The following is a 54,637-nucleotide window of genomic DNA, read 5'->3' as shown; positions in this document are numbered from 1 at the left end:
CACCCCGCTCGGGCTGACCGCTGGCAACGCCCTGGAGGTCCGCGAGTCGGTGGAGGTCCTGGCCGGCGGCGGCCCGGCCGACGTCGTGGAGCTCACCCTGGCGCTGGCCCGCGAGATGCTCGACGCCGCCGGGCTGGCGGACGCCGACCCGGCCCGGGCCCTGGCCGACGGCTCGGCGATGGACCACTGGCGCCGCATGATCGCCGCCCAGGGCGGCGACCCGGACGCCCCGCTGCCCACCGCCCGCGAACGGCACACCGTGACCGCCGCCGCCTCCGGCGTCCTGACGAGGCTGGACGCGTACGCCGTCGGGGTGGCCGCCTGGCGGCTCGGCGCGGGCCGGGCCCGCAAGGAGGACCCGGTGCAGGCCGGTGCCGGGGTGGAACTGCACGCCAAACCCGGCGACCGGGTCACCGCGGGCGCCCCGCTGCTGACCCTGCACACCGACACCCCCGAGCGCTTCGACTACGCGCTCCAGGCCCTGGCCGACGGCGCCGTGGAGATCGCCGGGACCCCCGGCGCCACCGCCTCCCGCGAGCCGTCCCCGCTGATCCTGGACCGCATCGCCTGACACCCCGCGCCCACCTGCGGGTGGCCCCGTCGTCGACGGGGCCACCCGGCTCGCTCACCTGCTCTGAAACCACCAGGCGAGGAATGAGACCCCGCCGGTTCCGACGGCGGTGGAAGCACCGATCAGGACGTTGACTCCCACCAGACGAGCCCAGTGCCTCCAGTCCCTGACGCCCGCCGCGTCGGTCGGGTAGCCCTCGGGGGGTGACCCGCTAGACTCCATGGAGGAGCTCCTTCGTGTGTAACCGCAGACAAGGATGCTTTGCACGGGGAGTCCTCGGCCGGATGCTTGCCGGCAAGGCCGAAGGGCTCCCCTTCGCCGTTCTGGCGGAGACTGTCCGCCACAATTCGTGAACTGATTTCAGTCACTTCCCCCCGTTCCCTATGAAACATTTTGCGCAATTTATCATGATATTTGCGCTGTCCCTCCCCCGTGCGCGGACTTGGCAGTACCCCTGTCGTCGCCCATAATGGGCGCACGAGTTCGAATCCTGGGTGAAATTCCGTATGGTTGACGAAGCTGGGGTCCTATGAAAGTCGACGACTCGCAATTAACTTGGCGCAAGAGCTCGGTGACAGGGCAGACCGGCCAGTGTGTAGAAGTAGCGGTATCGGATATCGTGCATGTTCGGGACTCAAAGGATCCGCAGGGAGACGTACTGGTTTTTCCCAGGGGTGGCTGGGCCCTTTTTCTCGCGTCGGTAAAGGGGGAGGGGCGCACTCTTCCGGGAAGTGGTCGGGCGGTGCGGGCGGCAGTCGACTGACAGCCAGGGCGCTGCGCACCCCGAGCCCCCTCTTGTGTGTACCTCATTCCCTGCCTCCCGGGAAAAGCAGTTCATCGGACACTTCCAACGCAATGCTCTTCTCGACGGTCCAGAACGCGTCGAGGTAGTCCGACGGCTTTTTCGGGCCGGCGTACCCGGGGTTCTTCTCGCTGAAGACGACCTGGCCGTCGGGGTTCTCCAGGTAGGCAACCAGTTCGTCGCTCGAGTCGGTGAACTCGAAGATGACGTATGGCGAGCGGAACTGAGGATAGATTCCCGCTGTGAAGGGCACGACCATGATTTTCACATTGGGAAGTTCGTTGGCGGTCAGCAGCTTCTCGAGCTGATGCCTCATGATCTTCTCGTTGCCGACCACGCGGCGGACCGCGGTCTCATCGAGAATGAAGAAGGCCTCCGGTCCTTCGGAGTTCATCAAGCGGTCCTGGCGTTCCAGCCGGAGGTCCAGGAGTAGCGGGTCCGCGTCGCCGATGACCTCGCGGGCGTACTCCTCAGTCTGCAGAAGACCCGGAACGAGGTTCGTCTCGAAGTTCCGGATGACCGAAGCAGAGGTCTCGTAGGAGATGTACGTGAGGTACTCCGGCTTGGCGACACCCCGGTAGGGGGCCCACCACGGGGGCTGCTTGGCGGCCCGGGCCATGCTGGTGAGTTCCTGAACCTGCTCGGGATCGGCCACGCCGTAGTGGCTCAGCAGTGCCCGAAGATCGGTGATGGACACGCCGACGCTTCCGTTCTCGATCCTGATGATCTTCGAGGGGGACCAGTCCAGGGCCTCCGCCACCTCGCGCTGTGTGATGTTCGCTCCCTCCCGCGCCTTGCGCAGGCGGTCCCGCAGCCGTTCGCGCTGGAAGATCGGGTCTTGCTTCTGCGCTGGCATGTGACACCTTCCCGTGCATCATCACTGACCGCTACTGCGCGTTCGCCGAAGGCGTGTGGTCGATCAGCAGAGCCGCAGACGGACCGAAGGCCGAACGACTGCTTGCTCCGTGCTCACCGCCTAGCGGGAGGAACGCACACTGCTACGTAGCAGTTAGCTTGCCTCCTACCGCGCTCTCGCGCAAGGCAAACACGCTTGCCGGGTTGCGTTGACCACACCTGCCCGCTCTCCGGCAGGGCCTGATGGATCCTCACGGCTCGCACGGTGCACCGGCTGCCGGCCCGCCGCCGGAAGCACGAGTGCTTCCGGCGGCCCGCACGATCACCCTCTCCGGCCAGGTCTCTCACCCTGCCGGGCCGCGCGCGGCCGGAAGTAGCGCCAGCTGTACCCCCGGCAGGGCACCCGGTGTACCCCGGACAGGGTGTTCCGGCGGTTGGTGGGGGACAGGGTGCGGACGGGAGCCTTGAGGCATGACTTCACGACGCAAGCCGATCCTCGCCCTCACCGCCACGATCATCCTGGGCACGCTGGCCACCGCCGTTCCCGTGCACCAGGCGATCGCCACGCCGCACAAGCCGCACACCGTCTCCGTCCAGCAGACCGCCTTCCACAAGGACCGGCTCGTCCTGCACGCCCTGGAGCGCAGCGCGCGCCCGCTGCGCTCCACCGAGCCGTACGGCAGCCTGCGGGACCTGCGGGCGCTGGGCCGCATGATCGGGGACGCCGAGGTGGTGGGGATGGGCGAGGCCACCCACGGTTCGCACGAGTTCTTCACCGTCAAGCACCGGGTCTTCCGCTACCTGGTCCAGGAGAAGGGCTTCCGCACCTTCTCCCTGGAGGGGCCCTGGAGCACCGGGCTGAAGCTCAACGACTACGTGCTGCACGGCAAGGGCGACCTGAAGCAGATCCTGGACGAGGAGTACCAGGGCGTCTACAAGGTCGGGAAGAAGTCCGAGTACCGGGACATCCTCCAGTGGATGCGGGACCACAACCGCCGCCACCCGCACGACCCGGTGCAGTTCATGGGCAACGACATGGGATACGCCGGGCCCGAGCTGTACGACCGGGTGGCCGACTACGTGGCGAAGGCCCACCCGCGGCGGGCGAAGCAGGTGAACGAGCTGTACGACGGGCTGCGGCCCACCGTCCCCTCGGGCGACTACATGGACCAGTACCTCGCCGTCCCGCTGGCCGAGCGCCAGGACAACGCCCGGCGCACCGGGAAGGTGCTCGCACTGCTGGAGAAGGCCGGCCCCGCCTCGGGCCGGAAGGCCGACCGTCAGGCGCACACCTGGGCGGTGCAGCACGCCCGGGCCATCGACCAGTCCATCCGGGGCTACTCCTTCGACGTCACCGACCTGGAGGAGATCAGGAAGATGATGACGTTCCGCGACAAGGTCATGGCCGACAACGTCGCCTGGTGGAACAGGCACACCGGCGACAAGGTCATGGTCTCCGCGCACAACACGCACGTCGCCTACGACAGTTACGACGAGAACTACCCCAAGGTCCAGGGCGCCTTCCTCCGCGACCACTTCGGCAAGCGCTACGTGAGTGTCGGCTTCTCCTTCGACCGCGGCTCCTTCCGGGCCTTCGACGCCGAGCAGGGCTCCGGCAGCCCGGAGCAGACCTTCCGCGTGGGCGCCTCGAAGCCCGGCAGCAACGAGCACCTGCTGGACCAGGTCCGGTACCGCGACTACCTGGTGGACATGCGCACCGCCCCCGCCCCGGCCCGCGCCTGGCTGGCCGAGCCGCGCGCCACCCGCAACATCGGCGCCGCCTGGCCCGTCCCCGAGCAGGACCTCGCCCTCGGCGGGTCGCACGACGTCCTCATCCACCTGCACGAGGTGACGGCCGCCACCCCGCTGGACTGACCCCGCGCCCCCGGGCGGTGCCCGCTCCCACCGCGCCTCCCGGCGCCCGTACCCCTGTCCGGGGACGGGCGCCGGTGGCGTCCGGGACCGCCGGCGGGCGGCCCCCTACCGTCAGAGGCCATGAGCGACGTGATCGACCGGGCCGCCCGCTTCCCGCGGGAGTCCGGGCGGGTGCTGGAACGGCGCCGCTTTGCGTTCCTCTTCGGCGGCGAGACCGACCCGTCGGGTGTCCTGGCCGCCCTGGACGCCCACCGCGCCCCGGACGGGGGATACGCCTACGGGCTGGAACCCGACGTACGGGCCCCGCGAGCCAGCCGGTCCCGCTGGGCGCGGCCCTGCGGGTCCTGGCGGAGACGGGCGCGCTGTCCGGCCCCCGGGCCGGACGGATCTGCGACTGGCCGGCGGAGCACACCGCCCCGGACGGCGGGGTGCCCGCCGTCCTGCCCAGTCTGCGCCCGTATCCGCACCCGCCCTGGCTGTCCGTCCCGGAGCGGCCCGCCGGGCAACTGCCGGCCACCGCCCCGGCGGTCGCCCCGCTGCCCCGCGCCGGGGTGCGGCACCCCTGGCCGGCCGGCGCGGCGGACTTCTGCCGCCGTGCCGTCGAGGGGCTGCGGCTGACCCACCCGTACGAGGCCCGAGCCGTCGTCGAGTTCCTCGACGTGGCCCCGGACCGCAACCGGGGGGTGCGGCAGGCGGTACGTCTGGGCGAACTGGTGCGGGACCGACACCTCGTCCTCCTTGACCCCCGGCACCCGGAGGACGTGTCGCCCACCCCGGGCTACGCACCCGGCGAGTACCACCTGCCGCACGATCTCGTCCCGCACCCGGAGAGCCTCGCCCGTGCCTGGTTCACCGACACGGAACCGGACCGCGGTCCGCGGTGCCTGGCCGCCGGGCGGCGGGAGGAGGGCGGTCGGCCGATCCCCCGGGCGAAGCGGCCCCCGCCGCCGAGGTGGCGGCCCGCCCGGGCGCGACCCTCACCGCCCTGCTCACCCTGCGCGCCTGCCGCCGCCTTCCGGGGTGAGGCCGAGGCTGCCCGGTACCGACAGCAGCGCGTCGTACCAGACGGCCGCCATCTTGCTGTAGCCGGTGGCGTTGGGGTGTACGCCGTCGGCCAGGTCGGCGGCCGTCAGCGCGCCGTACATCTCCACCAGGTGCACACGCCGGCCGGCCTCCGCCTTGCTCCGCACGATGCCGGGGATCGCCGCGTTGTACGCCCGGACGTTCGCGTCGGCGAAGGGCAGGGGGATGATCGTCGCCACGAGGAGCTCCACCCCGGGCAGCCGGCCGGTGATGCGGTCGATCAGCGCGGAGAGCCGGCCCGGCGCCCCGCCGGGATCCTGGCGGTACATGTCGTTGGTGCCGATGTGCAGCAGGACCGTGCCGGGCTCGTACGCCTGGAGCCAGCCGTCGATGCTCGCGTCGATCTGGGCGATGGTCCAGCCCGAGTGGCCCTCGTGGTCACGGTCGCCGAGGCTGCTCGGGCCGTTGGCCATGGAGCCGACGAAGTCGATCTCGTAGCCGTCCGCCACGAGCTTCTGCCACAGGTCGATGCGGTAGCCGCCCGGCACGGTCAGACCGTCGGTGATCGAGTCACCGAGCGGCATGACCCGTACCGGGGCGGCGGAGACGGCACGGGTATGGGCGTGGGCGGTGCCGGCGTCGGCGAGGACACCGGTGCCGCCCACCGCACCCGCGGCGAGGGCCGCCAGCATCGTCCTCCGGCTCACACCGGGCGAGTTGCGCATGAGCTGCTCCTTCTGGGGCGGGATCGACTGCCTGTTCGCGCGGTGCGGAGCCGTGGCCACCGTATGCGCCGGGGGCGGCGGGCGTCGTTGGCGTCCGGGCAGGACACCGCACGGCCGCCGGCCGGGGTGCCGCGGATCATGCGAGCCGGCCGTGCGGTCCGCCGGTGCCGGCCGCTGTCGGCGGGAGCGCCGGTGAGGCGGGGGGACGGCCGCGCGTGAGGGCGGGCGTGGGGATGTGGGGGGAAGAGGACATGCGGACCCCGGGAGAGTCGTGGGGGAGAACCGGGGGCAGGTACCGGCATGTGGAAATGGGAGCGCTCCCACAGTAGAAGTGAACCGAACACTCTGCAATATTCAGTGCGACTGGATCCAAGGTTGTCCGCTTTTCTCCGTCTCCCGTGAGGTGCCGGGCCGGGAAATGTCGGCTGTGCGGCGGTCCACTCGCATTGCGCAGGAGCGGGGCGGCGCGGCCGGTCCGGCGGCCGGCCGATTCTGCCGGTTGCGGGCGGCGCTTTTCGGCCTCCCGGTGCGGGGCGCCGGGACGGGATCCCGTCCGTCGGGCGGGGCTTCACAGCGGGGGTCGGCTTTGTTACCTTGCGGATTGGGAGCGCTCCCATAGGTACTGGACCTTCGGTCGCCGCGCGTCGTTGGTGGCAGGTCCATGTCATCCCCCCACGGAGATTGGCGGTACAGATGCTCTCCATCCGCAAGTCCACTGTCGGACGGGCAGCGGCGGTCCTGGGAACCTCGCTGGGACTGCTCCTGGCCCTCGCCCCGGGCAACGCCTCCGCACACGGCTCGATCAGCGACCCGCCCGCCCGCCAGTTCGGCTGCTACGAACGCTGGTCCGGCAACTGGCAGGCACCGGAGATGGCCACCGAGGACCCGATGTGCCACCAGGCATGGCAGGCCGACCCCAGCGCCATGTGGAACTGGAACGGCCTGCTGCGCGACGGCGTCGGCGGCAACCACCAGGCGGCCGTGCCCGACGGGCAGCTGTGCAGCGGCGGCATGACCGCGGGCGGCCGCTACGCGGCCCTGGACACCCCGGGCGCCTGGAAGACCGTCGACCGGCCCAGCAGCTTCACGATGAACCTGCGCGACCACTCCTCGCACGGGGCCGTCTACATCCGGGTCTATGTGACGAGGCAGGGCTTCGACCCGAAGACCCAGCGGCTGCGCTGGAGCGATCTGGAACTGGTGAACGAGGTCCGGAACATTCCCACCAGTCCCACGACCCCGATCAGTGTGAGCGCTCCCGGCCGCAGCGGGCACCACGTCGTCTACACGGTCTGGCAGGCCGCCCACGCCGACCAGTCGTACTACTTCTGCAGCGACGTCAACTTCACGGGCTGAGGTCCGGCCGTGTGGCGGGGGCCGGGGTGCGCCGGTCCCCGCTGAGGGGGCGGGGTGCGGGCGGGGAGGGGCGGGTGCTCCGGACGGCATTGGTTACGGCCGTGGCCGTGTCACGTTTCCTGAGCCGCTCACTGGCCGCGAATAACGCTTGAGTGTCCGGAGCACCCGCCCCTCCCCGTCCCCTCCCGCCGTCCCCCGGCTGCGGGCTTGAGTCCCCGCGGGCCACGCCCCGGAAGGCGGGCGGCGCACCGGAGCCGGGTAAGTGCCTGCCGTGGTGTGATGGAGCCGTGAGCCGCGCCACGGAAGAGACCAATCGCCGCATGCTCCGGGCCCGGGACGCGATGGACCGCGCCTACGCCCAGCCGCTGGACGTCCCGGCCCTGGCCCGGATCGCCCATGTGTCACCGGCGCACTTCATCCGGACCTTCCGGGCCGTCTTCGGTGAGACGCCGCACCGCTACCTGCAGCGCCGCCGTGTCGAGCGGGCGATGTTCCTGCTGCGGGAGACCGACCGCAGTGTGACGGACATCTGCTTCGAGGTCGGCTTCGGCAGCACGGGGACCTTCAGCCGCACGTTCCGCGACATCGTCGGCCGGTCGCCGAGGGAGTACCGCAGGGAGACGACGGCCGCGGGCGTGCCGACGTGCTTCACGATGGCGTGGACCCGGCCGAGTGCGAGCTGAGCAGTTTCGGATAAGTTTTCGTCCGGCCCGCTCAGTAGCGTGGTGCACATGTTCAACGCCATCACGCACTCGCAGATCTACGTCCTCGACCAGGACGAGGCCCTCGACTTCTACGTCGGCAAGCTCGGTCTGGAGGTCAACACCGACATCCAGCTGGGCTTCATGCGCTGGCTGACCGTCAGCGTCCCCGGCCACCCCGAGCGCCAGGTCCTGCTGGAGAGGCCGGGTCCGCCGGCGATGTCCGAGGAGACGGCGGAGCAGGTCCGCGAACTGGTGACCAAGGGCGCGATGGGCGGCTGGCTCATCCTCGGCACGGACGACTGCCGCAAGACCTACGAGACGCTGCTGAGCCGGGGCGTGGAGTTCACCCAGGAGCCCACCGAGCGCCCGTACGGAATCGACTGCGGCCTCCGCGACCCCTTCGGCAACAACCTCCGCTTCACCCAGCCGAAGCCCTGAGGGCCGTACGGCCGGGGGCTCCGCCGCGCGAGTCGGGCATCACGTCCCGCTCCGGGCGTCGAGAGACAGGCGTGGGCTGCGGTTCACGGGCGTACTTCATTCCGGTCGGCGGGTTCCGCCGGCACGGACGGCAGGGAAGAGGGAGAGGGCATGTCCTTCCAGGCGTATCTGGACAAGATCGAGGACAAGACGGGCCTGACGCCGCGTCAGTTCGTCGCGCTCGCGAGGGAGCGCGGATATGACAGGCCGGACACGAAGGCCGGCACCGTCCTGGGGTGGCTCAAGCAGGACTACGGTCTGGGGCGCGGGCACGGGATGGCGCTCGTGCACGTCATCAGGAACGGCGCGAAGATCTCCGGCAGGCACGTCGGAACAGGCGGAACCCACCGGGACGAGTCGGACACACTCTGGCTCGACGGCAGAGCGAACCGCCCCTGAGACAGGGCCTCCAGCGGGTCCTGCCCGTGTCCGTCCCGAGCTCCGCACCTCGCGGAGCTCGGCCGGGGAGCGCCGGCAGACGGGTCCTAGTCCGGTACGGGCGGCTCCCAGTACGCCTCGACCCGGTGGCCGTCCGGGTCCAGGCACTTGAAGGACACGTGGCCGGGCTCCTCGAAGTGCTCGACGATCTCGACGCCGTCGGCGGTGAGCCGGTCGAGCAGTGCCCTCACCGCTGCCGGGCCGGACAGCCGGAAGCCGAAGTGCAGGAACTCGGGCAGCGGTCCGGTCCCGCCCCGCACCGGGTGCAGGGCGAGGTCGAAACCGGCGGCGTCGCGGACGATCACCGTGCCGTCCCCGTACCGCCGGGCGCCGGACGGGTCGAACCCGAAGTACTCGCCGTAGAAGCGCAGGCTGCGCCGCTCGTCGCGCACCGGCAGGCCGAGGTGGGTCAGCTGCATGGCCTCAGCTTCCGGCCGGTCCCGGCGCACCGCAAGTCCTTTCGGGGCGGGACTCCAGCTCGCGGAGGACGCGGGCCAGGTCGGACGGTGCGGCGGCGAGGCGGACCGTCCCGCCCGCGTCGTCGAGTTCGGCGACGTGCCAGCTTCTGGGGACGGTGTCGCCGTCGCCGCCCCGCACGCGCCGTACGTCCCTCAGGGTGAGCCGTTCCACCGGTATCCGTCTCGCCGCGAACCGGCCCGGGCCTGGGTGGGGCACCACCGCGGGCGGGCCGCCGCCGAGGACGACATGGGTGCCGAAGCCGTACGGGTTGTAGTCGGTGTGCTCCAGGAAGCGGGCGGCCAGGAACACCTCCTCCCCGGCGGGCTCCCCGGCCACTCGGGGCGTACGGACGCGGGTGGCGCGCCAGGCCCAGGCGAAGAGGGCCAGTGAGACGAGCGAGCCCGCGGCCGCCCAGGTGATCGCCGCCGGGGAGGCGGGCGGGGCCGTGGGGTGGAGGTGGCAGAGCGGCAGCAGCCACAGGGCGGTACCGGCGAGTGCGCCCGCGAACGGAAGGGCCGACGGGAGGACCGCGTCGTCGGGCAGCCGGCGTCCGCGCAGGCGCAGCAGCACCAGGGCGCCGGGGTAACCCGCGGCGAGGACGCACGCGGCCGCGATGACGGCCAGGTCCCCGGCGGGGGTGAGGTGCTCGCGCCACACCCGGCGCTCCCCGGCGACCTCCCTGATCCCGCCGCGCCACAGGGTCAGCTCGACGGCGTCACCGGGCCGGAACTCCAGGGCGTCCTCCCGGGAGACCGCGATCCGCTCCTGCGGGCGGCCGTCGGTGAAGTACAGCCGGCTGCTCCGCCTGGTCCGGTTGACCTCGGTCCGCTCGATCACGGCCGGCAGGGTGGTCAGGCAGTCGCCGCGCTCGCCGGCGGCGCACGGGACGGCCGACTGCCATGCCCGTTCCTCCGACTCCGCTTTCGGTACGAACCACGCGGCCAGTCCCGCGCCCATGAGCAGCAGCACGCACAGGGCCAGGGACAGGACCCGGCCGCCCCCGGCGGCGCGGTGCGAGATGACGGGGAGGTGGCCCGGCTCAGGGGCGCCGTGCAGGCGGTGCAGCGCGCGGAGCGCGGCCAGCTTCGCGTCGAAGTCCCGCCTGTCGAGGGACGAACCCTGCGGCACGGACAGGAGCCACCTGCGTCCGTCGCGCAGCAGCAGGTCGACGCGGAGGACCTGCGAGGACCCGTTGCTTCCCCCGCGTCTCAGCCGCAGGCGCAGATCGGCGATGTCGGACCACGGCACGCTCCGGCGGCGCAGCAGCGTCCAGGAGCGCAGGCCGTACGCGTCGGCGCGCACCCGCGCGGTCGCCCAGTGGAGGAACCAGATGCCCAGCAGCGCGGACAGCAGACCGACGACCAGCCACAACACGTCCGGGCCCCGGTACGCCGTGTGCACCGCGCCCGGGACCGTCCCGGCGGCTCCGAGCGCGGCGAGGGACCACAGGACGCCTCTCCGCTGGAAACGGCAGATCACTTCCGGAGGACTGGTCATACGCGGCATCCTGCCGCCGCCCGGGCCGCGGTTTCCTGTGCACGATGCGGCAGTCTCCCGGCCGGTGACGTTGCCGACCACGGGAGCCGGGTCCGGTCCGGGCCGCGACTACTCCTTGCGGCCCGTCGCGGCGACGGTGACGCCGAGACCGATCATCGTGAACCCGCCGACCCCGCCGACCATGGCGAGCCGCTTCGGCGAGCGGGCGAACCAGCCCCGCGCGGTGGCCGCCAGCAGCCCCCACACGCTGTCGCAGACGACCGCGATCACATTGAACACCAGCCCGAGCAGGAGCAGTTGAGCCGTGACGTGTCCCTGCCCCCGGTCGGCGAACTGGGGCAGCACGGCGGCGAAGAACACGATGGTCTTGGGGTTGGCCACCCCGACCGCGAACCCCTCCCACATCGTGTGCAGACCGCCTCGCGCGGGGGCGTCGCCGGCGAACGAGGCCCGCAGCGAGCCCCGTTCCCGTACCGTCCTGATCCCCAGGTACACCAGATACGCGGCACCCGCGAGCCTGAGCACCGTGAAGACGAGCACCGAGCGCTCCACGACGGCCCCGACGCCGAGCGCCACGGCCACGACGAGCACGCAGGCCCCGAGCGTGTTCCCCACCACCGTGGTCAGCGCGGCGCGGCGCCCCTGTGCCAGCGCCCGTCCGATCACGAACAGCACGCTGGGACCGGGGACCACGATCAGCAGGAACGACATGGCCGCGAACGCCGCCAGCCGGTCGACGGACACCATGCGGCCCATCCAACACGGGGCCGCCCGCACCCGCAGCCCCTTTACGGGCCGCGCGGAAAGTTCGGCCGGTGTTGTTGACGGCTGGTCCAACAGCCTGCACATTACCTGTCAGTACTCGCGCGTAACCACTGGTAACCCGCTTGCGACGCCGCTCGATCCCCCGTTCCCAGCACTTCGCCGGGCACCCCCGCGCCCGGTCCCGAAGAGAGGCCAGATGCCGATGCGTGTCCTTCGCCGTGCCCTCACCATGGCCGTCACCGCCGCGAGCGCGGTGGCCCTCAGCCTCACCGGATCCGCCGCACACGCCGACGAGCCCCTCAGATACGTCGCCCTCGGCGACAGCTACAGCGCGGGCTCGGGCGTCCTGCCCCTGGATCCCTCGGCCCCGCTGCTGTGCCTGCGCTCGACGGCGAACTACCCGAACGTCATCGCGGACCGCACCGGCGCCGAGCTCACGGACGTCACCTGCGGCGGAGCCCAGACCAAGGACTTCGCCGCGGCCCAGTACCCGGGCGTCGCCCCGCAGCTCGACGCACTGGACGCCGGCACCGACCTGGTGACGCTGACGATCGGCGGCAACGACAACAACACCTTCATCGGCGCCATCCTGGCCTGCGGCTCGGCCGGAGCCCTCACCCTCGGGTACGGCAGCCCCTGCAAGAACCTGTACGGCGATACCTTCGACGAGAAGATCGACGACAGCACCTACCCTGCGCTGAAGGCGGCCCTCGAGGCCGTCAGGGCCAAGGCGCCGAACGCCCGGGTGGCCGTCCTCGGCTACCCGTGGATCATGCCGGCCACCGCCGACCGGTCCTGCTTCGCCAAGATGCCCATCGCCTCGGGCGACGTCCCCTATCTGCGCGCCCTGCAGGCCCACCTCAACGCGGTGATCAAGCGCGCTGCCCAGGAGGCCGGCGCCACCTACGTGGACTTCGCCAAGGTGTCCGAGGGGCACGACGCCTGCCAGGCGTACGGCACCCGCTGGATCGAGCCGGTGCTCTTCGGGACCAGTGTGGTGCCCGTCCACCCGAACGCCCTGGGCGAGCGGCGGATGGCCGAGCACACCCTCGCCAGGCTGGGGCTGGGCTGACGGACCGTGGGCCGCGCCGCCGAAGCGGCGCGGCCCGGCGGTCCGGTCAGCCGGGGGCGACCACCGTGTTCTGGCAGGCGGTCAGCAGCCAGCGGCCGTCGTCCTGCCGGGCCATCACGTACAGCGGGGCGCCCTCGCTCCCGTCACCCGGGGGCAGATAGCGCTGACGGACCTTGACCGCCGCGACGTCGGGACGGATGAAGAGCACATGGGCCACCTCGTAGGTGACCCTGCCGTCCCAGTGGGCCGCGGGGAGGACCCGGCGGGTGAACTCCGAGACCGCGTCGAGGCCGATGAGGACCTTGCCGTGGGCGGTCGTCCAGACCGCGTCGCGGTGGAAGAGGGAGAGGAACTCGTCGGGATCCTTGTGCTGCTGGGAGTGCTCGACGGTGGCGACCACCTGCTCGATGGCCTTGATGTCGGCTGCCTGCGCCGTGGGGTCCGTGTCCATGCAGAAGAGGGTGCTGCCTCAAGTCCGGTTGAGGTCAAGGCCGTGCTTGCCGCGCCGGGGGCGGCCGTCTTCCGGGGCGGGCCCCGCTGGTGTGCCGGGCCGGGGTGATGTTTCCGGTCCTCCCGGGGTGCGGTGCCCGGGCTGCGCCCGGGTGCGGGTTCTGTTGGGTGCTGGGGGCGGGGCCAGTCCGGGGCGACCATTCCGGACGGTACGGTTTACGGCCGTTGCCGTGTCACGTTTTGTCACCCTTCCATTGGCCGCAAATCGTACTTGAGTGTCCGGAACGGCCGCCCCTCCCCGTCCCCTCCCGCCCGTCGCCCGGCTGCGGGTCGAGTCCTGCGAGCAACCTCGCGGTGAACGGGGCGGGAGCGGCTCGCCTCCCGGCCCCGGCTGGTCGGCCGCCGGAGAAAGCCGTTTCCCCGTAGTCCTGTGAATGGCAGGATCCCGGCATGACGCCCGATCCGCTGACAGCCCGTGCCCATGCGCTGTGGCAGGAACTGGCCGGTGTGCCTGTGGAGTTCGGACGCTCTGCCGCTGTGGTCGTCTCGCCGCGATCGAGGCTGTGTCCCCCCTCGTGGTGCGGGATCGTTGTACTGGGCGGAGCGGGAATCGTCACCGTACCCACGGTCGAGGCCGCCGTCCGACTGCGTGAGGTCGCCGTCGAGGTGCCTCCTGCGGCTCTCGTCCAGGCGGATGTGCTTCGGGTCGCCCTGCCCGTCGCCGAGGTGCTGGGACCGGCCACCCTCGCTTATGCCTCCGGCCCGGATTTCCGTCCCGTGCTCATGGAGCGGACGGTGGCAAGGCTGCCTGCCGATCATCCCGGTCTGTCGGCCCTACTGGTGGGAGCGGGGCGGGAGGACGCCGGTGAGAGCGGTCTGGACGAGATCTCGTCGCCGGCTTTCGTCGTCCTCGACGGTGCCGAGGTCGTGGCCGCGGCGGGGTATCAGGTCTGGCCGCGAGGGACAGCGCACCTGTCCGTCCTGACAGCGCCGGGGTACCGCGGTCGTGGGCTGGCGAAGGCGGTGGCCTCTGCGGCCGTGGCGCACGCTCTCGACGCGGGGCTCATGCCGCAGTGGAGAGCACGGCCGGAACCGTCCCGGCGAGTCGCCCGCGCACTCGGGTTCCGGGAGGTGGGGGCCCAGTTGAGCGTCCGGCTCGACGGTGGCGCAGCCGGAGGATGAACACCGGGGTCGGTGTTGACCTTCAAGCTGGTCGAAGCCCGACGATGGCGGGGTGTCGCATTCCGAGTTGATGCCGATCGGCGCCTTCGCCCGACGCAGTGGTCTGACGCCGAGCGCGTTGCGGTTCTACGCCGGCTGTGGACTGCTTCCTCCTGCCCGGGTCGACCCGGTCTCGGGCTACCGCTACTACAGCGCCGGCCAGGTGGCACGGGCGAACGGGCTCCGTCGGCTCCGTGAGATCGCCATGCCTCTCACGGTGGTCGAGGCGGTCCTGGCCGCCGGGCCGGCCGAGGCGTCCCGTCTGATCGACGAGCATGTCGCGAAGGTCCTTGGAGAGGCGGCAGTCGTACGGGACAGGGCCGCTGTGATCAGGTCGTCGCTCGCCGGGGTGCCGAGTCTGCCGATCGCCGTGCTGAAGGGGCCCGTACTGGCCGACGCGGTCGAACAGGTCCTGGCCGCGACCGCACGCGAACCGGGGCTGCCGGTGCTCGGCGGACTGCACATCGAGGTGACCCGCGAAGCGGTCACGCTGACCGCGACAGACCGCTACCGGCTCTCGACCCGAACCCTGGTTCCCGCCGGGCCGGCGGCCACGGCATGGACTGGCACGGTCGACGGCGACGAACTGCGGGCCGCGGTCACCGAGATCCGCCGCAGCGCGCTGGTGCGAGTCGAGGCGGCACCGCACGGGATCTGGCTGCGCATGGCGGAACGAGGAGACCAGTACTGCCGACTGCTGCCGGAGGAGTTCCCCGACCACCGGTCGATGCTCGCGTCGCTGCCCGAGCCCACCACCCGTGTGACGGCCTCGAAGGAGCCGCTTCTGAGAGCTCTGGAGGAACAGCCAGGCGAGCGGATCTCGCTGCGCGTGACTTCCCACAACCTGAACGTCCTGCCGACAGGTGACGAGCACCCCGGTCTCCCGCTCCCGGCCACCGTGACAGGACAGGACCTCCGGATCTCCTTCGAACTGACCACGCTCTATCCAGCCGTCGGCACCGCCATCGGCCCCGATGTGCTGCTCGACCTGCGCGGCCCCGACCAGCCCGGCACGGTCCGCTCGGCCGACCGCGGCGATCTCACCACCGTGGCCGTGCCCGTCAAACCCGACCATCCCGCAAGAGGAAGAGGACCACTGCCATGACCGCCGCTCCCACCCCGACCATGGAAGCCATCGCCCGAGCCGTCACCGAAGGACGGGCCGGTGACACCGCCTCCGCCCGCCGGAAGCTCCTGGACCTCTGGTCCGCTGTTGGTGTCACCGGCGACCCGCTGCACCGCTGCACCCTCGCGCACCACCTGGCAGACCTCTACGAGGATCCCGCCCGGTCCCTGGTCTGGGACATCCGGGCCCTGGACGCCGCCGGAGCCGTGACCGAGCAGCGCGTACAGGAACACCACGCCGGCCTGCACATCGCGGGTTTCTACCCGTCCCTGCACCTCAACCTCGCCGACGACTACCGCCGCCTCGGGGTGTTCGACGTCGCCGCCGAGCACATCGACGCGGCCAGGGAGCACGCCCCACACCTCGCCCCGGACGCCTACGGCACGCTCCTGCGGACCGCCATCGAGCAGGTGGCCGAGGCCATCACCCGGCGGGACACCGTCAAGCGGGCCTCCGCCCCAGGTCCCGCCGCATGACGCGCCTCACGCCATCGAGGGGTGGCTCCGGCTCGTCGAACACCCTGCCCCGGAGACGTCGTGACTCTTGCCGATCAGCGCCTGGTGGTCGTCGGCTACTGGAACGCGCGGAACCCGGGAAACCAGATCCGCCCCTCCTGCGGCACCCGCCGGGAAACCGAACCGGATCCCGGGGAACGGCAGCAGCGCACGGAGGAGGGCCCACCGTACGCGCCTTGCCGCTGACCCCGCGGTCTCCCGGCGTCAGGAGACCCGTGAGGGCGGTCAGGCGCCGAAACGGCCGCGCGCTTCCTCGATGTGGCCGAGGTACCGATGGGTCCAGTCGCACATGGCGTCGACCGTGGCGCGCAGGGCCCGGCCCGGCTCGGTGAGGGTGTACTCGACCCGGGGCGGCACGGTGGGGTGCACCTTCCGGTCCACCAGGCCGTTGCGCTCCAGCATGCGCAGGTTCTGGGTGAGCATCTTGTGGCTGACGCCCTCGACCTCGTCGCGCAGTTCGCTGAAGCGCAGGGTGCGCTCGCCGAGCGCCTCGATGATCAGCAGCGCCCACTTGTTGGCGACGTCCGAGAAGATCTCCCGTGCCAGTGAGTCCGCGCGCCGCAGGTCGGCGTCCTCGGGCAGGCCCTTGAGCAGTTGCTTGGTCACCATCAGGTTCCCCAGTCACCGAAAAGTGCGTTCTTCCAGGTCAGCTGACACTCTCCTACAGTTCCCGAGTAACCACAAGAGAGCAGACCGGAAGGGCGACCACCATGGCCACCATCGATGTCTTCCACTACGGCGTGCCGGCCGAGAGCGACTTCGGCTACGCGCAGGCGATCAGGTCCGGCGAGCTGATCCACGTCTCCGGACAGCTCTCGCTCGACGAGACCGGCGAGTTCCGCCACGCGGACGACTTCACCGCCCAGCTCGGGCAGACCCATGCCAACCTCGACAGGGTCCTGGCGCACTACGGCGCCACCCGGAACCAGGTCGTCTCCCAGACCCTGTACGTGGTGGACCTGCGGCGGAACGCCGCAGCGACGGCGGAGGGCAACCTGGCGTACTTCGGCGACCACCGCCCGGCCAGCACGGTCCTCGGCGTCACCGAGCTGACCTTCCCCGGCCAGGTCGTCGAGATCAGTGCCGTCGTCGACATGAGGCTGCCCGCCTGAGCCCACCCGTGGCGGCCTGCCCTGCTCCGGGGGACCTGTTCCCGGGGGGGGACTGGAGAGGCGCTGTGCCGATCACGAACCAGCAGGTGGCAGAGCATGTGCTTCTGCGGCAGATGTACTCGGACGCCTACTTCCCCGATCACGTCGTAGACAAGGGCAGGGACATCCTGCTGCGGCTGTGTGGGCGGATCGAGGCCGAGCAGCCGCCGGACCTGGCAGCCCTGTACGGGCTGACCCAGGCCGCGACGGAGGAGTTCAACCTGCTGGAGGCGGAGTTCGAGGCGGCGGGAAGCGAGATCGAGACGGTTGCCCGGGAGAGGATCGCCGATGACTTCTGGTTCGTCGCCTCGGCCTACGGCTTCACGGACGCGGACGTCGAGGAGCTGATCGCCACCCGGCACTGGTGAGGGGCGAGCCCGCCCCCGGTGTCTCCTGCGGCTACTGACACCGCACCCGGCCGCGTGGCGCTCGTGGCAGTCGTCACGGTCGGACTTCGGTGAACGTCCCCGCGTAGGCCGAACTCCCGCCGAACCGCGGTGATCACGACCGGCAGGGGCTTCTGTCCTGCCCCATCGCAGCGCTCCCTGACCGAGGCCGGCCGCGACTTCACCCGGCGCGCTTCTTCGCGGGCGACGGTCGATCGCTGCCCGATGAGGCGGCGCTTTCCCATGCCGGCCCGCAGCCGGACGACGGGCGGGAGGGGACGGGGAGGGGCGACCGTTCCGGACACTCGAGCGTGATCTGCGGCCAATGTGTGGGCAAGGGGACGTGTCACGTCCACGGCCGTAAATCATGCCGTCCGGAACGGTCGCCCCGGACTGGCCCCGACCCCACCCGACACCGCACCCGCACCGCGAGCCCGTGAAGCGCTCAGCCCTCGGTGAAGCGGCCGAACTCGCCTGCCTTGGCAGCGCGTATGAAGGCTGCCAGCTCCTCTGGGGTGGTGGTGAGGACGGTGCTCGGGTCGTCGCTCTCGCGCATCCTGACCGTGCGGCAGTCGCCCGCAGCGACGTAGACGCAGTTGGCGGCCTCGCCGCTGTAGGAGGACTTCTGCCAGACATGGGTGGACACGGCTCGCTCCTTACTCAGAGATCTTGCGCGATGCGGTGCATCAGCTCACGGGACTTCGCCGGAGTGAGAGCGCACCCCTCCATACGGTCCGTGACAGTCCGGTACTTGGCCAGTTGGGCGCGGGACACGGCCGGTCCACCGAAACCCATGCGGAGGGCTGCTTCGTGAACGACCGCCGTCAACGGAGTCGGCTCGTCCCCGTAGGGAGTCGCCTGCCTTTTGATCCGGTATGAAACCCGGTGCTCCACGTCGTGCGGAGCCAGGGACGGAACGACATCACTGATCACCGCCCGCGCGTGGTCTCTGGTCTGGAGCAGCCCGGGCACGTGGATGACCGAGGCGACGGGACTGTGCGTGGTGCTCCGGTTCGGCCAGATCCAGCGCTCCCAACGGGAGGATCCCCCGGTACTCCTCCCACCATCCCCGGGTCCGGCCGCCGGTCATGTCCGTGAGGGCGTCGATGAGCGCCCGGTCCGTGCACGAGTACAGGTGGGCCAGGGCCCGTACGCGTTCCGCGCTCACCGGGTAGCCGCCGGACTCGATGCTGCTGATCCGGGCCTGAGCGGCGCCGTGCCGCACGGCGGACCCGCGCCGCTCCCGGGTGACTTCGACGAGGAGCTGCGCGCCGTGGTCCTCGACCTCGCGCCCCGGCAGTTCGCCGTGGTCCAGACGTGGGAGGTGGGCGACGGGGAGCGGGACGGGCGCGTCGTCGCGTGGGGGGTCGCGTACGGGGACGGAAGCGCCGAGGTGGTCAGCACCGACGGAGTCCGGCGGTTCAGCCTCGCGGCCCCCGAGCGGGCCGTGCGGTGGTTCGGGGTGAAGAAGGAGGGCGTCACGGCACGGCTCGTCTGGCTCGCCGCACCCGACCGGACCACCGCCGCCTGAAAGGACACCGCCCCGGCCAGGATGTCCCCTTTCGGGTGAACGCGCCTCGAACAGGTCGCTTCCGGACGTACCGGCGCGCTGGGATCGGAGGAGGTGCGCCGGTACGGGGGAAGGGAGTGAACGCCGTGGGGGAACCCGCCGTCGCGTGTGAGCCCTGCACGCCGGACGATCCGTACGGCCCGACCGTCTGCGAGTGGGACTACGCGGTCCGGCTCTGGGCGGCGATGGACTGGCCCGAGGGCTGCCGGGCGGAGATCGTCGACGGCGTCGTCGCCGTGGCGCCTCCGGCCTCCGACACCCACGACCTCATCGTGGACGAGGTGCGGCGGTCGCTGTGCGAGGTGACTCCCGAGGGTTGGGCGGTCCGCCGGAGGCAGGCCGTCTCCGTACCGGACCGGAGCGGCATCTACGTCCCCGACCTGCTGGTCCTGCCGGAGCCCGGGCCGGACGGGGCGGGGGACCTCGTACCCGCGGAGCGGGCCCGGCTCGTCGTGGAGGTCACCTCGCCGTCCAACGCCCGCCACGACCGGGGCGCCAAGGCCGTCGGCTGCGCCCGGGCCGGGGTGCCGCTGTACCTGCTGGTCGACCCCTGGGCGCCCGGCGGCCCGACCGTGCTGCTGTACGGGGAGCCGAGGGAGAAGGCCTACCGGCTCCTCCGGGGCGGGAGGTTCGGGGAGGAGATCCACCTCCCCGCTCCCTTCGACTTCGCGGTCGACACGGGCATGTTCCCCGCTGGTTGAGGGCCCGCGCTCACCGGAGCGCGGGCCCTCGACCGGACGAGGTGCGGGGGCGCTCAGCCCCGCGCCACCACCGGCGAGGAACTCCGCCGCGCGGCCAGCGCGCGCCGCGTGGCGTAGAGCGTGATCCCCGCGGCGGCCACCAGCGCGCCCAGGGTCAGGGCGACCGTCGCGCTCCAGCCCGCCGCGTGGTACGCGACCGCGCCCAGCGAGGCGCCCAGCGAGCTGCCCAGGTAGTACGCCATCTGGTACAGCGCCGCCGCCTGTGCCCGGCCGGTGGTGGCGGTGCGGCTCACGGAGCTGGACGCCACCGCGTGCCCGGCGAAGAAGCCCGCCGTGACCAGGACCAGGCCCAGCAGGACGGCCGTCAGGTCCGTGCCCAGGGTCAGCAGCAGGCCGGTGGCCGTCGTGCCGATGGCCAGGTAGAGCGCGCCGCGCCGGCCCAGCCGTCCGATCAGGCGGCCGGCCGCCGCCGAGGAGGCGGTGCCGACCAGGTAGATCACGAAGACCGAGCCGACCAGGCCCTGGGAGAGCCCGAAGGGCTCGGCCACCAGCCGGTAGCCGATCACCGTGTAGACGGCGCCGAAGACCGTCATGAACAGCAGGCCCAGCGAGTACAGCCGCACCAGCAGCCCGTCGGACAGGTGGCCGCGCACCACCCGCAGCATCTCGGCGGGACGCGCCGAGGCCGGGACGAAGTTCCGTGCCCTCGGGATCAGCAGCCGGTAGACGACCGCGCACACCAGGGCCAGTACGCCCACCGCCGCCAGTCCCGTACGCCAGCCCCAGCCCTCGGCCACCCAGCCGGTGAGGACGCGGCCGGTCATCCCGCCGACGCTGTTGCCCGCCACGAACAGCCCGACGGCACCGATCAGCGCCCGCGGGTGCAGCTCGTCGGCCAGATACGCCGTCGCCGCGGCCGGGATCCCGGCGATGGCCGCGCCCTGCACCGCGCGCAGCGCGATCAGGGTCTCCAGGTTCGGCGCGAACGGCAGTGCCAGCGCGATGGCGACCGCGACCGCCAGTGAGCCCGTCATCAGCGTCCGCCGCCCGAAGCGCTCCGAGAGGGTGGCCAGCGGCAGGACGGCGACCGCGAGGCCGATGGTGGCGGCGGAGACCGTCCAGCTGGCCTGGCCCGGCGTCACGCCGAGGTCGGCGGTCAGGGCGGGCAGCAGGGGCTGGGTGGCGAAGAGCATGGCGAAGGTCGCCAGGCCCATGGCGAACAGGGCCAGGTTGATCCGCCGGGGAGCGGAGGGACGCTGCGGAGAGGCACCCGTGCGGGCGGGCGCCCCGGTATCGACGGAAGGCATACCTCGAACGTACGATCAACGATCTGATGCGTCCAATGCACAAAATCGAAGATTCTCATGCACAGACGCATAAGCTGAGGTGAAGGGGCGTCGTGTCACCGGACGGCAACAGGAAAGACATCAGGGTTACGTCGGACACATCCCGGTCCGCCGAGTCCGTACCCGCCATCACGCACGACTCCTGGGCGGCCCGGCTCACCCCGCGGCTGGCGCAGTTCGTGGCGGTCGCCCGTCATGAGCACGTGACGCGCGCGGCGGGCGGGCTGGGGGTGCCGCAGTCCACGCTCAGCCGGGCGATGGCCCGGCTGGAGGAGGACCTGGGCGTCGACCTGTTCTCCCGCCGCGGCCGCACCGTCTCGCTCACGCCCGCCGGCCGGACGTTCCTCACCTCGGTGGAGCGCGCGCTGGGCGCGGTGGAGCAGGCCGCCGAGGCGGTGCGCGCCGACGCCGACCCGGCCACCGGGAAGGTGGCCTTCGGGTTCCTGCACACCTTCGGCTTCGAGACCGTCCCCGGGCTGATCCGCTCCTTCCGCGCCGACCACCCCCGGGTGCGCTTCTCGTTGATCCAGACGTACAGCGAGGCGATGGTCGAGCGGCTGCGCGCCGGGGACCTGGACCTGTGCCTGACCTCCCCGATCCCCGAGGCGCCGGATCTGGTGGTCCGCCGGCTGGGCGAGCAGCGGCTGCGGCTGGCCGTCCCCGAGGACCACCCGCTGGCCCGGCGCCGCCGCGTCCGGCTGGCGGAGGCGGCGGAGGAGCCGTTCATCACCCTGGAGCCGGGCTACGGGCTGCGCCGCATCTTCGACGCGCTCTGCGCCGAGGCGGGCTTCCGGCCGCGGATCGCCTTCGAGGGGGAGGAGGCCGAGACGCTGCGCGGGCTGGTGGCGGCCGGGCTGGGGGTGGCGCTGCTGCCGCCGCCGACGGTGGCCCGGCCGGGGGTGCGGGAGCTGACGGTCACCGAGCCGCGCGCGGTGCGGGAGATCGGGGTGGCCTGGGTGGAGGGCCGCCCGGACACCCCGCCGGTGGCGGCCTTCAAGAAGTTCCTGCTGAGCCGGCGCGGACGGCTGCTGGCGTAGGGGGCGGTGCGGGTGACCGGCGCGGTGCCGTCAGTGGCGCAGGGAGCGGCCGAAGCCCGCGGCCAGCGGCATCCGCAGGCCCAGCGGCGGCGGGGCCGCGAGCGCGTCGGCCAGCGGGCGGGCGAAGTCCCGGTCACACAGCGAGCCGACGACGAAGTTCTCGGCCAGGGCGACGACCTCGGCCCGGTGCTGCCGCAGGGCGTGGCCGTCGGTGTGGACCTCGAAGCGGCAGACGTCCGGGTTGCCCTTCTTGGCGCGGGCCGCCAGGTGGTAGGAGAGTTCGGGCGCGGTGTGCTCGTCGTCCGTGCCGTGCACCAGCAGCACCGTGCGCCCGGTCAGCTGCTCCACCGGCTCCGGTGCGCCGTCCCCGGAGCCGGCCGGCAGCCAGGGGGCCAGTGCCAGGACGGAGACCACGGCCGGGTGGCCCGCGGCCCGCAGTGCCGCCCGGGCGCCCATGTCCCAGCCGGCCAGGCACACCGGCACGTCGCCGTAGCGCCGTACGATCTGCTCCAGTGCCCACTCGGCGTCCTGGACCGGGTGGGCGGCCGGGCCGTTCCAGCCGCGGTAGCGGTAGTGGACGACATGGGCCGCCAGCGCCTCGCCCGTCCCGGCCCGGGACAGCCGGCGGGCCAGCGGCAGCGTCGCCGCCGCGGCCCGGGAGGAGCGCCGGCGGGTGCTCACGGCCTGTCCCCCCGGCAGCAGCAGGACAACCCCCTGTACCGACCGGTCCGCGCCGAACGCCCGCCCCAACCGCGCGTCCCGGCGCGGCAACGCCTGCTGAGCCATGGCAGAACCATGGCAGAAGCCCGGGTGTACCGGTGGTGTCATGCGGTCACCATTGAATATCGAACCTTCCAGGGAACGCCGCTGCGCGGACGGGGTGCCGGGCGACCGGGACCGAGATGATATCTACGCGCGTAGGCGCTAGAGTGCGGCAATGACGAGCGAGACTGTCACCACCGTCCCCACCGCCGACCAGATCCGCCGTGCCCCCAAGGTGCTGCTGCACGACCACCTCGACGGCGGCCTCCGTCCGGCCACCGTCGCCGAACTCGCCCGCGCCACCGGTTACGACGGTCTGCCCGAGACCGACCCGGAGGCGCTGGGCACCTGGTTCCGCGAGGCCGCCGACTCCGGTTCGCTGGAGCGCTATCTGGAGACCTTCGCCCACACCTGCGCGGTCATGCAGACCCGCGAGGCGCTGGTGCGGGTCGCGGCCGAGTGCGCCGAGGACCTGGCGGCCGACGGTGTGGTGTACGCGGAGGTGCGGTACGCGCCCGAGCAGCACCTGGAGCGGGGGCTGACCCTGGAGGAGGTCGTCGAGGCCGTCAACGAGGGCTTCCGGGAGGGCGAGCGCCGGGCCCGCGAGGCCGGGCACCGCATCCGGGTCGGTGTGCTGCTCACCGCCATGCGGCACGCCGCCCGCTCCCTGGAGATCGCCGAGCTCGCCAACCGGTACCGGGACGCGGGCGTGGTCGGCTTCGACATCGCGGGCGCCGAGGCGGGCCACCCGCCCACCCGTCATCTGGACGCCTTCGAGTACCTCAAGCGCGAGAACAACCACTTCACCATCCATGCCGGGGAGGCGTTCGGGCTGCCCTCGATCTGGCAGGCCCTCCAGTGGTGCGGCGCCGACCGGCTCGGCCACGGGGTGCGCATCATCGACGACATCCAGGTCGCGGAGGACGGCTCGGTGAAGCTCGGGCGGCTGGCGGCGTACGTGCGGGACAAGCGCGTCCCGCTGGAGATGTGCCCGACCTCCAACCTCCAGACGGGGGCGGCCCCCTCGTACGCCGAGCACCCCATCGGGCTGCTGCGGCGGCTGCGCTTCCGGGTCACGGTCAACACCGACAACCGGCTGATGAGCGGCACCGGCATGAGCCGCGAGTTCGAGCACCTGGTGGAGACGTTCGGCTACACCCTCGACGACATGCAGTGGTTCACCGTCAATGCGATGAAGTCGGCCTTCATTCCTTTTGATGAACGGCTGGCCATGATCAATGACGTGATCAAGCCCGGATACGCCGAGCTGAAGTCCGAGTGGCTGTTCCGGGAGGCCGCCGCGACAGGGCGTTGACCAGCGGGTACGTCCGGCAGCCGGGGAAGGGGCGCGGGGTCCGGGGCGGCCGGACACCCCGACACTCACTGTTTGGGAGTGTTTGCGGAGGGTGCGGTGGTCTGGCTACTTTCGCGAGGCCGCCCCAACCCATCCACAAGAGGACGTAGCAGCTGATGAAGCAGCGAACCATGAAGACACTCGGCGCCGCCGTGCTCGGTGTCGCCATCGCCGTCGCCGGCACCGGGACCGCCGCCGCGGCGCCCGCCCTGCCGGGCGTTCCGGTCATCGGGCAGCTCACCGGCACTCTGACGAAGGCGCTGCCCGCCCTCGGCCCCGCACCCGAGCAGGCACCTCAGCAGGAGGCGCCGCGGACGCTGCCGGCCCCCGCCCCCGAGCAGGCCCCCCGGCAGGAGGCGCCGCGGACGCTGCCGGCCCCCGCTCCCCAGCAGGAGCCGGTGCGGGCCCTCGTCGGAGGCCAGTCGCTCCAGCAGCTCACGGGATCGCTTCCGCTGGCCAAGGGCCTCGGCTGACGCCGTAGCGCACGCCTTCGGGGTTCTCCCCGGGAGCGAACGGCGGGCCGTACACCGGATCCGGTGTACGGCCCGCCTTGACGTGCGCCCGCCGTGCTGTCACCAGCGGCCGCCTCGGTAAGCCTTCTGCTCGTCCGGGAGCAGGATCCACAGGGCGATGTAGACCAGGAACTGCGGCCCCGGGAGGATGCAGGAGATCAGGAAGATCGCCCGCATCGTGTTCGCGGAGACGCCGAAGCGCCGGGCCAGCCCGGCGCAGACGCCGGCGATCATCCGGTTGTCATCGGGGCGGACAAGTGCGGCCATGGCTGTGACTCCTTCGTTCGTCCGGGACGCTGTTGTTCGCCGGGTACCCATTTCACGGTAGAGGGAGCGTCCCGGACGGACGTCGGTCTACGGAGCGATCCCGACCCCGGTGGTCCTCGGGGTCGCCCCCCGGTCCTCGTCGTCCGGACGGTGGACCCGGGCACCGGCCAGGTCCTTCCGGTGGGCGGCGCGCAGCCGGGCCCGCAGCGCCGGGTAGCACAGCAGATGGGCCAGGGCGACCCCGGTGGTGTTGAGCAGCAGCGCGTCCACGTTCGCGACCTGCCCGGGCACGGCGGGCTGCACCAGTTCGATGCCGAGCGAGATCGCCGCCCCGGCGGAGACCGTACGGGCCCAGGACCCCAGCCGGGACGTCACCCGGCCCACCGCCATCGGCAGCAGCACCCCGAGCGGGGCGAGCAGCGCCAGTCCGCCGCCGATGCCCTCCAGCGCGGCCTGGGGGCCGGTCGTCAGGTCGGCGTGGATCGAGGCGAAGGGCCGCAGGTTCGCGGGGGACACCCAGGGCACGGACAGCGGCCGCAGCGTCAGCCAGCCGACGAACAGCAGGTGGCCGCACAGGAGTACGAGACCCGCTGTCCGGACGCGGTGTGCGGCGGGACCGCCGCGGTGTTGACGCTGCACAGCGACGAGGACGCCCGCGGTCCGGGAGGCGGTTCCCCGGATCCCCGGGCCGCCACCCGGTCGCACGCCTACGACGGCGGTGCGCCCGCCGTCTCCGCCGTCTCCGGACCGCTCCGCAGCGCGTCGGTGCACGAGTGGGCCGACGGCATCCCGCGGTTCTCATCCGGCCCCGGACCCGCCCCCGACTCCGGGCCCGGACCGCCGAGCACCACCGTGGGCTCCTGGCCGGTGGCGGCCGTGCCCGCGAACGTGCACACGATCTGGGCCAGCGCGAAGGGCGGCAGCCGGCCGGGCTCCTGGCTCAGCCGGAGCGTCTCCCGGGAGTCCTCCTCGGCCGGTGCGAGGACCTCCAGCGTGTGCGGCACCGCGGTGCCGAAGCCCGCCTCGTCCTCGGCCCGGGAGGGGGACTCCTGCAACTCGTCGAGGAGCGCGCGGGCCGTCCTCAGCCGTGCGTCCGGGCCCCGCTCACCGGCCTTCACGGGCACGGTGCGCTCCACCGGCTCGACACCGCCGCCGCAGACGAGGAAGACGTCCACCCGGATGACCTCGTCCCCCGGCTGCCGCGCCTCCCCGGCGCCGGGTGCCGCGCACGACGCCCGGGACGGCGCCGCACCCGCGTCCACCGGCACGGGCGTCGACCGGATGCCGCACCCGCCGAGCGCGAGGACCGCCAGAACGGCGGCGGCGGTACGGACGGTGCGGGTGGTGCGGGCGGCACGGTGCGCGGCCGTCATCGGTCGCCCTCCCCGCCGGTCCCGGTGCCCGCGTCGTCGCGGACACCGTCCTGGCCGGAGTCCCGGTCGGGGTCCCGGTCGGGGTCCCGGTCGCGGTCCGGCGCGAGCCGGCTGGCGTCGCGCGGCAGCCGCAGGGTGAAGACCGCGCCACCCCCGGGCGCGTTCTCCGCGGTGATCCGGCCCCCGTGGATGTGCGCGTTCTCCAGGGCGATCGACAGCCCGAGACCGCTGCCCTCCGACCGGGGCCGGGACGCGCTCGCCTTGTAGAAGCGGTCGAAGACGTGCGGCAGCACGTCCTCGGGGATGCCGGGTCCGTTGTCGGAGACCCGGATGATCAGCTCGTCCCCGCCCGCGGCGCCTCTCGCTGCGACTGCCCCGGATTTCCCGGTGCGCACCGAGACCCGCACCGGGGAGCCGCCGTGCTTGAGCGCGTTGCCGATCAGATTGGCCAGGATCACGTCCAGCCGCCGCGGGTCGAGCCGGGCCATCACACCGCGGTCGGCGTCGAGCTCGACCGCGTCCAGCCAGGCGCGGGCGTCGACGCAGGCCGTCACCTGGTCCGCGACGTCGACGTCGTCCAGCACCAGTCTGGCCGTTCCCGCGTCGAAGCGGGTGACCTCCATCAGATTCTCCACCAGGTCGTTCAGCCGCCGGGTCTCGCTGACCACCAGTCCGACCGCGGGCGCGATCATGGGGTCGAGCGAGTCGGCCTCCTCCTCCAGCACCTCCGTCACCGCGGTGATCGCGGTCAGCGGCGTGCGCAGCTCGTGGGACATGTCCGCCACGAAGCGCCGGCTGGACTCCTCGCGGGCGCTCAGCTCCGCCACCCGCTTCTCCAGCGCCGCGGCGGTGCGGTTGAACGTCCGGGACAGCTCGGCCAGCTCGTCGGTCCCCGACACCTGCAGCCGGGTGTTCAGCTTCCCCTCGCCCAGCCGCCGCGCCGCGTCCCCCAGCCGCTGCACGGGCCGCAGCACCGTGGTGGCGGCGGCCTGCGCCAGCAGGGCGGAACCGATCAGCGCCAGCGCGGTGGCGATGCCCAGCGACCAGGCCAGGGAGTTGAGGTCGTCCCGCTCGGCCGCCAGTGACTTGAGCATGTAGCCCGTCGGCGCCGGCCGGCCGCCCTCGTCGATCACGGTCGCGCCGCTCACCAGGTACGGCTCGCCGTCCAGCGTGATCCGCTGCCAGTACAGGTGGTACTCGGCCGGGTTGGCGGCGTCGACCTCGCGCTTGCGGTTCACGGCGGTGCGCAGCGTCCGGGGCACGTCGTCCAGGGTGAAGTTCTCGTGCGACGCGGCCCGGCACGGCGGTCCGCCGGTCCGCCGGGAGATCAGCACGACCTCGTACCGCTCGGCGGAGTTCGCCATGGCGTCGGCCGCTTCCTGCAGTTCGTCACAGGACGTGCGGCGGGAGACGGATCCCGCGGTGTCGCCCAGCGAGTCGCGGAAGTCGTTGAGCGCGGCGTCCTGGGCCCGGGTGAGGACGGCGTCGCGGTTGATCCAGTACGCGATTCCGGAGGCGGCCGCCGCGGCGATCAGCGCGACGAGCGCGAAGACCACCACCAGCCGCAGCCGCAGGCTCGTCAGCCGCAGCGCCCCCATGAACTTTCCGGGGATCCCGCTCACAGTGCCTCCTCGTGAGCCCTGCCGGGCCGGGGCGCGGGCTCCGGCCCGGGGTGCGGGGCGGCGGCCCGGCGCGCCTCGCCCGCCGTGGTGCGGGACGTGCTTCCCCGCCCGCTCGGCGCGGGCGCGGGTATCGAGGGAAGGCGCGGCCCGGCGGCCTCGCGTGCGCCGTTCACGCAGGGGGGTCCAGCCGGTAGCCCACCCCGCGCACCGTACGGATCAGGGTCGGGGAGGAGGGCACGTCCTCGACCTTGGCGCGCAGCCGCTGGACGCACGCGTCGACCAGCCGGGAGTCGCCGAGGTAGTCGTGCTCCCACACCAGCCGCAGCAGCTGCTGCCGCGACAGCGCCTGTCCGGGGCGGCGGCTCAGCTCCAGCAGCAGCCGCAGTTCCGTCGGGGTCAGCTGCAGGTCCCTGCCGTTCTTGGTCACCGTCATCGCGGAGCGGTCGATGACCAGCGCGCCGAAGGTCGCCGAGTCGTTCGCCTCGCGTTCGCCGCGCCGCATCACCGCGCGGATACGGGCGTCCAGCACCCGTCCCTGCACCGGCTTGACGACGTAGTCGTCCGCGCCCGACTCCAGGCCGACCACGACGTCGATGTCGTCGCTGCGCGCGGTCAGCAGGATGATCGGCAGCTGGTCCGTGCGCCGGATGCGGCGGCACACCTCGAAGCCGTCGATGCCGGGCAGCATGACGTCCAGCACGATCAGATCGGGCCGCTGCTCGCGCAGCAGCCTGAGACCGTCCTCGCCCGAGGCGGCGGTCACCACACGGTGGCCCTGCCGGGTCAGACCCATCTCCAGGGCCGTACGGACGGCCTCGTCGTCCTCGATCAGCAACAGGAATGGCACGCGCGCCATTCTGGCGCATCCCCCGCCCGTACTTCGACTGGCGGGTGCACGGAAGCGCAGACACGCAGACACACGGAAAGCCGGTCCGGTTCCGGGGCACGCCCGCTCCGCGCCCTGTGACACCCCTGTGACAGAGGGAGGACCCGGCCATGAAACTGCCGCGGCAGTGTATTCGGCACAGCAAGGCGAGCGAACGGGCTGGCTCTACGAGGGGGGCGCGAGATGACCACACTGCACAGCACCATCACCAGCGCAGTTATCCACACGCATCCGCGCACCCCGGCGGTTCCCGCCCAGGGCAGGGAGACGTCCGGCGGCCCGGGCGCACCGGGGGTCCCCCCGGCGAAACGAGGGGGAGGGTGCGTCCGTAACGCCGGGCGGCAGCGGCCCGCGCACATCGCCGCCGTGGGGGAGGCGGCCGGCGGGGGCGGCCGCCGGGGGGACGAAGCGTACGGGGAGGCACCGGGGGAGCGGCGCCGGGGCGTGTCGGAGGCGGAGTTCACCGCCTACGTCCGCGAGCGCCGCGCCTCCCTGTACGCCACCGCCTACCACCTGACGGGGGACCGGCACGAGGCCGAGGACCTGCTGCAGAGCGCGCTGTTCTCCACCTACCGCGCCTGGGAGCGGATCAGCGACAAGGCCGCGGTCGGCGGCTACCTCCGCCGCACCATGACGAACCTGCACATCAGCGCCTGGCGACGCCGCAAGCTCAACGAGTACCCGACCGAGGAACTGCCCGAGTCGGCGGGCGAGAACGACGCGATGCGCGGCACCGAACTGCGCGCGGTCCTGTGGCAGGCGCTGGCGCGGCTGCCCGAGACACAGCGCACCATGCTGGTCCTGCGCTACTACGAGGGCCGCACGGACCCGGAGATCGCCGACATCCTGAACATCAGCGTCGGCACGGTCAAGAGCAGCATCTGGCGCTCCCTGCGCCGGCTGCGCGACGACCAGTCGCTCAGCTTCGGCCGGGACCTGGAGGAGAGCTTCGGCGAACTGGTCGCCTGACGGCCGGCGCCGGAGAACGGGGGGACGGGGGAGCGGGGGGAAGCGGGAGCGGGTCCGGCCGGCCGGGGGGTGTGGCCGGACCCGCTCCCGCCGCGCGCCGTCGTACGCCCGGTCCGTCCGGGGCCGTGGCCGCCCGGCGCGCGGGGCTCACCGGCGCGCGGCCGAGGGCGCGCCGAGCTCCGCGATCCGGCCCAGGGCCTCGTCCCGGCCGCAGGCGTGGGCGCCGAGGGCGACCTGGTGCGCGACGATCGTGTGCTCGTCGCGCATCAGCGTCCAGCCGCGGCGGATCAGGACGGGCAGCGACTTGCGGCCCTCGCACACGTCGCGGACCAGCCGCCGCCGGAAGGTGGTGCCGGGCCGGCCGCGCAGACACAGGGCGTCGGCCAGCAGCCCCAGCTCCCGGCACCGTCCGGCGATCTCGGCGGCGAATATCCCCTCGGCGACGAACAGCCGGGCGCCGCGCAGGTCGAGCGCCTCCGTGCCGGTCCGGGCGCTCGCGGCGATGTCGTACACCGGCACGGCGGTGCGGCCGCGCTCGCACAGGGCGCCGATCGCGGCCACCGCGGCGTCCGCGTCCCAGGAGGCGGGATCGTCCCAGTCGACCAGCCCGCTGCCGGGGAACCGGGGCAGGGACGGATCGCCGGTCTCCTTGTAGAAGTCGTCCAGCCGCAGCACGGGCAGTCCGGTGCGGGCGGCGAGCGAGGACTTCCCGGAGCCGGACGGTCCGGTCAGCAGGATCACGCGGGCGGTGTCGGAGGAGGCCACGGAACACCATTGTCGGGCATGGCGGAAGGACTTCGCACCGGTGGGCCGGGCGGCTGCCGGTGCGTCGGGGTTCCGGTGCGTCGGGGGACTCGGGGCCTCCGGGGAGCGGCCGGTGCCGCGGCGTCCGTACGCGGGACGCCGCGGCACCGGCCCCTCCGGGGCGCGGGCGGGTGCCGTCAGAGGCCGACGGGGTGCCAGACGGTCTTGGTCTCCAGGAACGCCAGCATCCGCCCCGTCCCGGGGTCGGCGGACCAGTCGGCGCCGCCGTCCGCCGGGCGCAGCACCCGCTTGAGGTTCTCCGCCGCGGCGGCCTCCAGTTCCCTCGCCAGACCGGCGTCGTCCGCGCCCGCCAGGTCGATCGCGTTGACGTCCTGGTGGGCGGCGAGCGGGGCGGCGAGCTCGGCGGTACGGCCGGACAGGACGTTGACCACGCCGCCCGGCAGGTCGGAGGTGGCCAGCACCTCGGCCAGCGAGAGCGCGGGCAGCGGAGCCCGCTCGCTCGTCACCACGACGGCGGTGTTGCCGGTGACGATCACCGGGGCGAGCACCGAGACCAGGCCGAGGAAGGCGGACTCCTGGGGCGCGAGCACGGCGACCACCCCGGTGGGCTCGGGGGTGGAGAGGTTGAAGTACGGGCCCGCCACCGGGTTGGCGCCGCCCGCCACCTGGGCGATCTTGTCGGACCAGCCCGCGTACCACACCCAGCGGTCCACGGCGGCGTCCACCCGCGCGGCGGCCTTCGCCCTCGACAGGCCCTCGGCCGCGGCGACCTCGGCGGTGAACTGGTCGCGGCGGCCCTCCAGCATCTCGGCGATCCGGTAGAGGATCTGGCCGCGGTTGTACGCGGTCGCCCCGGACCAGCCGCCGAACGCCTTCCGGGCGGCGACCACCGCGTCCCGGGCGTCCTTGCGGGACGCCAGCGGGGCGTTGGCCAGCCACCTGCCGCGTGTGTCGGTCACCTCGTACACCCGTCCGCTCTCGGACCGGGGGAACTTCCCCCCGAGGAACAGCTTGTAGGTCTTCAGGACGCTCAGCCGCGTGCGCGCGGTGCCGGACGTCCCGGGCATCGGGTCGGACATCTCAGACATCGAGGTACGCCTCCAGACCGTGACGGCCGCCCTCGCGGCCGAAGCCCGACTCCCGGTAGCCGCCGAAGGGCGAGGCCGGGTCGAACTTGTTGAACGTGTTGGCCCACACCACGCCGGCCCGCAGCCGGTCCGCCATCGCCAGGATGCGCGAGCCCTTCTCCGTCCACACGCCCGCCGACAGGCCGTACGGCGTGTTGTTGGCCTTGGCCACGGCCTCGTCTGGGGTGCGGAAGGTCAGCACGGACAGCACCGGGCCGAAGATCTCCTCGCGGGCGATCCGGTGGGCCTGGGTGACGTTCGTGAAGACCGTCGGCGCGAACCAGTAGCCCCGTTCGGGCAGTTCGCAGGCCGGGGACCAGCGCTCGGCGCCCTCGGCCTCGCCGCTGTCGGCGAGCTCGGTGATGCGGGCGAGCTGCTCGGCGGAGTTGATGGCGCCGACGTCGGTGTTCTTGTCCAGCGGGTCGCCGACCCGCAGGGTGGCCAGCCGGCGCCTGAGGGCGTCCAGCAGTTCGTCCTGGACCGACTCCTGCACCAGCAGGCGCGAACCCGCGCAGCACACCTGGCCCTGGTTGAAGTAGATGCCGTTCACGATGCCCTCGACGGCCTGGTCCACGGGCGCGTCGTCGAAGACGATGTTGGCGCCCTTGCCGCCCAGCTCCAGGGTGAGCCTCTTGCGCGTGCCCGCGAGGGTGCGCGCGATCTGCTTGCCGACGGCGGTGGAGCCGGTGAAGGCGACCTTGTCGACACCGTCGTGCGCGACCAGCGCGGCGCCGGTGGCGCCGTCGCCGGTGAGGATGTTGACCACGCCCCGCGGCAGCCCGGCCTGGCGGCAGACGTCCGCGAAGAACAGCGCGGACAGCGGGGTCGTCTCGGCGGGTTTGAGGACGACGGTGTTGCCGCAGGCCAGGGCCGGGGCGACCTTCCAGGCGAGCATCAGCAGCGGGAAGTTCCACGGGATGACCTGGGCGGCCACGCCCAGCGGACGCGGGTCCGGGCCGCTCGTGCCGTTGTGCGGGCTCCGCCCGAGGGCGGCGTGGGCGAGCTTGTCGGCCCAGCCCGCGTAGTAGAAGAAGTGCGCGGCGACCAGCGGCAGGTCCGCGTCCCGGGTCTCGCGGATCGGCTTGCCGTTGTCCAGGGTCTCCAGGACGGCCAGCTCGCGGGAGCGCTCCTGGATGATCCGGGCGATCCGGAACAGGTACTTGGCGCGCTCGGCGCCGGGCAGTGCCGACCAGGGGCCGAAGGCCCGGCGGGCGGCGGCCACGGCCGCGTCCACGTCCTCGTCGCCGGCGTGGGCGACCTCGCTCAGCACCTCCTCGGTGGCCGGCGAGACGGTCTTGAGGACCCGGCCGCCGGCGGCCTCGCGGAACTCGCCGTCCACGAACAGGCCGTAGGAGGGCGCGATGTCGACGACCGCGCGGGACTCGGGCGCGGGCGCGTACTCGAACAGAGGGCTCATCGTGATCAGTCCACCGTCACGTAGTCGGGGCCGGAGTAGCGCCCGGTGGTCAGCTTCTGGCGCTGCATCAGCAGGTCGTTGAGGAGGCTGGAGGCGCCGAAACGGAACCGGTCGGGGCGCAGCCAGTCGTCGCCGAGGGTCTCGTTCACCAGCACCAGGTACTTGAGGGCGTCCTTGGTGGTGCGGATGCCGCCCGCGGGCTTGACACCGATCACGGCGCCGGTGGCGGTGCGGAAGTCGCGCACCGCCTCCAGCATCACCAGGGTGTTCGCCGGGGTGGCGTTGACGCCCACCTTGCCGGTGGAGGTCTTGATGAAGTCCGCCCCGGCGAGCATCGCCAGCCAGGAGGCTCGGCGGATGTTGTCGTAGGTGGCCAGCTCGCCGTTCTCGAAGATCACCTTCAGGTGCGCGTCCTCGCCGTCCGGGCGGGCGCAGGCCTCCTTCACGGCCCTGATCTCCTCGAGGACCTGGAGGTAGCGGCCGGAGAGGAAGGCGCCGCGGTCGATGACCATGTCGATCTCGTCGGCGCCGGCCAGCACCGCGGCGCGGGTGTCCGCCAGCTTGACGTCCAGCGCGGCGCGGCCGGCGGGGAAGGCGGTGGCGACGGAGGCGACCTGGACCGCCCGGCCCCCGGCGGCGTCCAGGGCCCGCCGGGCGGTGGCCACCATGTCCGGGTAGACGCAGATCGCGGCGACCTCCGGGACGGTGCGGTCGGTGGGGTCGGGGTGGACGCCCTTGGCGCACAGCGCCCCGACCTTGCCGGGGGTGTCGGCGCCCTCCAAGGTGGTCAGATCGATCATCGAGATGGCCAGGTCGATGGCGAAGGCCTTGGCCGAGGTCTTGATCGAACGGGTGCCGAGCGCGGCGGCGCGGGCTTCGAGGCCGACCGCGTCGACCCCGGGCAGGCCGTGCAGGAAGCGGCGCAGCGCGGCATCGGACGCGGTGGCGTCCGCGAACGCCGGGGGCGGCGCTTCGGACGCGGTGGTGGGAGACGAGGCAGGCATGGTCACCAGACGAGCATATCTACGCGCGTAGCGGCTGTCATCCCCCACCCCGCCCACCATGGCCCGGCAGTCGACAGTCGGCGTCCGGCGGGGACGGGCCGCGGGGGTCCGGGCCAACGGGACGGGGATCGCATCCGGCCGCCCGGCCGCGAGGGGGGCCGTGACCTCACCCGGGGAGGTGCGCGGACGGGGGCGTCGGCTGTGTCATGTCCGGGCGGCACCGCGGCTTCCCTTCCGGTTGCCCGGAATTCCGGGCAACCCGTTCCGGACGGAGGGTGGTCTGGAGGGTGAAGGGAGCGCGGATGCACGCAGACGACGAAAGTCAGTTCCAGGGCTTCGTCCGTGCCAGATGGCCCCATCTGGTGCGGACGGCCTACCTGCTGACGGGAGACCGCCACCATGCCGAGGATCTCGCACAGGCCGCCCTGACCAAGGCGTACCGCTCCTGGCGGCGGGTGGTCCGCAGCGAGAACCCGGACGCCTACATACGGCGCATCCTGGTCAGCTGCAACAAGGACCGCTTCAGAAAGCGGCGTGTCGCCGAGCATCTCACGGAGCTGCCGCTGGACGCCGCCGCGCCGGCCCACCCGGATCCCGCGCCGCGGGCCGTCGACCGGCAGGTGCTGATGAGAGCCCTCGCCCGGCTGCCCAAGAGGCAGCGGACGGTGGTGGTGCTGCGCTACTGGGAGGACCTCTCGGAGGCGGAGGTGGCGCAGACGCTGGGGTGCTCCGTCGGCACCGTCAAGAGCCAGGCGTCCAAGGGGCTCGCCAAGCTGCGTGCCCAGCCGGGCCTGCACGCGGTCCGGCCGGGCGCCGACACCCGTACCGATCCCGGGACCGACGCCCGCACCGGTACGGCCGCGGAGCCGGCGGTACCGGTGATCGCCAACCATGGGGAGACGAGATGAGCGAGGAGACTCCGTTCGAGGCGCAACTGCGCCGGATGCTGGCCGAGGGGGTGGACGACGTCCGCCCGGAGAGCGCGCCGTACGACGCCATCGTGCGGGGTGCGCGGAGCGCCCGGCGGCGCGGCATGGCGGTGGCCGGGGCGGGGGTCGCGGTCCTGGCCGTGGTGCCGGGGGTGGCCCTGGGCGCGTACGGCGGCTGGGGGGACGGCTCCGCGCCCGCGGCCGGTGCCGCGCCCGCGTCGTCCGGCGCGCCGGACTCTCCCGGAGCCTCGGCCGGCGCCGACGAGCCGGAGGGCATGGGTCCGCCCGCCACGTCCGGGCAGCTCGCCGACGGGATCGGCCTGTCGCAGGCCGAGGCGTCCTTCGCGCGCTGCCTGAAGTCCCACGCCGCGCTCCAGAAGGAGCTTCCGGGCGACGCGTCCCCGGCCGGCGGGCTCGGTGATCCGGCGGACTACCGGCTCCTGCAGGCGTGGAGGCTGGTCGCCAACCACAACGAGGGCACTTCCGGTACGGGGGTGCTGGCGGTCCACCGGGAAGACGACGGAGCCGTGTACTTCTGCCGGGACCGGAAGGAGACGCAGAACCTGCGCGTGTTCAACGGGGACGGCGCCCCGGAGCGGGCCGTCACGGTCGACATCAACGCCAATGTGCTCTACCGGCAGATTCCCCTGGGCGGCACGGACTGGGAACTGCCCTACCGCTGGGTGGACTACGGGAGTGTGACCTCCGAGGTCAGCAGGGTCACCGTGGAGTACGGCGGACGGACGGTGGAGGCGACGATCGACGACGGTTACTTCGTGGCGAGCGGTGTGCTCACCGAGAAGCCGGACGCAGCTCCGGCGATCAAGGGGTACGACGCCGACGGCACCCTGGTCTACGACTCCGCCGAGGACCGCTACTACGAGGCGATCATCGACTGACAGTCCTCCCTTCTCCTCCGGGCCTTCCCTCCGGCCCGTCCCCGGTGGACCGCCCTGCGGTCGGGTGGGCCGCCCGCGCCGCTCGTCGGGCAGAATCGGGGGCATGACGCGCGAGCAGAACGGATACGCCGACCATGTCTACCGCTCCGTACCGGGGCTGGTGGGAGGCGGTCTGCTGCTGTTCCTCGTCGTGCTGCTGACCGGTGACGGAGCCCTCAGCGGCGAGGGGCGTGTCCGGTGGATCTCGCTGGCCGCCCTGCTGTTCCTCGCGCCGCTGATCGTGGCCTTCTCCCTGCGGCCCGCCGTGTACGCGGGCAGTGAGCGGCTGCGGGTGCGCAACCCGTTCCGCACGATCACCCTGCCATGGGCGTCGGTGGAGGACGTACGGGCCTCGTACTCCACCGAGGTCTTCGCCGCGGACGGTGCGAAGTACCAGATGTGGGCGATCCCGGTGTCGCTGCGGCAGCGGAAGAGGGCCGCCCGGCAGCGGGGAGGCGGCGGCCGGACGACGGCACCGGCGGTGTTCGGCGGGGGGAAGGGCCCGGGGGGCGGCGGGGACCAGAACGGTTACCGGCCCCAGGCCGACCAGGCGGTCGAGGAGATCCGCGCACTGGCCGAGCGCCACGCCTCCGCCGAGGCCGCGCAGGGCGTCCCGGCCGTCCGGTGGGCCTACGAGATCCTGGTTCCCGCCGCCGTCGGCGGGCTTGCCCTGCTGCTCCTGCTGCTTCTGGGCTGAGGGCGGTTCGGGCGGGCCGCCCGGGCCGGGCCCCGGTTCGGGCCGTACGCCCGGTGGCCGCGTACCGGAACGGGATGCGGCCGGGCGGGCGTGGCGTGCGCCGGGTCGGTACGCGGCCACCGGGCCCGGCCGGGTCGGCCCGGTCTGACTGCCGGTCGTCCGGTGGCCGGCCCGCCGTGGTCCGCTCCCCTCCGGGCCGGATGTCCGGCCGTTCCCGCCCGTGTGCCCGCCGGACGGTCCCGACGGCGCGCGGGTGCCGCGCGGCTGTCCACCGCCCGGTACGTCCGGCACGTCTGGCGCCCGGCGCGCCCGGCTCCGGCCCGGACGCCGGGCGCGCCGGACGGGTCAGATGCCCGCGGCGGCGGCCAGGTCCGCCCGGAGGGTGCCCAGGGCCCAGTCCGCCGCGGCCCGGGCGGTGGACAGCTCCGAGGCGTCCGCCACGGGGACGACCACCTCCAGGTAGCACTTCAGCTTCGGCTCCGTGCCGCTGGGCCGGACGACGACGCGGGCGCCCGAGACACCCTGCCGGGAGTCGCCGGCCAGGTGGTAGCGGAGTACGTCGGCCGGCGGGAGGCCGCCGTCGCCCCGGCCGAGGTCCTCGGCCGAGGTGACGGTCAGACCGCCCAGGACGACCGGCGGTGTCGCGCGCAGCCGGCGCATCGCCGCCTCGATCAGCGACAGGTCCGCCACCCGCACCGAGAGCTGGTCGGTGGCGTGCAGCCCGTAGCGCGCCGCGAGGTCGTCCAGCAGCTCCGCCAGGGTGCGCCCGGACTCCTTCAGCTCCGCGGCCAGCTCGGCGATCAGCAGCGCGGCCGTGATGCCGTCCTTGTCGCGCACGCCCTCGGGGTCGACGCAGTAGCCCAGCGCCTCCTCGTAGGCGTAGCGCAGCCCGTCCGCCCGGGCCAGCCACTTGAAGCCGGTCAGCGTCTCGGTGTACGGCACGCCCGCCTCGGCGGCGATCCGCGACAGCAGGGAGGAGGAGACAATCGTGGTGGCGAAGGTGCCCCGGGCCCGCTTGTGCACCAGATGGGTGGCCAGCAGCGCGCCCACCTCGTCGCCGCGCAGCATCCGCCAGCCGGTGTCCGTGTCGGGGTCGGGCACCGCCACCGCGCAGCGGTCGGCATCGGGGTCGTTGGCGATGACCAGGTCGACGCCCCCCGCCCTGTCCGCCTGGTGGTCGCGGGCGGTGGCGAAGGCCAGGTCCATCGCCCCGGGCTCCTCGGGGTTGGGGAAGGCGACGGTGGGGAAGTCGGGGTCGGGCCCGGCCTGCTCGGCGACGGCGATCGGCGCGGGGAAGCCCGCCCGCTCGAAGGCCGCGGCCACGACCGCGCCGCCCACCCCGTGCAGGGCGGTGTGGACGACGCGTACGTTCCGCGGGGAGCGCGGGGTGAGGACGGAGACCGCCCGCTCCAGATAGGCCTGGACGATCTCCTCGCCGAGGACGTCCCAGCCGGACTCGGCGCGCGGGACGTCCGCCAGGGAGCCGATCGCGGCGATCTCGTCGGCGATCCGGGCGTCGTCCGGCGGCACGATCTGCGCGCCCCCGGCGAGATAGACCTTGTAACCGTTGTCCCGGGGCGGATTGTGGCTCGCGGTGACCATGACGCCGGCCGCGGCGTCCAGATGCCGTACGGCGAAGGCCAGGACGGGGGTGGGCAGGGGACGGGGCAGCAGGGCCGCCCGCAGCCCGGCGCCGACCAGCACGGCGGCGGTGTCGCGCGCGAAGTCGGCGCTCTTGTGGCGGGCGTCGTACCCGACGACGACCAGGCCGCCGTCGTGCCCGGTCCGCCGCAGACTGGCCGCGAGTCCGGCCGCGGCCCGGACGACGACCGCGCGGTTCATCCGCATCGGTCCCGCGCCCAGTTCGCCGCGGAGCCCGGCGGTGCCGAACCGGAGGGTGCCCGAGAAACGGTCGGCCAGTTCGTCGAAGTCCTGTGCCTCGACGAGTCCGGCCAACTCCTCGCGGGTCTCCGGGTCCGGGTCCTCGGCCAGCCAGGACCGCGCCCGGGCGGTCAGCTCATCGTGCACGGTTGTCACGTCGTCTCCGCTCTCGCGTGTCGTCTCGCGTGGCCCCCGTACGGGCGGCGCCGGGCGCCGCTCCCGTCCGCTGCCACTCCCGCGCCGGGGCGGTCGCGGGATCTCCCACTGGCCGGTCTTCGTCCTCCGGCCGGTGTCCGCCGGCGTCCGCGGGGCCTCGCCGGTCTCCGCCCACTCCTACCCGGGACACTCCCGGACCCCACCGGTCACCTCGCCGTCCGGGTGCCGTCCGGGTGCCGTCCGGGGGCCGTCCGGGGGAGGACGGGCGCCCACCGCGCCGGCCGGTCAGACGCGGGGCAGGACGCGGGCCAGCAGTTCGCCCATCCGGGCGGCCGAGTCGCGGCCGGCCCGGAGGACCTCCTCGTGGTTGAGGGGCTCGCCCGTCATGCCCGCGGCCAGGTTGGTGACCAGGGAGATGCCCAGCACCTCCGCGCCCGCCTCCCGGGCGGCGATCGCCTCCAGCACGGTGGACATGCCGACGAGGTCGCCGCCGATCGCCCGGACCATGCCGATCTCGGCGGGCGTCTCGTAGTGCGGGCCGGGGAACTGGACGTAGACGCCCTCCTCCAGCGTGCCGTCCACCTCCTGGCACAGCGCGCGCAACCGCGGCGAGTAGAGGTCCGTCAGGTCGACGAAGCGCGCACCGGCGATCGGGGAGCGGCCGGTCAGGTTGATGTGGTCCCGGATGAGGACCGGCTGGCCGGGGCGCATGCCCGGGCGGAGGCCGCCGCAGCCGTTGGTCAGCACGACGGTCTTGCAGCCCGCGGCCACCGCCGAGCGGACACCGTGGGCGACGGACGCGACGCCGTGGCCCTCGTACAGGTGCGTACGGCCGAGGAAGACCAGCGCGCGCCGTTCGCCGGCACGGTACGAGCGGACCCGCCCGGCGTGTCCCGCGACCATCGGCGGCGGGAAGCCGGGGAGGTCGGTGACCGGGAACTCGTGGTCCGGGGCCCCGAGCGCGTCGGCGGCCGGGACCCAGCCCGAGCCCATGACCAGGGCCACGTCATGGCTCTCCGCGCCGGTCAGTTCGCGGAGGCGGGCCGCGGCCGCTTCGGCGGCGGCGTGGGGGTCGCCGGAGTAGTCCGTGCTGGCAGATGCGTTCACGCCGATGAGGGTAACCGGTAATTGCCTACGCGCGTAGACGACCCCGGCCGGGATGTCCGCCCGAAGCCGGGGCGGCAGTGGTCCCGGGCTCGGCCCCGCGGTGCTCCGGTGGCGGGAGGCGGCCGGCGGACGTGCCCGGCGCAGGCGCCCGGAAGCCTCAGCAGGGACGCTTGCGCAGCTCCGTCACATAGTCGTACGGGGCGCCCGCGGACTCCGCCGCCTCGGCGATCTCCCCCAGATAGCGGGCCGAGGGCAGCCCGCCCTCGTAGCCGTTGAGCACGTAGCACCACGCCGTCTCGTCGCCGTCCAGGGTGTGCACCCGCACCCGGGTGCGGCGGTAGATGCCCATGCCGACGCCCTCCCAGCGGTCGATGGAGTCCTCGTCCAGGGGCGCGATGTCGTACAGCGCGACGAAGACCTCCGACAGCGGATCCTCGACGATGGTCGCGAGCGAGCCCTCCCAGCCCATGTGCTCGCCGCCGAAGGTCAGCCGCCATCCGCTGAGCCATCCGGTGCCGCGCAGCGGGGAGTGCGGGGCCCGGCGGGACATCAGCCGGGCGTCGAGGTTTCCGGCATAGGCGGCGTAGAGCGACATGCGACGAGGTTAGCGGGCGGCGGGCGCCGCCCCCCGGCCGGAGTGCCCGCGCGGGCGGCGGGTGGTGCCCGGCGCGCGGGCGGCGCGTGTCAGACTGGGGTACGTGACTCGGATCGTGATCATCGGTGGTGGGCCCGGCGGCTACGAGGCGGCGCTGGTGGCCGCGCAGCTCGGCGCGGAGGTGACCGTCGTCGACCGGGACGGTCTGGGCGGGGCGTCGGTGCTGACCGACTGCGTGCCCTCCAAGACGCTCATCGCCACCGCCGAGGTGATGACGAACTTCGACTCCTCCTACGAGGAACTCGGCATCATCGTCGAGGACGGCACCCCCGACCCCGACAGTCCCGCCCGGGTCGTCGGAGTGGACCTGGGCCGGGTCAACCGGCGGGTCAAGCGCCTGGCGCTCGCCCAGTCGCACGACATCACCGCCGCCGTCACCCGGGCCGGCGCCCGGGTGCTGCGCGGCCGCGGCCGGCTGGAGCCGCACCAGGCGTCCGACGGTTCGCGCCAGGTGGTCGTGGAGACGGGCGAGGGCGAGGAGCAGCGGCTGACGGCGGACGCCGTCCTCGTCGCCACCGGCGGCAAGCCGCGCGAGTTGCCCGACGCCCGTCCGGACGGCGAGCGCATCCTGAACTGGACCCAGGTGTACGACCTGGAGGAGCAGCCCGAGGAACTGATCGTGGTCGGCTCCGGCGTCACCGGCGCCGAGTTCGCCGGCGCCTACCAGGCACTCGGCTCCCGGGTGACGCTGGTCTCCTCGCGCGACCGGGTGCTGCCCGGCGAGGACCCGGACGCGGCGGTGGTGCTGGAGGAGGTCTTCCGGCGCCGCGGCATGAACGTGCTGTCGCGCTCCCGGGCGGCCTCGGTCAAGCGGGTGGGCGACCGGGTCGAGGTCACCCTCTCGGACGGCCGGGTCATCACCGGCAGCCACTGCCTGATGGCGGTCGGGGCGGTCCCCAACACCACGGGCATCGGCCTGGAGGAGGCCGGGGTAAGGCTGCGGGAGTCGGGCCACATCCGGACGGACCGGGTCTCGCGCACCTCCGTCCCCGGCGTCTACGCGGCCGGCGACTGCACGGGTGTCTTCGCGCTCGCCTCGGTCGCGGCCATGCAGGGCCGTATCGCGATGTACCACTTCCTGGGCGAGACGGTGGCGCCGCTGGACCTCAAGACGGTCTCGGCGAACGTCTTCACCGACCCGGAGATCGCCACCGTCGGCTACACGCAGGCCGACGTGGACAGCGGCCGGATCGACGCCCGCGCGGTCAAGCTGCCGCTGCTGCGCAACGCGCGCGCCAAGATGCAGGGCATCCGGGACGGCTTCGTGAAGCTGTTCTGCCGGCCGGGCACGGGCATCGTGGTCGGGGGCGTGGTGGTGGCGCCGCGCGCCAGCGAGCTCATCCACCCGATCTCGATAGCGGTCGACAACAACCTGACGGTCGAACAGATCGCGAACACCTTCACCGTCTATCCCTCCCTCTCGGGCTCGATCGCCGAGGTGGCCCGGCAGCTCCACACCCGGAAGACGGCCGAAGAGGGCTGATCAGCGTCCGTTTCCGCCGGAAACGATCGCCTATACCACGACCGGGGTACGGCTACGGACAACTTCCGTTATTCAGCGGAAACAGCTGAAAGCAGACGGTCGGACGGGTTACTGTCAGTTCCGTGTTCGCTGCAGAACGTCGCCAACTGATCCTCGAAATGGTGCGTGCCAACGGAGCCGTCTCGCTCCGGGAGCTCGCGCGAGTCGTCCAGACCTCCGAAGTGACCGTACGGCGCGACGTCCGGGCGCTGGAGGCCGAGGGGCTGCTCGACCGCCGCCACGGCGGCGCGGTGCTGCCCGGCGGCTTCACCCGGGAGTCGGGCTTCCCCCAGAAGGCGCATGTGGCGACCGCGGAGAAGACGGCCATCGCCGATCTGGCCGCGGGCCTCGTCCAGGAGGGCGAGGCCGTCGTCGTCGGTGCCGGTACGACCACCCAGGAGCTGGCCCGCCGCCTGGCGCGGGTGCCGGGCCTGACCGTGGTCACCAACTCGCTGCTGGTCGCGCAGGCGCTGGCGCACGCCAACCGCGTCGAGGTGGTGATGACCGGCGGCACGCTGCGCGGCGCCGACTACGCGCTGGTCGGCAGCGGCGCCGAGCACTCCCTGCAGGGACTGCGGGTGTCCCGTGCCTTCCTGTCCGGCAACGGGCTGACGGCCGAACGCGGCCTGTCCACCGCCAACATGCTGTCGGCGAGCGTGGACCGCGCGCTGGTGCGGGCCGCGGCGGAGGTCGTCGTCCTCGCCGACCACACCAAGCTCGGTGTCGACACGATGTTCCAGACGATCCCCCCGGATCTGATCACCCGCCTGGTGACCAACGAGCCCCCGGCGCAGGACGAGCGGGCGGCGGCGGAGCTGCAGGCCCTGGCCGACCAGGGCGTCCAGATCGCGGTGGCCGGCGAGGCGGGCGCCCACCTGGGCGGTCCGGCCGGGCAGCCCGGGCCGGGCGGCGAGGGCGGTGCGGGCGGCACGGGGCGGCAGTCCCGCCGCGAGGTGCCGCTGCCGGGGCAGCGCCGCCAGCATCCGCAGGGCGGCGGGGGAGGCGGTTCACAGCTGCGTGCGGCTCCCCCGCCCGCTCCGGGCGAGGGCCAGCCGGGCCGGGTCACGGACCTGGCCCCGCGCCGCCATCACTGACCGACTGACGCACGGGTGACGCACGGGCGGGGCGGGACGGCCGCCGTGCCGCCCCGCCCGTGCCGGGCCTGCCGTCCGGTCAGTCCTTGATCTCGCAGATGACGGCGCCGGAGCTGACGCTCGCGCCGACGGCGGCGCTGAGCCCCTTGACGGTGCCGGCGCGGTGGGCGGTGATGGGCTGCTCCATCTTCATCGCCTCCAGGACGATGACGAGTTCGCCCTCGGCGACCTGCTGGCCCTCCTCCACGGCGACCTTGACGATGGTCCCCTGCATCGGGGAGGCCAGGGCGTCGCCGGAGGCGGCCGGGCCGGACTTCTTGGCCGCGCGCCGCTTGGGGCGGGCGCCGCCGGCCGCCGCGGTGCGGGCCAGCGTCATTCCCAGCGAGGCGGGCAGGGAGACCTCCAGGCGCTTGCCGCCGACCTCGACCACGACGGTCTCCCGGCCGGGCTCGTCCTCCTCCGCCTCCGCGTCGGCGGGCGCGGCGAACGGCTTGATCTCGTTGACGAACTCGGTCTCGATCCACCGGGTGTGGACGCCGAACGGGTCCTCGGGACGGCCGTTGACCTCGGGGGCGAAGGCCGGGTCGGCGACCACCGCGCGGTGGAACGGCAGGGCGGTCGCCATGCCCTCGACCTGGAACTCCGCCAGGGCGCGGGCGGCGCGCTGCAGGGCCTGCTGCCGGGTGGCGCCGGTGACGATCAGCTTGGCCAGCAGCGAGTCCCAGGCCGGGCCGATGACCGAGCCGGACTCCACCCCGGCGTCCAGCCGCACGCCCGGACCGGCGGGCGGGTCGAACCGGGTGACCGTGCCCGGGGCCGGGAGGAAGTTGCGGCCCGGGTCCTCGCCGTTGATGCGGAACTCGAAGGAGTGACCGCGCATCGGGGGATCGTCGTAGCCCAGCTCCTCGCCGTCGGCGATCCGGAACATCTCGCGCACCAGGTCGATGCCGGTGACCTCCTCGGTCACCGGGTGTTCCACCTGGAGGCGGGTGTTGACCTCCAGGAAGGAAATCGTGCCGTCCTGGCCGACCAGGAACTCACAGGTGCCGGCGCCCTCGTAGCCCGCCTCCTTGAGGATGGCCTTGGACGCGCGGTACAGCTCGGCGTTCTGCTCGGCGGTCAGGAACGGCGCCGGGGCCTCCTCCACCAGCTTCTGGTGGCGGCGCTGCAGGGAGCAGTCCCGGGTGGAGACGACCACCACGTTGCCGTGCTTGTCGGCCAGGCACTGGGTCTCCACATGGCGCGGCCGGTCCAGGTAGCGCTCCACGAAGCACTCGCCGCGGCCGAAGGCGGCCACCGCCTCGCGGACGGCCGAGTCGTACAGCTCGGGAACCTCCTCGAGGGTGCGGGCGACCTTCAGACCGCGTCCGCCGCCGCCGAAGGCGGCCTTGATGGCGATCGGCAGACCGTGCTCGGTGGCGAAGGCGACGACCTCGTCCGCGCCGGAGACCGGGTCGGGGGTGCCCGCGACCAGCGGCGCGCCGGCCCGCTGGGCGATGTGGCGGGCCGCCACCTTGTCGCCCAGATCGCGGATGGCCTGCGGGGGCGGGCCGATCCAGATCAGCCCGGCGTCCAGGACGGCCTGGGCGAAGTCGGCGTTCTCCGACAGGAAGCCGTAGCCGGGGTGGATCGCGTCCGCGCCGGAGTCGGCGGCGGCCTTCAGCACCTTGGCCATGTCCAGATAGCTGTTGGCCGGGGTGTCACCGCCCAGCGCGAAGGCTTCGTCCGCCACCTTCACGTGCAGCGCGTCCCGGTCCGGGTCGGCGTAGACGGCCACACTCGCGATCCCGGCGTCCCGGCAGGCCCGGGCGACGCGGACAGCGATTTCACCGCGATTGGCGATGAGCACCTTGCGCACGATGGCTTCCTCCTTGGCGCTGGGCCGCAGCAACACATGAGCGATGTGAGTTTAGGTAGTGGCGACACCGCACGCCGAGTCGCCTCGCGAGGTGAGCTTGCCCACACGGAATGTGATCCCGGAAGCTCCGGGAAGCCCAAACCCCTTACGAGCACACGGTACGCCGGGCTTCTCGGCTCGGGCTGGAGATTCGCCGTGTGGTCAAGGTTACTGTCCGGGTGCCGGGGTGGAACCCCTGGTTCTTTGTGGGGTTCCTATGAACGACGGGGCGATTCTTTGCCGGTGCGCCGCGGGTTCCCGGAAGCATTACCCGCTAGTAGCATGCGCACGGACGCATGGACGCATGGACGCACGGACGCACGGACGAGTGGGGCGGGGACGGAAACGGGGCGGGGACATGGCGCACGGACGGCCGGTGGCGCTGGCGGCGACCGCGGTACTGGTGTGCGAGGCCGTGGGGGTCGCGGCGCTGCACTGGATCCTCGGTGTCATGGCCGACCGGCAGGACATGTCCCTGGCCGGGCTCGACCCGCGCGCCGCGGCGGTCTCCGCCTGGACCGGCGGTGCCGCCCTGGGCGCCCTGCTGCTGCTGTGCGGCGCGCTGCTGCTCCGCACCGCCCTGACCGGCCGGGCACCGGGCCGGCCCGCCCGTGCGCTGCTGGTCGGCGTGGCCGTCGGGCACGGGGTGCTCGGCGCGGCGGCCGCCGCGCTGGTGGGGTGGGCCGCGTTCGCCGTCCTGATGGCCGCGCTGGGCGTCCTCGTACTGGCTCTGCTGACCCCGGTCGCCCCGGCCGGCGAGCAGGGCGCCGGGGCGCCGCTCAGGCCCACAACTCCGTGATCCCCACGCCCAGCTCGGCCAGCAGCCGGCGCAGCAGCGGCAGCGAGAGCCCGATGACGTTGCCGTGGTCGCCCTCGATGCCCTCGACGAAGGGCGCCGACCGGCCGTCGAGGGTGAAGGCTCCCGCGACGTGCAGCGGCTCGCCGCTGGCGACATAGGCGGCGACCTCCGCGTCGGTCGGCTCGCCGAAGCGGACCGAGGTGGCGGCGGTCGCCGAGACGCGGCGGCCGGCGGCCACATCGACGACGCAGTGCCCGGTCACCAGGACACCGGTGCGCCCGCGCATGGCCTTCCAGCGGGCGGTGGCCTCCTCGGCGTCCGCGGGCTTGCCCAGCGGACGTCCGTCCAGTTCCAGCACCGAGTCGCAGCCGACGACGAGCGCGCCCGCCGCCGCGGCCCGCTCCGCCACGGCCGCCGCCTTCGCCTCGGCCAGCCGCAGGGCCAGTTCGGCGGGTGTGGGGGCGCTGATCGCGTCCTCGTCCACCCCGCTGACGATCACCTCGGGCGCCAGCCCGGCCTGCCGCAGCAGCCCGAGCCGGGCGGGGGACCGGGAGGCGAGGACGAGACGGCGCGCGGGGGTGGGGGCGGGGGCGGGGGAGGAAGCGGTGTCGTGGACCATGCGGCTCATCCTAGGAACATCCGGGGCGGCCGTGGACGGGCCCGCGCGGCGGCCCGCTCAGAGCAGCAGCAGGAAGACCACGAGCATGGCGGTGGCGAGCAGCAGGCCGGCGCGGCGGAGCATGGCCTGGGCGGCGCGCAGCTCCTCGGGGGGTTCGTCGGCCGGATCGGACCAGAGCATGTCCCGATCCTCCGCCGTCCGTGTCCGGGGCGCCTGAGTACCCGTACTCAGGCGCCCCGGACACGGCAGGAGGCGCGGCAGGGGCGCACGGCGGGAGAAGGGGCGGGGGCGGCCTCAGCCGGGCCAGTACGTCGTCCGCCACGCCTGCGGTCCCGGGTGCGGCAGCCGCCGGCCGGGGACGGTGCGGGCCGGGTCGGACCACTGGGCGGCGGGGCGCGCGGCGGGGCGCTCGGCCGCCTGTGCCGCCGCCCGGGTGCGTACCACCGCCAGGGCGGCGGCCAGTTCCTCGGGGGTCGGGTTGCCGCGTACGACCTTGATCACTGCCACGGTCTCCTCGCTGTCGGAAGCGGTCGGATCGGAAGCGGTCAGAGCGGGATGTTGCCGTGCTTCTTCGGCGGCAGGGACTCCCGCTTGGTGCGCAGCGCCCGCAGGCCCCGCACGAGGTGGCGCCGGGTCTCCGAGGGCCGGATCACCGCGTCCACATAGCCGCGCTCGGCCGCGACGTAGGGGTTGAGGAGGGTGTCCTCGTACTCGGCGGTGAGCCTGGCCCGCAGCTCCTCGCGCTCCTCGTCGGTCCGCGCCGCCGCCAGTGTCCTGCGGTGCAGGATGTTGACCGCGCCCTGGGCGCCCATCACCGCGATCTGGGCCGTCGGCCAGGCCAGGTTGAGGTCCGCGCCCAGGTGCTTGGAGCCCATCACGTCGTACGCGCCGCCGAACGCCTTGCGGGTGATGACGGTGATCAGCGGCACCGTGGCCTCGGCGTAGGCGTAGATCAGCTTGGCGCCGCGCCGGATGATGCCGCCGTACTCCTGGTCGACGCCGGGCAGGAAGCCGGGGACGTCGACGAAGGTGAGCACCGGGATGTTGAACGCGTCGCAGGTGCGCACGAAGCGCGCGGCCTTCTCGGAGGCGTCGATGTCCAGACAGCCGGCGAACTGCATCGGCTGGTTGGCGACGATGCCGACCGGGGAGCCCTCCACCCGCCCGAAACCGGTGAGGATGTTCGGCGCGAACAGCGGCTGGGTCTCCAGGAACTCGCCGTCGTCCAGCACGTGCTCGATCGCGGTGCGCATGTCGTACGGCTGGTTCGCCGAGTCCGGGATCAGCGCGTCCAGTTCCCGGTCGGTCTCCGAGGTCTCCAGGTCCGCCTCCTCGGGGAAGGCGGGCGGCTCGGAGAGGTTGTTGGACGGCAGGTACGACAGCAGCGCCTTGACGTACTCGACGGCGTCCTTCTCGTCGCCGGCCATGTAGTGCGCCACCCCGGAGGTGGCGTTGTGGGTGCGGGCGCCGCCCAGCTCCTCGAAGCCGACGTCCTCGCCGGTGACGGTCCTGATGACGTCCGGGCCGGTGATGAACATGTGCGAGGTCTGGTCGACCATCACCGTGAAGTCGGTGATCGCCGGGGAGTAGACCGCGCCGCCCGCGCACGGGCCGACCACCAGGGAGATCTGCGGGATCACCCCGGAGGCGAGGGTGTTGCGGCGGAAGATCTCGCCGTAGGCGCCGAGCGAGGCCACGCCCTCCTGGATGCGGGCGCCGCCGGAGTCGTTGATGCCGATGACCGGGCAGCCGGTCCTCAGGGCGAAGTCCATCACCTTGGTGATCTTCTGCCCGTAGACCTCGCCCAGCGCGCCGCCGAAGACGGTGAAGTCCTGGGAGAAGACGGCCACCGGGCGCCCGTCCACCGTGCCGTAGCCGGTGACCACGCCGTCGCCGTAGGGGCGGTTGTCCGCCAGTCCGAAGTTGGCCGAGCGGTGCCGGGCGAACTCGTCCAGCTCCGTGAAGGAGCCCTCGTCCAGCAGCAGCCCGATCCGCTCGCGTGCCGTCAGCTTGCCCTTGGCGTGCTGCTTCTCCACCGCCCGCGCCGAACCCGCATGGGTGGCCTCCTCGATGCGCCGCTCCAGATCCGCGATCCGGCCCGCGGTCGTGTGGAGATCCTGGTCCTCGGGGGCTGTCTCGACGGCTGGGCTCTGCTGTTCGGACACGGGCGCGGCTCCTCGTGGTGAACGGGTTGCTACCGGCTTGCTACCGACTCGTAGCGTATCGGCGGGCGGGTACCCCGGCGGTGCGGCGTTTGCCACACCTACCCTGTCTTGCATGACACCGCGGGAGCCCTCGGAAAACCCGGACAGCTCGGACGACTCCTCGGACAACCCCTGGTCCGACTTGGACAGACCACCGCTGAACGCCGCCGCGCTGCGCCGCGCGCTCCTGCGGCCCGGCGCGCTGTGGACCTCTGTGGAGGTGGTCACCCGCACCGGCTCCACCAACACCGACCTGGCCGCCCGGGCGGCCAGGGGCGCGGCGGGCCGGGGCGCGGTGCTGGTCGCCGAGGCGCAGACCGCCGGCCGCGGCCGGCTGGAGCGGGCCTGGACGGCGCCGCCCCGCTCGGGTCTGTTCTTCTCGGTGCTGCTCACCCCGGACGTACCGGCCGGGCGCTGGGGCTGGCTGCCGCTGCTCGCCGGGATCGCCACGACCGAGGCCCTGGCCCGTACCGCCGGGGTGGACACCGCGCTGAAGTGGCCCAACGACCTCCTGGTGCGGGACGGGGACACCGAGCGCAAGATCGGCGGCATCCTCGCCGAGCGGGTCGCCACCCCGGACGGGACCGCCGCGGTGGTGCTCGGCCTCGGGATCAACGTCTCGCTGCGCGCGGACGAGCTGCCGGTGCCCACCGCCGGTTCGCTGGCGCTGGCGGGGGCGCGCGGTGCCGCCGGCACGGACCGCGATCCGCTGCTGCGCGCGGTGCTGCGCTCGCTGGAGGACTGGTACGGCCGCTGGTGCGAGGTGGACGGCGACCCGGAGGCGAGCCGGCTCCGCCAGGCGTACACCGCCGGGTGCGCCACACTCGGCCGGCGGGTGCGCGCCCTGCTGCCGGGCGGGGCGGAGGCGGTGGGCGAGGCGGTCGCGGTGGACGGTGCGGGACGGCTGGTCCTGGCCGGCCCCGAGGGGGTGCAGCGGCCGGTGGACGCGGGCGACATCGTGCACCTCAGGCCCGCGTCCGGCGGGGCGCCCGGGGGACCGCCGGAAGGATCACCGGGAGAGTGAGCCAGGGCACACCTGCCGTATCGTTGACTCGACCCGGCGCGGTGGGCGCGGGGGCGGTGAGTGGATCGGAAGGGCAGTGGACGACTCGGGCACCCCGGCCGGAGAGCCGGAGCCGGCGGCCAGGGAGGCGGCGGACAGGAACGCGACCCCTGCCGCGGCCCCCGCTGAAGAGGATCCGCTCGCGCTCCGCATCGAGCAGCTGATCCTGGGCGCCGAGCGGCGCTACACACCCTTCCAGGCGGCCCGGGCCGCCGACGTCCCGATGGAGCTGGCGGCCCGCTTCTGGCGCGCGATGGGTTTCCCCGACATCGGCCAGGCCCGGGCGCTGACCGAGGCCGACGTGATCGCGCTGCGGCGGCTGGCCGGCCTGGTGGAGGCCGGGCTGCTCAGCGAGCCGATGGCGGTGCAGGTGGCGCGTTCCACCGGGCAGACCACCGCCCGGCTGGCGGAGTGGCAGATCGACTCCTTCCTGGAGGGGCTGACCGAGCCGCCCGAGCCGGGGATGACCCGTACCGAGGTGGCGTACCCGCTGGTGGAGCTGCTGCTGCCGGAGCTGCAGGAGTTCCTGGTGTACGTCTGGCGGCGGCAGCTGGCCGCCGCCACCGGCCGGGTGGTGCAGGCCGCGGACGACGAGGAGATGGTGGACCGGCGCCTGGCGGTCGCCTTCGCCGACCTGGTCGGTTTCACCCGGCTGACCCGGCGGCTGGAGGAGGAGGAGCTGGGCGAGCTGGTCGAGGCGTTCGAGACCACGGCCGCCGACCTGGTCGCCGCGCACGGCGGCCGGCTGATCAAGACCCTGGGCGACGAGGTGCTCTACGTGGCCGACGGCGCGGGCACCGCGGCCGAGATCGGGCTGCGGCTGATCGAGACCCTCGCCAACGACCCGACGATGCCCGAGCTGCGGGTGGGCATGGCGCTGGGCACGGTCACCACCCGGATGGGGGACGTCTTCGGGAACACGGTCAACCTGGCCAGCCGGCTGACCTCCATAGCCCCCAAGGACACGGTCCTGGTGGACGAGGCGCTGCGTGCGGAGCTGGTCGCCGCCGGGGACGCGCCCGAGTCGGAGAAGGAGGCCGACGACGCCTCGGGGTACCGCTTCGCCCTCCAGCCCCTCTACCAGCGTCCGGTGCGCGGGCTCGGCGTCGTCGAGCCGTGGCTGCTGTCCCGCCGTGTCTCCCCCTGAACCCCTCCGCCGTCCTTCCCCGGCTCCGTCCCGTCCCGGTCCGGCGCGGATGGCATGATGCGCTGCGTACGGCAGTGAGCGATCGTTAACCGGAGGGACGGCGTGGGCGGCGTGAACGGCGGCAGGGACGGCAGGGCGGACGGCGGCACGGACGGCGGCACCGGGGAGGAGCGGTACGGCGAGTGGGTCGCGGTGCGGCGCGAGACGGACACCCATGTCGCCGAGCTGGTGCTGGACCGGCCGGCGGCGATGAACGCCGTCTCCACCGAGCTGGCCCGCCGGCTCGGCGAGGCGTGCGCGGCCCTAGCCGCCGACCGCGGGGTGCGGGCCGTGGTGCTGAGCTCCACCCACGAACGGGCGTTCTGCGTGGGCGCCGACCTCAAGGAGCGCAACTCCTTCACCGACGCCGACCTGGCGCGGCAGCGCCCGTACGCCCGTGCCGCCTACACCGGGGTGCTCCAGCTGCCGGTGCCGGTGGTCGCGGCCGTGCACGGGTACGCGCTCGGCGGCGGCTTCGAGCTGGCCCTGGCCTGTGACCTGATCGTCGCCGACCCCACCGCCGTGGTCGGGCTGCCGGAGGTGTCGGTCGGGGTGATCCCCGGCGGCGGCGGCACCCAGCTGCTGCCCCGCCGGGTGGGCGCGGCCCGCGCCGCGGAGCTGATCTTCACCGCGCGGCGGGTGGCGGCGGACGAGGCCCGTGAGCTGGGCCTGGTCGACCATCTGGTGGCCGAGGGGCGGGACCGCGCCGAGGCGCTGGAGCTGGCCCGGCGCATCGCGGCGAACTCCCCGGTGGGCCTGCGGGCGGCCAAGCGGGCGCTGCGCACCGGCTGGGGTCTGGACCTGCACGCGGGCCTGGAGGTGGAGGACGCGGCCTGGCGCTCGGTGGCGTTCTCCGGGGACCGCGCCGAGGGCGTGGCCGCCTTCAACGAGCGGCGGGCGCCGCGCTGGCCCGGTGAGTGAGCCGGTCGGCGCGCCGGAGCGAAGGCTCATAACCTGGGTCGTATGAGATGGGTACGGCATGGGTGACGACGCGCGGCTGCGGGCCGTCGTAGGACTGGCGCAGGCGATGGCCGCCGCCCATACGCTCCGCGACGTCGCCCACGCCGCGGCCGAGGGCGCGCGGACCGCGATGGACGGCTCCTTCGCGGCCGTCTCCGTCTGGGAGCGCGCGCGGGGGCGGCTGCGGGTGCTGGTGAACACGGGCAAGCGGCAGGGGGACGAGGAGGAGTTCCCCGAGGACGAGTCGTACCCGGTCCACGACTTCCCGGAGATCACCGGCTTCCTGCACCGGCGCTGGACGGGCGGCGGCGAGCCGCGCGCCTGGGTGGAGACGGCGGACGGCGCCCGCCACGGGACCGGCGGGGGGCCGGTCACCGCCCGGCGGGCCGCCGCGCTGCGCCACCGCGGGCGGGGCTGCTGCGTGGTGGCCCCGATCGTGCTGCACGGCCGGCCGTGGGGCGAGCTGTATGTGGCGCGGGAGGCGGGGCAGCCGGTCTTCGACCGGTCCGACACGGACTTCGCCACCGTCCTGGCGGCGGTGATCGCGGCCGGGATCGCCCAGACCGAGCGGCTGGAGGAGGTGCGCCGGCTGGCGTTCACCGATCCGCTCACCGGGCTGGCGAACCGGCGGGCGGTGGACATACGCCTGGACGAGGCGCTGGAGCGGCACCGGGCGGACGGTACGGTGGTGAGCCTGCTGGTCTGCGACGTCAACGGACTCAAGGCGGTCAACGACGAACTGGGGCACGAGGCGGGCGACCAGCTGCTGGAACGATTCGCCTCGGTGCTGTCCCTGTGCGGCGCGATGCTCCCCGACACCCTGGCCGCCCGGCTGGGCGGTGACGAGTTCTGCCTGCTGACGGTGGGGCCGCCGGCGGACGAGGTGGTCCGGGTCGCGGACGAGGTCTGCCGCCGGGCCGCCGAGCTGGAGCGGGGCGAGGGGGTCGCCTGCGGGGTCGCCTCGACGGGCGATCCGATAGGCCCGGTCCGCTCGGCCCGCCGGCTGTTCCGGCTGGCGGACGCGGCCCAGTACCGCGCGAAGGCCGCCCGTACGGACAAGCCGGTGGTGGCCGGGCGCGAGGAGGTGGTCGTCCGCCTCGCGGACGAGGCCGAGGAGGGGGAGAAGGGCGAGGGGGCGAAGGGGGCACCGGGGGAGCGGAGGCGTCCGGGCCGCGGGCGGGACCGCCGGCGCTTCCGCGGCCTGGACGTCTGACCCCTCGGACGGTGCGGACGGTGCGCGGCTTCGCGCTCGGGATGTGATCCCGGCCACCCGGACCCGGTGCGGCGGGCTCGTGACAGCGCGCGATTCACTCCCTAGTGTTCCTGAATATGAATATGCAGCATCGTGTCGTTGTCGGCACCGCCGGCACCACCGCCGAGGACGTCGTCGCCGTCGCCCGGGACCTGGCGCGGGTCGAGCTCTCCGGCGAGGCGGTCGACGCCCTCGCCGCCGCCCGGCGGATCGTCGAGGACCTGGCCGCCGGACCGGAACCCGTCTACGGCGTCTCCACCGGCTTCGGCGCCCTCGCCGTCCGGCACATCCCCACCGGGCTCCGGACACGGCTGCAGCGCAACATCGTCCGCTCGCACGCCGCCGGGATGGGACCGCGGGTGGAGCGCGAGGTGGTGCGGGCGCTGATGTTCCTGCGGCTGAAGACCCTGGCCTCGGGGCACACCGGGGTGCGGCCCGAGGTCGCCCGCGCCCTCGCCGGCCTGCTCAACGCGCGGATCACCCCCGTCGTCCACGAGTACGGCTCGCTGGGCTGCTCCGGCGACCTCGCGCCGCTGGCGCACTGCGCGCTGGCGCTGATGGGCGAGGGTGAGGCCGCCGGGCCCGACGGGGCCGTGCGCCCCACGGCCGAACTGCTGGCCGAGCACGGCCTGGCCCCCGTCGAACTGCGCGAGAAGGAGGGTCTGGCGCTGCTCAACGGCACCGACGGCATGCTCGGCATGCTCGTGCTGGCCTGCGCCGACCTCGCCCACCTGCTCACCTGCGCCGACATCACCGCCGCCCTCACCCTGGAGGCGCTGCTGGGCACGGAGAAGGTGCTCGCGCCCGAGCTGCACGCCGTCCGCCCGCACCCCGGGCAGGCCGCGTCCGCCGCCAACATGCGCAGGATGCTGCACGGCTCCGGGCTCACCGGCCACCACCAGGACGACGCCCCGCGGGTGCAGGACGCCTACTCGGTGCGCTGCGCCCCCCAGGTCGCCGGCGCGGGCCGCGACACCCTGGCGCACGCCCGTACCGTCGCCGAACGGGAACTGGCGGCGGCCGTGGACAACCCGGTGGTGCTCCCCGGGGAGGGGCGGGTGGAGTCCAACGGGAACTTCCACGGCGCCCCGGTCGCCTACGTGCTGGACTTCCTGGCCATCGCCGCCGCCGACCTGGCCTCCATCGCCGAGCGCCGCACCGACCGGCTGCTGGACCGCAACCGCTCCCACGGCCTGCCGCCCTTCCTGGCGGGCGACGCGGGGGTGGACTCCGGCCTGATGATCGCGCAGTACACCCAGGCCGCCCTGGTGAGCGAGCTGAAGCGGCTGGCGGTCCCGGCCTCGGTGGACTCCATCCCGTCCTCGGCGATGCAGGAGGACCACGTCTCGATGGGCTGGTCGGCCGCCCGCAAACTGCGCACCGCCGTCGACTGCCTGGGCCGGGTGATCGCCGTCGAGCTGTGCGCCGCGGCCCGCGCGCTCCGGCTGCGCGCCGCGGACGGGCTGACCCCGGCGCCCGCCGCCGCGGCCGTGCTGGC

General features: G+C 73.3%; 59 protein-coding genes (2 of these 59 cut by a window edge). 31 read left to right on the top strand and 28 right to left on the bottom strand.

What is annotated here, in order from left to right; all coding sequences use genetic code 11:
- Positions 1–571: the 3' portion of a thymidine phosphorylase gene (locus V1L54_RS08140; RefSeq protein WP_330117208.1), read on the top strand. It extends 719 nt beyond the left edge of the window; the window shows 571 of its 1,290 coding nt (coding positions 720–1,290); its start codon lies off the left edge, out of view; its stop codon occupies positions 569–571.
- 529 nt (positions 572–1,100) lie between these two features.
- Positions 1,101–1,334, top strand: a complete 234-nt coding sequence (locus V1L54_RS08135) for a DUF397 domain-containing protein (protein ID WP_330117207.1) — start codon at positions 1,101–1,103, stop codon at positions 1,332–1,334.
- Between the two features lie 43 nt (positions 1,335–1,377).
- On the opposite strand, the gene V1L54_RS08130 is transcribed toward V1L54_RS08135, so the two are convergent.
- Complete coding sequence (locus V1L54_RS08130; RefSeq protein ID WP_330117206.1) at positions 1,378–2,229, bottom strand: helix-turn-helix domain-containing protein; 852 nt, start codon at positions 2,227–2,229, stop codon at positions 1,378–1,380.
- A 470-nt stretch (positions 2,230–2,699) separates the two neighbouring features.
- Between V1L54_RS08130 and V1L54_RS08125 the strand changes: the two genes are divergently transcribed.
- Complete coding sequence (locus V1L54_RS08125) at positions 2,700–4,103, top strand: erythromycin esterase family protein (RefSeq protein ID WP_330117205.1); 1,404 nt, start codon at positions 2,700–2,702, stop codon at positions 4,101–4,103.
- A 989-nt stretch (positions 4,104–5,092) separates the two neighbouring features.
- Here V1L54_RS08125 and V1L54_RS08120 read toward each other — a convergent pair.
- Positions 5,093–5,851 (bottom strand): SGNH/GDSL hydrolase family protein, encoded by a 759-nt coding sequence (locus V1L54_RS08120; RefSeq protein WP_330117204.1) that lies wholly within the window; start codon positions 5,849–5,851, stop codon positions 5,093–5,095.
- Positions 5,852–6,544: 693 nt separating this feature from the next.
- On the opposite strand from V1L54_RS08120, the gene V1L54_RS08115 reads away from it, so the two are divergent.
- The 4 genes from V1L54_RS08115 (at position 6,545) to V1L54_RS08100 (ending at position 8,787) form a co-directional block, all read left to right on the top strand.
- Positions 6,545–7,207, top strand: coding sequence for a lytic polysaccharide monooxygenase auxiliary activity family 9 protein (locus V1L54_RS08115; protein WP_330117203.1), 663 nt, complete (start codon positions 6,545–6,547; stop codon positions 7,205–7,207).
- 287 nt (positions 7,208–7,494) lie between these two features.
- Positions 7,495–7,890, top strand: coding sequence for a helix-turn-helix domain-containing protein (locus V1L54_RS08110; RefSeq protein WP_330117202.1), 396 nt, complete (start codon positions 7,495–7,497; stop codon positions 7,888–7,890).
- Between the two features lie 48 nt (positions 7,891–7,938).
- Positions 7,939–8,349 (top strand): VOC family protein, encoded by a 411-nt coding sequence (locus V1L54_RS08105; protein ID WP_330117201.1) that lies wholly within the window; start codon positions 7,939–7,941, stop codon positions 8,347–8,349.
- 150 nt (positions 8,350–8,499) lie between these two features.
- Complete coding sequence (locus tag V1L54_RS08100; RefSeq protein ID WP_330117200.1) at positions 8,500–8,787, top strand: DUF4287 domain-containing protein; 288 nt, start codon at positions 8,500–8,502, stop codon at positions 8,785–8,787.
- A gap of 86 nt (positions 8,788–8,873) precedes the next feature.
- Here V1L54_RS08100 and V1L54_RS08095 read toward each other — a convergent pair whose 3' ends face one another.
- The 3 genes from V1L54_RS08095 to V1L54_RS08085 form a co-directional block, all read right to left on the bottom strand.
- Positions 8,874–9,245 (bottom strand): VOC family protein, encoded by a 372-nt coding sequence (locus V1L54_RS08095; RefSeq protein WP_330117199.1) that lies wholly within the window; start codon positions 9,243–9,245, stop codon positions 8,874–8,876.
- A gap of 4 nt (positions 9,246–9,249) precedes the next feature.
- Positions 9,250–10,782, bottom strand: coding sequence for a PH domain-containing protein (locus V1L54_RS08090; RefSeq protein WP_330117198.1), 1,533 nt, complete (start codon positions 10,780–10,782; stop codon positions 9,250–9,252).
- 108 nt (positions 10,783–10,890) lie between these two features.
- The gene (locus V1L54_RS08085) at positions 10,891–11,529 is read right to left on the bottom strand and encodes a LysE family translocator (RefSeq protein WP_330117197.1); all 639 of its coding nucleotides are present in this window, start codon (positions 11,527–11,529) and stop codon (positions 10,891–10,893) included.
- A 214-nt stretch (positions 11,530–11,743) separates the two neighbouring features.
- Here V1L54_RS08085 and V1L54_RS08080 point away from each other — a divergent pair, with 214 nt between their 5' ends.
- Complete coding sequence (locus V1L54_RS08080; protein ID WP_330117196.1) at positions 11,744–12,619, top strand: SGNH/GDSL hydrolase family protein; 876 nt, start codon at positions 11,744–11,746, stop codon at positions 12,617–12,619.
- Positions 12,620–12,665: 46 nt separating this feature from the next.
- Here the strand turns inward: V1L54_RS08080 and V1L54_RS08075 are convergent, their stop codons facing one another.
- The gene (locus tag V1L54_RS08075; RefSeq protein WP_330117195.1) at positions 12,666–13,070 is read right to left on the bottom strand and encodes an SgcJ/EcaC family oxidoreductase; all 405 of its coding nucleotides are present in this window, start codon (positions 13,068–13,070) and stop codon (positions 12,666–12,668) included.
- A 449-nt stretch (positions 13,071–13,519) separates the two neighbouring features.
- Here V1L54_RS08075 and V1L54_RS08070 point away from each other — a divergent pair, with 449 nt between their 5' ends.
- The 4 genes from V1L54_RS08070 to V1L54_RS08055 are packed head-to-tail and all read left to right on the top strand — an operon-like array spanning position 13,520 to position 16,117.
- On the top strand, positions 13,520–14,251 hold the full coding sequence (locus V1L54_RS08070) for a GNAT family N-acetyltransferase (RefSeq protein ID WP_330117194.1): 732 nt from the start codon (positions 13,520–13,522) through the stop codon (positions 14,249–14,251).
- Between the two features lie 52 nt (positions 14,252–14,303).
- Positions 14,304–15,395 (top strand): DNA polymerase III subunit beta family protein, encoded by a 1,092-nt coding sequence (locus V1L54_RS08065; protein WP_330117193.1) that lies wholly within the window; start codon positions 14,304–14,306, stop codon positions 15,393–15,395.
- Positions 15,392–15,892, top strand: a complete 501-nt coding sequence (locus V1L54_RS08060) for a hypothetical protein (protein WP_330117192.1) — start codon at positions 15,392–15,394, stop codon at positions 15,890–15,892. Before V1L54_RS08065 ends, V1L54_RS08060 begins: the two co-directional genes overlap by 4 nt.
- A 60-nt stretch (positions 15,893–15,952) precedes the next feature.
- The gene (locus V1L54_RS08055) at positions 15,953–16,117 is read left to right on the top strand and encodes a hypothetical protein (RefSeq protein WP_330117191.1); all 165 of its coding nucleotides are present in this window, start codon (positions 15,953–15,955) and stop codon (positions 16,115–16,117) included.
- Between the two features lie 39 nt (positions 16,118–16,156).
- On the opposite strand, the gene V1L54_RS08050 is transcribed toward V1L54_RS08055, so the two are convergent.
- A complete protein-coding gene (locus tag V1L54_RS08050; RefSeq protein WP_330117190.1) occupies positions 16,157–16,540 on the bottom strand; it encodes a winged helix-turn-helix transcriptional regulator in 384 nt (127 codons plus the stop codon).
- 101 nt (positions 16,541–16,641) lie between these two features.
- On the opposite strand from V1L54_RS08050, the gene V1L54_RS08045 reads away from it, so the two are divergent.
- Together V1L54_RS08045 and V1L54_RS08040 are read left to right on the top strand one after the other, a co-directional pair.
- Complete coding sequence (locus V1L54_RS08045) at positions 16,642–17,043, top strand: RidA family protein (protein WP_330117189.1); 402 nt, start codon at positions 16,642–16,644, stop codon at positions 17,041–17,043.
- A gap of 65 nt (positions 17,044–17,108) precedes the next feature.
- Positions 17,109–17,450, top strand: a complete 342-nt coding sequence (locus tag V1L54_RS08040) for a DUF5713 family protein (protein ID WP_330117188.1) — start codon at positions 17,109–17,111, stop codon at positions 17,448–17,450.
- Positions 17,451–17,913: 463 nt separating this feature from the next.
- Here the strand turns inward: V1L54_RS08040 and V1L54_RS08035 are convergent, their stop codons facing one another.
- Together V1L54_RS08035 and V1L54_RS29440 are read right to left on the bottom strand one after the other, a co-directional pair.
- A complete protein-coding gene (locus V1L54_RS08035) occupies positions 17,914–18,114 on the bottom strand; it encodes a DUF397 domain-containing protein (RefSeq protein ID WP_330117187.1) in 201 nt (66 codons plus the stop codon).
- Positions 18,115–18,128: 14 nt separating this feature from the next.
- Positions 18,129–18,401 carry a Scr1 family TA system antitoxin-like transcriptional regulator gene (locus V1L54_RS29440; RefSeq protein WP_443076532.1) on the bottom strand — a complete coding sequence of 91 codons (273 nt, stop codon included), beginning with the start codon at positions 18,399–18,401 and terminating at the stop codon, positions 18,129–18,131.
- Positions 18,402–18,603: 202 nt separating this feature from the next.
- On the opposite strand from V1L54_RS29440, the gene V1L54_RS08025 reads away from it, so the two are divergent.
- Both V1L54_RS08025 and V1L54_RS08020 read left to right on the top strand, forming a co-directional pair.
- Complete coding sequence (locus tag V1L54_RS08025) at positions 18,604–18,999, top strand: hypothetical protein (RefSeq protein ID WP_330117186.1); 396 nt, start codon at positions 18,604–18,606, stop codon at positions 18,997–18,999.
- Between the two features lie 125 nt (positions 19,000–19,124).
- Positions 19,125–19,739, top strand: a complete 615-nt coding sequence (locus V1L54_RS08020) for a Uma2 family endonuclease (RefSeq protein WP_330117185.1) — start codon at positions 19,125–19,127, stop codon at positions 19,737–19,739.
- 53 nt (positions 19,740–19,792) lie between these two features.
- Here the strand turns inward: V1L54_RS08020 and V1L54_RS08015 are convergent, their stop codons facing one another.
- Positions 19,793–21,046 carry an MFS transporter gene (locus tag V1L54_RS08015; protein WP_330117184.1) on the bottom strand — a complete coding sequence of 418 codons (1,254 nt, stop codon included), beginning with the start codon at positions 21,044–21,046 and terminating at the stop codon, positions 19,793–19,795.
- A gap of 167 nt (positions 21,047–21,213) precedes the next feature.
- On the opposite strand from V1L54_RS08015, the gene V1L54_RS08010 reads away from it, so the two are divergent.
- Positions 21,214–22,122, top strand: coding sequence for a LysR family transcriptional regulator (locus V1L54_RS08010; RefSeq protein ID WP_330117276.1), 909 nt, complete (start codon positions 21,214–21,216; stop codon positions 22,120–22,122).
- Between the two features lie 30 nt (positions 22,123–22,152).
- Here the strand turns inward: V1L54_RS08010 and V1L54_RS08005 are convergent, their stop codons facing one another.
- Positions 22,153–22,908: an alpha/beta hydrolase gene (locus V1L54_RS08005; RefSeq protein ID WP_330117183.1), complete on the bottom strand. Its 756-nt coding sequence runs from the start codon at positions 22,906–22,908 to the stop codon at positions 22,153–22,155.
- Positions 22,909–23,059: 151 nt separating this feature from the next.
- Here V1L54_RS08005 and V1L54_RS08000 point away from each other — a divergent pair, with 151 nt between their 5' ends.
- Positions 23,060–24,199 (top strand): adenosine deaminase, encoded by a 1,140-nt coding sequence (locus tag V1L54_RS08000; RefSeq protein ID WP_330117182.1) that lies wholly within the window; start codon positions 23,060–23,062, stop codon positions 24,197–24,199.
- 155 nt (positions 24,200–24,354) lie between these two features.
- Entirely contained in the window at positions 24,355–24,711 is a 357-nt protein-coding gene (locus tag V1L54_RS07995) for an ATP-binding protein (RefSeq protein ID WP_330117181.1), read from the top strand.
- A 99-nt stretch (positions 24,712–24,810) separates the two neighbouring features.
- Here the strand turns inward: V1L54_RS07995 and V1L54_RS07990 are convergent, their stop codons facing one another.
- The 5 genes from V1L54_RS07990 to V1L54_RS07970 all read right to left on the bottom strand — a co-directional run bounded on the left by V1L54_RS07990 (position 24,811) and on the right by V1L54_RS07970 (position 28,859).
- Positions 24,811–25,017, bottom strand: coding sequence for a PspC domain-containing protein (locus V1L54_RS07990; RefSeq protein WP_330117180.1), 207 nt, complete (start codon positions 25,015–25,017; stop codon positions 24,811–24,813).
- An 87-nt stretch (positions 25,018–25,104) separates the two neighbouring features.
- Positions 25,105–25,656, bottom strand: coding sequence for a VanZ family protein (locus tag V1L54_RS07985; protein WP_330117179.1), 552 nt, complete (start codon positions 25,654–25,656; stop codon positions 25,105–25,107).
- A 68-nt stretch (positions 25,657–25,724) separates the two neighbouring features.
- A complete protein-coding gene (locus V1L54_RS07980; protein ID WP_330117178.1) occupies positions 25,725–26,390 on the bottom strand; it encodes a hypothetical protein in 666 nt (221 codons plus the stop codon).
- Positions 26,387–27,988: a sensor histidine kinase gene (locus V1L54_RS07975; RefSeq protein WP_330117275.1), complete on the bottom strand. Its 1,602-nt coding sequence runs from the start codon at positions 27,986–27,988 to the stop codon at positions 26,387–26,389. The genes V1L54_RS07980 and V1L54_RS07975 overlap by 4 nt, the downstream gene beginning before the upstream one ends.
- Positions 27,989–28,181: 193 nt before the next feature.
- Positions 28,182–28,859 (bottom strand): response regulator, encoded by a 678-nt coding sequence (locus V1L54_RS07970; protein ID WP_330117177.1) that lies wholly within the window; start codon positions 28,857–28,859, stop codon positions 28,182–28,184.
- A gap of 222 nt (positions 28,860–29,081) precedes the next feature.
- Here V1L54_RS07970 and V1L54_RS07965 point away from each other — a divergent pair, with 222 nt between their 5' ends.
- Positions 29,082–29,867, top strand: coding sequence for a SigE family RNA polymerase sigma factor (locus tag V1L54_RS07965; protein ID WP_330117176.1), 786 nt, complete (start codon positions 29,082–29,084; stop codon positions 29,865–29,867).
- A 147-nt stretch (positions 29,868–30,014) separates the two neighbouring features.
- On the opposite strand, the gene V1L54_RS07960 is transcribed toward V1L54_RS07965, so the two are convergent.
- The 4 genes from V1L54_RS07960 to deoC form a co-directional block, all read right to left on the bottom strand.
- Entirely contained in the window at positions 30,015–30,632 is a 618-nt protein-coding gene (locus tag V1L54_RS07960) for an ATP-binding protein (protein ID WP_330117175.1), read from the bottom strand.
- A 176-nt stretch (positions 30,633–30,808) separates the two neighbouring features.
- Entirely contained in the window at positions 30,809–31,720 is a 912-nt protein-coding gene (locus tag V1L54_RS07955; protein ID WP_330117174.1) for an aldehyde dehydrogenase family protein, read from the bottom strand.
- On the bottom strand, positions 31,713–33,176 hold the full coding sequence (locus tag V1L54_RS07950) for an aldehyde dehydrogenase family protein (protein ID WP_330117173.1): 1,464 nt from the start codon (positions 33,174–33,176) through the stop codon (positions 31,713–31,715). Before V1L54_RS07950 ends, V1L54_RS07955 begins: the two co-directional genes overlap by 8 nt.
- Before the next feature lie 5 nt (positions 33,177–33,181).
- A complete protein-coding gene (gene deoC / locus V1L54_RS07945; RefSeq protein WP_330117274.1) occupies positions 33,182–34,180 on the bottom strand; it encodes a deoxyribose-phosphate aldolase in 999 nt (332 codons plus the stop codon).
- 302 nt (positions 34,181–34,482) lie between these two features.
- Here deoC and V1L54_RS07940 point away from each other — a divergent pair, with 302 nt between their 5' ends.
- The 3 genes from V1L54_RS07940 (at position 34,483) to V1L54_RS07930 (ending at position 36,744) form a co-directional block, all read left to right on the top strand.
- Positions 34,483–35,088, top strand: a complete 606-nt coding sequence (locus V1L54_RS07940) for a SigE family RNA polymerase sigma factor (RefSeq protein ID WP_330117172.1) — start codon at positions 34,483–34,485, stop codon at positions 35,086–35,088.
- Complete coding sequence (locus V1L54_RS07935) at positions 35,085–36,008, top strand: hypothetical protein (protein ID WP_330117171.1); 924 nt, start codon at positions 35,085–35,087, stop codon at positions 36,006–36,008. The genes V1L54_RS07940 and V1L54_RS07935 overlap by 4 nt, the downstream gene beginning before the upstream one ends.
- A gap of 103 nt (positions 36,009–36,111) precedes the next feature.
- The gene (locus V1L54_RS07930) at positions 36,112–36,744 is read left to right on the top strand and encodes a PH domain-containing protein (RefSeq protein WP_330117170.1); all 633 of its coding nucleotides are present in this window, start codon (positions 36,112–36,114) and stop codon (positions 36,742–36,744) included.
- 345 nt (positions 36,745–37,089) lie between these two features.
- Here the strand turns inward: V1L54_RS07930 and V1L54_RS07925 are convergent, their stop codons facing one another.
- The 3 genes from V1L54_RS07925 to V1L54_RS07915 all read right to left on the bottom strand — a co-directional run bounded on the left by V1L54_RS07925 (position 37,090) and on the right by V1L54_RS07915 (position 40,483).
- A complete protein-coding gene (locus V1L54_RS07925) occupies positions 37,090–38,781 on the bottom strand; it encodes a phospho-sugar mutase (RefSeq protein ID WP_330117169.1) in 1,692 nt (563 codons plus the stop codon).
- A 285-nt stretch (positions 38,782–39,066) separates the two neighbouring features.
- Complete coding sequence (locus tag V1L54_RS07920) at positions 39,067–39,888, bottom strand: purine-nucleoside phosphorylase (protein ID WP_330117168.1); 822 nt, start codon at positions 39,886–39,888, stop codon at positions 39,067–39,069.
- 157 nt (positions 39,889–40,045) lie between these two features.
- Positions 40,046–40,483: a gamma-glutamylcyclotransferase family protein gene (locus V1L54_RS07915; RefSeq protein ID WP_330117167.1), complete on the bottom strand. Its 438-nt coding sequence runs from the start codon at positions 40,481–40,483 to the stop codon at positions 40,046–40,048.
- A 94-nt stretch (positions 40,484–40,577) separates the two neighbouring features.
- Between V1L54_RS07915 and V1L54_RS07910 the strand changes: the two genes are divergently transcribed.
- Positions 40,578–42,026: an NAD(P)H-quinone dehydrogenase gene (locus V1L54_RS07910; protein ID WP_330117273.1), complete on the top strand. Its 1,449-nt coding sequence runs from the start codon at positions 40,578–40,580 to the stop codon at positions 42,024–42,026.
- A 158-nt stretch (positions 42,027–42,184) separates the two neighbouring features.
- On the top strand, positions 42,185–43,159 hold the full coding sequence (locus V1L54_RS07905; protein WP_443076542.1) for a DeoR/GlpR family DNA-binding transcription regulator: 975 nt from the start codon (positions 42,185–42,187) through the stop codon (positions 43,157–43,159).
- Between the two features lie 79 nt (positions 43,160–43,238).
- Here V1L54_RS07905 and V1L54_RS07900 read toward each other — a convergent pair whose 3' ends face one another.
- Positions 43,239–45,017: an acetyl/propionyl/methylcrotonyl-CoA carboxylase subunit alpha gene (locus tag V1L54_RS07900; RefSeq protein WP_330117272.1), complete on the bottom strand. Its 1,779-nt coding sequence runs from the start codon at positions 45,015–45,017 to the stop codon at positions 43,239–43,241.
- 397 nt (positions 45,018–45,414) lie between these two features.
- Here V1L54_RS07900 and V1L54_RS07895 point away from each other — a divergent pair, with 397 nt between their 5' ends.
- Positions 45,415–45,855 carry a hypothetical protein gene (locus V1L54_RS07895; protein WP_330117165.1) on the top strand — a complete coding sequence of 147 codons (441 nt, stop codon included), beginning with the start codon at positions 45,415–45,417 and terminating at the stop codon, positions 45,853–45,855.
- Here V1L54_RS07895 and V1L54_RS07890 read toward each other — a convergent pair.
- From V1L54_RS07890 to V1L54_RS07875, 4 genes are all read right to left on the bottom strand, one after another.
- Positions 45,836–46,474, bottom strand: coding sequence for a nucleoside triphosphate pyrophosphatase (locus V1L54_RS07890; RefSeq protein ID WP_330117164.1), 639 nt, complete (start codon positions 46,472–46,474; stop codon positions 45,836–45,838). The genes V1L54_RS07895 and V1L54_RS07890 overlap by 20 nt on opposite strands.
- 57 nt (positions 46,475–46,531) lie before the next feature.
- Entirely contained in the window at positions 46,532–46,654 is a 123-nt protein-coding gene (mmpB, locus tag V1L54_RS07885) for a morphogenic membrane protein MmpB (RefSeq protein WP_330117163.1), read from the bottom strand.
- A 114-nt stretch (positions 46,655–46,768) separates the two neighbouring features.
- Positions 46,769–46,975: an acyl-CoA carboxylase subunit epsilon gene (locus V1L54_RS07880; RefSeq protein WP_330117271.1), complete on the bottom strand. Its 207-nt coding sequence runs from the start codon at positions 46,973–46,975 to the stop codon at positions 46,769–46,771.
- Between the two features lie 44 nt (positions 46,976–47,019).
- Positions 47,020–48,639, bottom strand: a complete 1,620-nt coding sequence (locus V1L54_RS07875) for an acyl-CoA carboxylase subunit beta (RefSeq protein WP_330117162.1) — start codon at positions 48,637–48,639, stop codon at positions 47,020–47,022.
- Positions 48,640–48,751: 112 nt separating this feature from the next.
- On the opposite strand from V1L54_RS07875, the gene V1L54_RS07870 reads away from it, so the two are divergent.
- From V1L54_RS07870 to hutH, 5 genes are all read left to right on the top strand, one after another.
- On the top strand, positions 48,752–49,702 hold the full coding sequence (locus V1L54_RS07870; RefSeq protein ID WP_330117161.1) for a biotin--[acetyl-CoA-carboxylase] ligase: 951 nt from the start codon (positions 48,752–48,754) through the stop codon (positions 49,700–49,702).
- A gap of 76 nt (positions 49,703–49,778) precedes the next feature.
- Positions 49,779–50,888, top strand: a complete 1,110-nt coding sequence (locus V1L54_RS07865) for an adenylate/guanylate cyclase domain-containing protein (RefSeq protein ID WP_330117160.1) — start codon at positions 49,779–49,781, stop codon at positions 50,886–50,888.
- A gap of 111 nt (positions 50,889–50,999) precedes the next feature.
- Positions 51,000–51,848: an enoyl-CoA hydratase/isomerase family protein gene (locus tag V1L54_RS07860; protein WP_330117270.1), complete on the top strand. Its 849-nt coding sequence runs from the start codon at positions 51,000–51,002 to the stop codon at positions 51,846–51,848.
- A 58-nt stretch (positions 51,849–51,906) separates the two neighbouring features.
- On the top strand, positions 51,907–53,100 hold the full coding sequence (locus V1L54_RS07855) for a GGDEF domain-containing protein (RefSeq protein WP_330117159.1): 1,194 nt from the start codon (positions 51,907–51,909) through the stop codon (positions 53,098–53,100).
- A 116-nt stretch (positions 53,101–53,216) separates the two neighbouring features.
- On the top strand, positions 53,217–54,637 hold the 5' portion of the coding sequence (gene hutH / locus V1L54_RS07850; protein WP_330117158.1) for a histidine ammonia-lyase. 136 nt of this gene lie beyond the right edge of the window; 1,421 of the gene's 1,557 nt are visible here — the first part of the coding sequence; its start codon is at positions 53,217–53,219; its stop codon lies beyond the right edge, outside the window.

Origin of the sequence: Streptomyces rubellus (assembly GCF_036323805.1) — a bacterium.
Taxonomy (GTDB): domain Bacteria; phylum Actinomycetota; class Actinomycetes; order Streptomycetales; family Streptomycetaceae; genus Streptomyces.
This window is presented reverse-complemented; position numbering and strand designations above follow the sequence as displayed.

Bases quoted from the DNA above. Each gene is read 5' to 3' on its own strand.
- V1L54_RS07995 (WP_330117181.1), top strand. From the start codon at position 24,355: ATGAAGCAGCGAACCATGAAGACACTCGGCGCCGCCGTGCTCGGTGTC.
- V1L54_RS07930 (WP_330117170.1), top strand. From the start codon at position 36,112: ATGACGCGCGAGCAGAACGGATACGCCGACCATGTCTACCGCTCCGTA.
- V1L54_RS07855 (WP_330117159.1), top strand. From the start codon at position 51,907: ATGGGTGACGACGCGCGGCTGCGGGCCGTCGTAGGACTGGCGCAGGCG.
- V1L54_RS08000 (WP_330117182.1), top strand. From the start codon at position 23,060: ATGACGAGCGAGACTGTCACCACCGTCCCCACCGCCGACCAGATCCGC.
- deoC (WP_330117274.1), bottom strand. From the start codon at position 34,180: ATGCCTGCCTCGTCTCCCACCACCGCGTCCGAAGCGCCGCCCCCGGCG.
- V1L54_RS07990 (WP_330117180.1), bottom strand. From the start codon at position 25,017: ATGGCCGCACTTGTCCGCCCCGATGACAACCGGATGATCGCCGGCGTC.
- V1L54_RS08100 (WP_330117200.1), top strand. From the start codon at position 8,500: ATGTCCTTCCAGGCGTATCTGGACAAGATCGAGGACAAGACGGGCCTG.
- V1L54_RS07935 (WP_330117171.1), top strand. From the start codon at position 35,085: ATGAGCGAGGAGACTCCGTTCGAGGCGCAACTGCGCCGGATGCTGGCC.
- V1L54_RS07890 (WP_330117164.1), bottom strand. From the start codon at position 46,474: ATGGTCCACGACACCGCTTCCTCCCCCGCCCCCGCCCCCACCCCCGCG.
- V1L54_RS07955 (WP_330117174.1), bottom strand. From the start codon at position 31,720: ATGTCTGAGATGTCCGACCCGATGCCCGGGACGTCCGGCACCGCGCGC.
- V1L54_RS08075 (WP_330117195.1), bottom strand. From the start codon at position 13,070: ATGGACACGGACCCCACGGCGCAGGCAGCCGACATCAAGGCCATCGAG.
- V1L54_RS07895 (WP_330117165.1), top strand. From the start codon at position 45,415: ATGGCGCACGGACGGCCGGTGGCGCTGGCGGCGACCGCGGTACTGGTG.
- V1L54_RS08005 (WP_330117183.1), bottom strand. From the start codon at position 22,908: ATGGCTCAGCAGGCGTTGCCGCGCCGGGACGCGCGGTTGGGGCGGGCG.
- V1L54_RS07870 (WP_330117161.1), top strand. From the start codon at position 48,752: ATGACACCGCGGGAGCCCTCGGAAAACCCGGACAGCTCGGACGACTCC.
- V1L54_RS08095 (WP_330117199.1), bottom strand. From the start codon at position 9,245: ATGCAGCTGACCCACCTCGGCCTGCCGGTGCGCGACGAGCGGCGCAGC.
- V1L54_RS07975 (WP_330117275.1), bottom strand. From the start codon at position 27,988: ATGGGGGCGCTGCGGCTGACGAGCCTGCGGCTGCGGCTGGTGGTGGTC.
- V1L54_RS08115 (WP_330117203.1), top strand. From the start codon at position 6,545: ATGCTCTCCATCCGCAAGTCCACTGTCGGACGGGCAGCGGCGGTCCTG.
- V1L54_RS07950 (WP_330117173.1), bottom strand. From the start codon at position 33,176: ATGAGCCCTCTGTTCGAGTACGCGCCCGCGCCCGAGTCCCGCGCGGTC.
- V1L54_RS07915 (WP_330117167.1), bottom strand. From the start codon at position 40,483: ATGTCGCTCTACGCCGCCTATGCCGGAAACCTCGACGCCCGGCTGATG.
- V1L54_RS08070 (WP_330117194.1), top strand. From the start codon at position 13,520: ATGACGCCCGATCCGCTGACAGCCCGTGCCCATGCGCTGTGGCAGGAA.
- V1L54_RS07965 (WP_330117176.1), top strand. From the start codon at position 29,082: ATGACCACACTGCACAGCACCATCACCAGCGCAGTTATCCACACGCAT.
- V1L54_RS08060 (WP_330117192.1), top strand. From the start codon at position 15,392: ATGACCGCCGCTCCCACCCCGACCATGGAAGCCATCGCCCGAGCCGTC.
- V1L54_RS08130 (WP_330117206.1), bottom strand. From the start codon at position 2,229: ATGCCAGCGCAGAAGCAAGACCCGATCTTCCAGCGCGAACGGCTGCGG.
- V1L54_RS08080 (WP_330117196.1), top strand. From the start codon at position 11,744: ATGCCGATGCGTGTCCTTCGCCGTGCCCTCACCATGGCCGTCACCGCC.
- V1L54_RS08085 (WP_330117197.1), bottom strand. From the start codon at position 11,529: ATGGTGTCCGTCGACCGGCTGGCGGCGTTCGCGGCCATGTCGTTCCTG.
- V1L54_RS08050 (WP_330117190.1), bottom strand. From the start codon at position 16,540: ATGGTGACCAAGCAACTGCTCAAGGGCCTGCCCGAGGACGCCGACCTG.
- V1L54_RS07940 (WP_330117172.1), top strand. From the start codon at position 34,483: ATGCACGCAGACGACGAAAGTCAGTTCCAGGGCTTCGTCCGTGCCAGA.
- V1L54_RS08015 (WP_330117184.1), bottom strand. From the start codon at position 21,046: ATGCCTTCCGTCGATACCGGGGCGCCCGCCCGCACGGGTGCCTCTCCG.
- V1L54_RS07980 (WP_330117178.1), bottom strand. From the start codon at position 26,390: ATGACGGCCGCGCACCGTGCCGCCCGCACCACCCGCACCGTCCGTACC.
- V1L54_RS08135 (WP_330117207.1), top strand. From the start codon at position 1,101: ATGAAAGTCGACGACTCGCAATTAACTTGGCGCAAGAGCTCGGTGACA.
- V1L54_RS08125 (WP_330117205.1), top strand. From the start codon at position 2,700: ATGACTTCACGACGCAAGCCGATCCTCGCCCTCACCGCCACGATCATC.
- V1L54_RS08090 (WP_330117198.1), bottom strand. From the start codon at position 10,782: ATGACCAGTCCTCCGGAAGTGATCTGCCGTTTCCAGCGGAGAGGCGTC.
- V1L54_RS07905 (WP_443076542.1), top strand. From the start codon at position 42,185: ATGGTGCGTGCCAACGGAGCCGTCTCGCTCCGGGAGCTCGCGCGAGTC.
- V1L54_RS08045 (WP_330117189.1), top strand. From the start codon at position 16,642: ATGGCCACCATCGATGTCTTCCACTACGGCGTGCCGGCCGAGAGCGAC.
- V1L54_RS08120 (WP_330117204.1), bottom strand. From the start codon at position 5,851: ATGCGCAACTCGCCCGGTGTGAGCCGGAGGACGATGCTGGCGGCCCTC.
- V1L54_RS08105 (WP_330117201.1), top strand. From the start codon at position 7,939: ATGTTCAACGCCATCACGCACTCGCAGATCTACGTCCTCGACCAGGAC.
- mmpB (WP_330117163.1), bottom strand. From the start codon at position 46,654: ATGCTCTGGTCCGATCCGGCCGACGAACCCCCCGAGGAGCTGCGCGCC.